Source organism: Caulobacter sp. DMC95 (genome assembly GCF_056313785.1).
In genome coordinates this window covers 725,658-777,840 of record NZ_JBQUZP010000002.1, presented here as the reverse complement: position 1 = coordinate 777,840, position 52,183 = coordinate 725,658, and the positions used below count along the sequence as shown (strand labels likewise).

The following is a 52,183-nucleotide window of genomic DNA, read 5'->3' as shown; positions in this document are numbered from 1 at the left end:
CCGGTCCAGGCTGTCGAGGCCGCTTTCGTCGACCTCCAGCCGGGCCAGGGCCATGGCGGCCGCCTTGCGGTCGATGCTGGTCGCGCCATCGGCCGTCGCGAAGTCGCGGACCCGACGCAGAAGACGACCGGCGACACGCGGCGTCCCTCGCGCCCGCTTGGCGATCTCGTCGGCGCCGTCGTCGGTCAAGGGCGCGCCCATCTTGCGGGCGGCGTGCTGCAGCACATGGCGCAGCTCGGCTGGGGTGTAGAACTCCAGCCGGATCGGGATGCCGAAGCGGTCGCGCAGCGGGGTCGCCAGCATGCCCGCCCGCGTCGTGGCCGCCACGAGGGTGAACGGCGCCAGGTCGATGCGGATCGAGCGCGCCGAGGGCCCCTCACCAATCACCAGATCCAGCACATGGTCTTCCATGGCGGGATAAAGGATCTCCTCGACGTTCGACGACAGGCGATGGATCTCGTCGATGAACAGGACGTCGTTGGCCTCGAGATTGGTCAGGATGGCCGCCAGATCGCCCGGCTTGTTCAACACCGGACCCGAAGTGGCGCGGAAGTTCACGCCCAGTTCGCGGGCGACGATCTGGGCCAAGGTGGTCTTGCCAAGGCCAGGCGGGCCGAACAGCAGGACGTGGTCCAGGGCCTCGCCCCGCCCTTTGGCGGCCTCGATGAAAACGCGGAGATTGCCCTTGGCCTGCTCTTGACCGACGAACTCCGCAAGGGTCTGCGGCCGCAGGGCGCGGTCGGCAGGCGCGAGGTCGCCGTGCTGGGGCTCGCCGGAGATGACGCGGGTCATCGCCCAAGCTCCTTCAGGCCCGCCTTGATCAGCGCTTGGACAGTGGCCTCTTCACCCAGTTCAGCGGCGGCGGCCTCGACCACGCGACGGGCGTTCACCTCGGCGACGCCCAGGCCCATCAGGGCGGCCACCGCGTCACCGGTCGGCGCGGGCTTGGCGGGCGCGGACGGCGCGGACGAGGTCGGGGCGCTCATCAGCACCGGCCCGTCGGTGATCGGTTTGTCCTTCAGCTCGGTGACGATGCGCAAGGCCAGTTTGGGCCCCACCCCGTTAGCGCGACCGACGGCGGCCTTGTCCTCCCGGGCGACAGCGCTGGCCAGCTCGCCCGGCGACAGCACGTCCAGCACCGCCATGGCCGCCTTGGGCCCGACGCCCTGAATGGCCTGCAGCAGAACGAAAGCGCGGCGATCCTCGCGCGTCAGGAAACCATAGAGCCGGAGGCCCGCGCTTTCGCTCCACTGGCTCTCGATATGCAGCAGCGTTTCTTCGCCCAGCGCCGGCAGACGCTGGAGCGTGCGATAGCCACAGCGAACCAAATAGCCCACGCCCATGACGTCGATCAGGGCCTCCTCCTCGCCGACCTCGGCGACGGCGCCGCGCAAACGTCCGATCATGCGACCCTCCGATTGGCGACTCGCAGGTTGGCGTGGGTGATGGCGACGGCGAGCGCGTCGGCGCAATCGGCCGTTGTCTTGCCCGCCGTGGGCAGCAGCCGCGCGATCATGAAACCAATCTGAGCCTTGTCCGCCGCGCCGGTTCCAACCACCGCCTTCTTGACCAGACGCGTCGAGTACTCGGCCACGAGTAAGCCGGCGCGGGCGGGGGCGATCAGGGCGGCGGCGCGGGCGTGCCCCAGCTTCAGGGTCGATTGCGCGTTGGTGTTGAGGAACACCTCCTCGACCGCCGCCTCGTCGGGGCGATGATGCTCGATCACCGCCGTGATCCCCTCGAACAGGTGCAGCAACCGGTCGGCGAAATCGGCCTTCTCGTCAGGGGCGATCACACCGTGGGCGACGTGGGTCATGCGCGACCCCTCGACCGACAACACACCCCAGCCGGTGCGGCGCAGGCCCGGATCCAGGCCCAGAATTCGAATGGGGGTGCGATTCGCGTTCATCATGTGTTCTCGCACCATCGCCTTTTCGCGCCCCCACGAAAAGCCAGTCCTTTGCTAACGGGCGGTTAACCGCGCCCCCTTGCGCGCAGCCGCGAGGCAAGCTCTGCTGCGCGCCATACGATCTTGGGGAGACGATTTTCGATGAAGCCGATGGCATGGATGACGGCGGGCGCGTTGATGGCGCTGGCGACGGCCGCAAACGCGCAGACCGGAGCGGCTCCCAAGCCCCTCAGTCCCGACCAGGCGGCCTTCCGGGCGCTCTACCAGGAACTCGTCGAGATCAACACGACCCTGTCGGTCGGCTCCTGCACCGCCGCCGCCGAGGCGATGGGCGCACGGCTGAAGGCGGCGGGCTATCCCGAGGCCGACGTCAAGGTCGTGGTCGAGCCCAAGCATCCCCGTGAAGGCAGCCTCGTCGCAGTGCTGCGCGGAAGCGATGCCAAGACAAAGCCAATGTTGCTGCTGGCCCACATCGACGTGGTCGAGGCCAAGCGCGAGGACTGGACCCGCGATCCGTTCAAGCTGGTCGAGGAGAACGGCTACTTCTACGGACGCGGTACGTCGGACGATAAGGCCCAGGCCGCCATCTGGGTCGACAGCCTGATCCGGCTGAAGCAGGCGGGCTTCAAGCCCAAGCGCGACATCAAGATGGCGCTGACCTGCGGCGAGGAAAGCGAGGGTTACAACGGCATCGAGGACCTGGTGAAGAACCATCGCCCCCTCGTTGACGCCGAGTTCGCCCTGAACGAAGGCGCCTCGGGCTTGCTGGATGAGCAAGGCAAGGCGGTTATTCTGGAAGTCCAGGCGGGCGAGAAGGTCTATCAGGACTTCACTCTGACCGTGACCAATCCGGGCGGGCACTCCAGCCGGCCCACGTCGCCCAATGCGATCTACCAGCTGTCCGCAGCCCTTGACCGGATCGGTGATTATCCGTTCCCGCCACGCTTCAACGACGCCACGCGCGGCTACTTCACCCAGATGCAGGCGCGGGTCACGCCCGAACAGGCGACGGCCATGAAGGCCTTGGTCGCCGACATCAACGATCCGGCGGCGCTGGCCCTGATCACCAAGGACCGTACCTGGAACTCGATGCTACGGACCACCTGCGTCGCCACCATGGTCAACGCGGGCCACGCACCGAACGCCCTGCCCCAGCGGGCCACGGCGAACATCAACTGCCGCATCCTGCCGGGCACGCCTATTGATGAGGTCAAGGCCAAGCTGACCGAGCTGGCTGCGGATCCGGCGGTCGGCGTGACCCTGGCCCACGACTCCAAGCCGGCCTCACCGCCCCCGCCGCTGACGCCCGCGATCATGAGCCCCATACAGAAGAACGCCGCCAAGCTTTGGCCCGGCGTTCCGATCCTGCCGGTCATGTCGACCGGCGCGACTGACGCGGTCCACACCAGCGCGGCGGGCATTCCGACCTATGGCGTCACCGGCCTGTTCCATGGGCCGGACGGCACGGGCGCCCACGGCCTCAACGAGCGCATGCGCGTCCAGTCGCTCTACGAGGGACGCGACTTCCTGTTCGGCCTGATCAAGGACTACGCGGGCGGCAAGTAGGTCGGGACGGTGACAACCAGCAGAACCGGCGGCTGCCGCTGCGGCGAGATCCGCTACACCGTGACGGCGTCGCCGCTGTTCCACATCGCCTGCCACTGCCGGGACTGCCAGTACGTGGCGGGTGGCTCACCGAACCTGACCATGGTGTTCCCGGCGGACGCACTAGAGGTGACCGCCGGGGAGCCTCGTGTGTTCAAGGCCAGCGACACGAGCGGCGGCTCGTACTTCTGCGGGACCTGCGGCGTCCACATCTTCTCGCGACCTGACAAGAACCGGCACATGGTCGCGGTGAAGGTGGGCGGTCTCGACGACGCGTCGGACTTCAAGGTGCAGGCCGACATGTGGATGGCCAGCGCGCCGCCTTGGCATCGCCTGCATGAGGACGCGCTTCAATTCGAGCAGAATCCGCCGGACTGAGCGCCCTATCCCGCCAGATAGGCGTCGAGGTTGCGCTTCACCCGGGCCATCACCGGCTGATCGGCGGCGGGCGCCTCAAACGTCTGCCCCGTGATCGCCTCGAACGCCTCGATATAGACCGCCGAGGTCCGCTCGATCAGTTCGGCCGGGATCTCGGGGATCGGGTCGTTGTAGGGGTCGCAGCGTTCGGCGACCCAGGCGCGGACGAAATCCTTGTCGAAGCTGTCCGGACGCTGGCCGGCTGCGAACCGGGCCTCGTAGGTGTCCGCGCGCCAGAACCGGCTGCTATCGGGCGTGTGGATCTCGTCGGCCAGCACGATCGCGCCGGTCTCGTCGAGACCGAACTCGTATTTGGTGTCGGCCAGGATCAGGCCCCGTTCGGCGGCCATCTGCTGACCCCGCGCGAACAGCGCCAGGGCGTAGGCGCTGAGCTGCTCCCACTGAGCCGGCGTCACCAGCCCCTGGGCCAGGACCTCCTCCGGCGACAACGGCGCGTCGTGATCGCCGTCTGCGGCCTTGCTGGTCGGGGTCAGAATGGCTTGCGGCAGACGCTGATTGGCCTTCAGGCCGTCCGGCAGGGTCACGCCGTACATCTGGCGCTCGCCCTTGTTGTACAGCGTCAGGATCGAGGTCGAGGTGGTCCCCGCCAGATAGCCGCGCACCACCAGCTCGACCGGCAGCATCTCGAGACGCTTGCCGATCAGCACGTTTGGGTCGGGATAGGCCAGGACGTGGTTCGGGCAGATGTCCGCCGTGGCGTCGAACCAGAACCGCGCCGTCTGGGTCAGCACCTGCCCCTTGCCGGGCACCGCGCACAGGTTGCGGTCGAAAGCGCTCAGGCGGTCCGAGGCCACGATCACGCGGCGGCCATCTGGCAGGTCGTAGTTGTCCCGTACCTTGCCGCGATAGTGATTGGGCAGGCCGGGCAGCACAACCTCGGCCAGAGCGTTGGGGGCGGGAAGGGTCACCGGAGCCTCGGTCTTTCAGGGATACGCAAAGACAAAGGGGAGGCCCGTCCGGACCTCCCCCAATTCATCAACCCAGCTTGGCCAGGTCTTCGTCGCTGATGTCTTCGTTCGAATAGACGGCCTGGACGTCGTCGTCTTCGTCCAGCATGTCGAGCAGCTTCATCAGGGTGGCCACGGCGTCGCCAGTGACGGGAACCTGCATCTTGGGACGCCAGGCGATCTTGGTGTTCGACGCCGCGCCGAACTTGGCTTCCAGGGCGGCGGCCACGTCGTTCAGGCTTTCGAAGGCGGTGTAGACCGTGTGGCCTTCGCCCTCTTCGTCCATGTCCGAGGTGACGTCGTCGGCGCCGGCCTCGATGGCGGCCTCCATCATCTCGTCTTCCGACGCGGCCTTGGCCGGATAACTGATCTGGCCGACGCGGTCGAAGTTGAAGGTCACCGAGCCGGTGGCCCCCATGTTGCCGCCCATCTTGGTGAAGTAGGAGCGGACATTGGCGGCGGCGCGGTTCTTGTTGTCGGTAAGCACCTCGACGATGATCCCGACGCCGCCGGCGGCGACGCCTTCGTAGCGGATTTCGAAATAGTCGGCCGCGTCGCCCATTTGCGACTTCTTGATCGCGCGCTCGATCACGTCCTTGGGCAGACTTTCGGCCTTGGCGTTGTTCACGGCCAGGCGCAGGCGCGGGTTCATGGCCGGATCGGGCAGGCCCGTCTTGGCCGCGACGGTGATTTCCCGCGACAGCTTGGAGAACAGCTTGGACCGCGCGGCGTCGGCGCGACCCTTGCGGTGCATGATGTTCTTGAATTTCGAGTGACCGGCCATTCGGAGGGCTCTGTCTCTAGTCTGAAAGGGGAAGTGGCCGCGCTTCTAGCGCCCAGGGGCGGGGTTTGTCACCCCGCCTAGACGGTGGGCACCGTCGGCTTGAGCCGACCGCCGACGCGGATCGGCTCCACGCGAACGGCCAGGCCCGTGCGATCGTCGGTCTCGACGAACACGCCGCAGACCGTGGCCGGCCCCGAGGCCGGCTGGTAGCGGCCGCCGCTGATCTTGGTGGTGAAGCGCCGCAGCGGCTCTTCCTTCTGGTTGCCGATCACGCTGTCGTAGTCGGCGCAGGCGCCCGCATCGGTCTGGTAGGCGGTGCCGCCGGGCAGGATCTGGCAGTCGGCGGTCGGCACATGGGTGTGAGTGCCCACCACAAGACTGGCGCGGCCGTCGCAGTAGTGGCCCATGGCCATCTTCTCCGAGGTCGCTTCGCAGTGCATGTCGACCACCACCGCATCAGCCACCTGGGCCAGCGGCGCCTTGTCCAGCTCGCGGTCAGCGGCGGCGAAGGGATCGTCCATGGCGTCCATGTGGACGCGGCCCAGCAGGTTCACGACGAAGATCGTCTTGCCCGAGTCCGTCTGGAAAAGGTGGCTCCCCCGCCCCGGCGCATCCGACAGGATCGGATAGTTAGCCGGTCGGATCAGGCGCGGCTCGCGCACAATATAGGTCAGAGCCTCGCGCTGGTCCCAGCTGTGATTGCCCAGGGTCAGGCAGTCGGCGCCGGCGTCGAACAGCTCACGCGCAGTGTTCTCGGTGATGCCAAAGCCCGCTGCGGCGTTCTCGGCGTTGATGATCACGAACTCGAGGCCGAGCTGACGACGAAGGTCGGGCAGATGGTCGGCCAGGCCGTCACGGCCCGACTTGCCGACGACATCGCCGAAGAAGGCGAAACGCATCGAAAGTCCCAAGAAGCGGAATATGCAGGCCCGTTACCCGGCCATCTCGTTGACCGCTATATATTCTTTTTCGGTGACGATGGCGTCCAGCCTCTGATCATGCGCCTCGTGCGGCAAATTCTCCGTCTGCTGACCGCTATAGGCCAGACCGAGAACAAAGATCGATCGGCGCGCGCGCAGGAACTCCAGGGCGCGATCATAGTAGCCTCCGCCTTGCCCCAGCCTCACGCCGTCCCGCTGGAACGCCAGCAACGGCGTCACGACCAGATCCGGTATCAACATCGGCTGGTCACCGCCCGGCGCGCGCAGGCCGATCTCATCGTGCGTCAGGCGCTGATCGAGCTTCCAGCGTCGGAAGATCATCTTGCGGCCCTCGCGATCTACGACCGCCGGCAGCGCCAGGGTCCAACCCGCCTCGGCCATCTGCTCGGCTAGGATCAGCGGCGAAATCTCCGAGCCCAGGCCGTAGTAGAGCGCCGCGACCTTGCCTCGGGGATCTGGAAACAGGCGGGCGAGCGGCTCGCGCGCGACCTCAGCGATCATCCAGTCCGCTTCGGGATGTTCGCGGGCCAGCTGCTTGCGCTGGTTCCGCACAAACACGCGGAGGGCCGTCTTGGCCGCGATGGGATCGACGATGGTCATTCCCTAAAAACTGTCACCCCGGTCCAGCGGCCGCAAGGCCGCGCCGAGCCGAGAGCGGGGCGCGCCCGACGCTTCCGGCGATCCCGGCCCGCCGTGCTGCGCACTTGGCCGAGAAGACAGTTTTTATAGGGAAAGGGTGGCGGCGCCGCGAAGAACCGTGAAGACGTTTCAATCCACTCGAACCTGTCAGTAACAGGTGGGCCCCGTGTTCCCGCAGCCACGGCCACGGGAGGGAACAGGTCCCGATAGAGAGATTAAGGTCCCTGGGATAAGAAATCTTCGACGAGAGCCACAGCATGACCCGCCGACGAACAAGATAGGGACTCCAGCGTCGGAACACCAGCGTCGCGGTGACGCAACGCTTCGGTCAGCCTAGTCGATCGCCAGTTTCTCGATCTTTTCGGCTGCGGCGTCCAGCGCGCGGATGGCGGCGATCTCGGCCTTGGTGCCTTCCTGCTGCATGCGCGCGATCTCGGCGTTAGCGTGGGCCAGGCGCAACTTCATGTCCGACAGCTCATCGGCCAGCAGCAGAGCGCCCATCAGGAACAGACGCGTCTCGCCCAGTTGGCCGACATCCTGGCTGACCTGGCGCACCTGGCGATCGAACAGACGCGCCAGTTCGGTCAGGTGAGGCTCCTGCCCGTCCTCGCAGCCGACCATGTAGGGCCGGCCGTTCACCTGGATGGTCACCTGAGCCATGGATCAGGCCTCCTCGGAATCTTCGAACAGGTCGTCGTCGTCGCCGGGCGCGTGCAGATCGTTAGCCACGCCGTCCTCGCCGAGAGCCGCGCGGATCTCCGCGATGGCGCGGCCCAGCGCGACCGAGGCTTGCTCACCCGCCTCCTCAAGCGCCTTTTCGCGCTCGCGGGCGGCTTCCAGATCGGCCAGCAGCCGAGCGCGTTCCTCGTCCTCGAACAGGCCAGGTTCGACCGTCACCGCGGCTGCCGGCGCTGACACGGACTTGGCGGCGGCGAGCGCGCGCGCGGCCTCGGCCGCCTTGGCGGCGAGACGCTGTTCCAGCTGACCCACCGCCCGCTCCAAGCGGCGCACGGCGAGGTCGAGGGCCGTACTGTCGGCCGGGATCATGGGCGGAAATCCATCATGCGACGCAACATATAGATCGAACGGGTCTAAGCCAGACGCGGGGGCGATAATTGGGCGACGCGCAGCCCATAGCAGCTTTCTAACGACGGTTGTCAGTTTCTCGGGCTTGACTTCGCGTCTTTCCCCCGCAAAACGCGCAGCAAAATAGGGAACGCCGGTCGATCACGTCTGGCGGCCAAACATCAGGAGAAAGACCCATGGCTGTTCGCGTCGCCATCAACGGCTTCGGCCGCATCGGACGTCTGGTCCTGCGCTCTATCGCCGAGCATGGCCGTCGCGACATCGAGGTCGTCGCCATCAACGACCTGGGCCCGGTCGAGACCAACGCCCACCTGCTGCGCTACGACAGCGTCCACGGCCGCTTCCCCGGCGTCGTCACCTCGGGCGAGGACTGGATCGACGTCGGCATGGGCAAGATCAAGGTCACGGCCATCCGTAACCCCGAAGAGCTGCCGCACAAAGACCTGGGCGTCGACATCGCCTTCGAGTGCACCGGCATCTTCACCGCCAAGGACAAGGCCAGCGCCCACCTGAAGGCCGGCGCCAAGCGCGTCCTGGTCTCGGCGCCGGCCGACAACGCCGACAAGACCATCGTCTACAAGGTCAACCACGAGACTCTGACCGCCGAAGACATCGTCGTCTCCAACGGCTCGTGCACCACCAACGCCCTCGCTCCAGTCGCCAAGGTCCTGCACGACCTGTTCGGCATCGAGCGTGGCTACATGACCACGATCCACAGCTACACCGGCGACCAGCCGACGCTGGACACCATGCACAAGGATCTCTACCGCGCCCGCGCCGCGGCCCTCAGCATGATCCCGACCTCGACCGGCGCCGCCAAGGCCCTGGGCCTGGTGCTGCCTGAACTGAAGGGCAAGCTGGACGGTAGCTCGATCCGCGTCCCGACCCCGAACGTCTCGGTCATCGACCTGAAGGTCGTCGCCGGCCGCGAGACCTCGATCGACGAGATCAACAAGGCGCTGCAGGCCGCCGCCGATGGTCCGATGAAGGGCGTCCTGGCTGTGACCAACGACCCGCTGGTCTCGACCGACCTGAACCACATCGCCGCCAGCTCGACCGCCGCCCTGCCGCAAACGCAGGTCATCGAGGGCAAGCTGGCCCGCGTGCTGTCGTGGTACGACAACGAGTGGGGCTTCGCGACCCGCATGAGCGACACCGCTCTCGAGATGGCGAAGTTCCTCTAAGGAACGCTTTGAACCCCGCTCTCCAAAGGAGCGGGGTTTTCAATGGCCGTTCCAACGCGGCCGCCCTCGTCCTTCGACAGTTCAGGATGAGGGCTACTGAAACTTCCTTCTGGAACCTCATCCTGAGCTTGTCGAAGGACGAGGTTCAACGCACCGCAGGATTCGCGCTCATGACCTTCCGCACCCTCGACACCGCCGACCTCGCCGGCAAGCGCGCCCTGGTTCGCGTGGACTTCAACGTCCCGGTCGATGGCGGCAAGGTCGCTGACGACACCCGCCTGCGCGCGGCGCTGCCTACCATCCGCTTCCTGGCCGACAAGGGCGCCAAGGTGGTGCTGCTGGCTCACTTCGACCGCCCCAAGGGCAAGGTCGTGCCGGAAATGAGCCTGGGCTTCGTCGCCGAGCCGCTGGCCGCCCTGCTGGGCGCGCCGGTCGCCTTCGCCGGCGACTGCATCGGCCACGAGGCCGCCAAGATCGTCGATGGCCTCGCCAACGGCGGCGTCGCCCTGCTGGAGAACGTCCGCTTCCACGCCGGCGAAGAGAAGAACGACGCCGACTTCGCCGCTGCGCTGGCCGCCAACGGCGAGGTCTATGTCAATGACGCCTTCAGCGCCGCCCACCGGGCCCACGCCTCGACCGAGGGCCTGGCCAAGCTGCTACCGGCCTATCCGGGCCTGTCGATGCAGCGCGAACTGGAAGCCCTGGACGCGGCGCTTGGCAATCCAAAGAAGCCGGTGATCGGCATCGTCGGCGGCTCCAAGGTCTCGACAAAGCTCGACCTGCTCAACAACCTGGTCGCCAAGCTGGACCGCCTGGCGATCGGCGGGGGCATGGCTAACACCTTCCTCTTCGCTCAAGGCCACGATGTCGGCGCCTCGCTTTGCGAAAAGGACCTGGCCGACACCGCCCGCGAGATCATGGAAAAGGCCAAGGCCGCCGGCTGCGAGCTGCTGCTGCCCGTCGACGTTGTCGTCGCCAAGAAGGTTGCGCCCGGCGTTGAGACGGCGGTCCGGGCGCTCAGCGCGGTCCAAGCCGATGATCTGATCCTCGACGCGGGCCCGGAAAGCGCCAAGCGCCTGCTGGCGGCCATGGACCAAAGCTTGACCTTGATCTGGAATGGCCCCTTGGGCGTTTTCGAGGTCCCGCCCTTCGACGAAGCGACCGTTTCGGCGGCGAAACATGCCGCTTCGCTTGCGAAATCGGGTAAAATCGTAGCGGTGGCTGGCGGCGGTGATACAGTCGCCGCTCTGAACCACGCGGGCGTGTCGGCCGATTTCACCTTCGTCTCGACGGCGGGCGGCGCGTTCCTCGAATGGATGGAGGGCAAGACTCTCCCGGGCGTCGCGGCGCTCGAAGCCTGAGTTACCTTTCTGGCGCGGGTCATGCAGGCTCGCGCCAGCACGATAACAAACTGTATTAAAGACTGACGACCCTGGGCAGAGAGCGCCTCAGCGCCGGGCCCCAAAAACAAGAAACGACCTAACCACTTAAAACGCTTGCAGGAGAGAATTACGTGGCACGCATCACGCTGCGCCAGTTGCTGGACCATGCCGCAGAGCATGAGTACGGGCTGCCCGCCTTCAATATCAACAACATGGAACAGGGCCTGGCGATCATGGAGGCCGCAGATGCCGTCAACTCGCCGGTCATCATCCAGGCGTCGCGCGGCGCGCGGAACTACGCCAACGACATCATGCTGGCCAAGATGATCGACGCCCTGGTCGATATCTACCCGCACATCCCGGTCTGCATGCACCAGGACCACGGCAACGGCCCGGCCACCTGCGCCACGGCGATCCAGTACGGCTTCACCTCGGTGATGATGGACGGCTCGCTGATGGAGGATGCCAAGACTCCGGCCAGCTACGAGTACAACGTCGAGGTCACCCGCAAGGTTGTGCAGATGGCGCACAGCTGCGGCGTCTCGGTCGAAGGCGAACTAGGCGTTCTGGGCTCGCTGGAGACCGGCATGGGCGAGGCCGAAGACGGTCACGGCTTCGAGGGCAAGCTGTCCCACGACGAACTGCTGACCGATCCGGACCAGGCGGTGGACTTTGTCGCCCAGACCGGCGTCGACGCCCTGGCCATCGCCATGGGCACCAGCCACGGCGCCTACAAGTTCACGCGCAAGCCGGACGGCGACGTTCTGGCCATGAACGTGATCGAGGAAATCCACCGCCGCCTGCCTAACACCCACCTGGTGATGCACGGCTCGTCCAGCGTCCCGCAGGACCTGCAGGACATCATCAACGCCTACGGCGGCGAGATGCCCCAGACCTGGGGCGTGCCGGTGGAAGAGATCCAGCGCGGCATCAAGCACGGCGTGCGCAAGATCAATGTCGACACCGACAACCGGATGGCCATCACCGGCGCGATCCGCAAACTGCTGGTCGAGAAGCCAGGCGAGTTCGACCCGCGCGCCTATCTGAAGCCCGCCAAGGAAGCCATGCGCAAGGTCTGCCAGGCTCGCTTTGTCGAGTTCGGCTCGGCCGGCCACGCCGACAAGATCAAGCCGCTGTCGACCGCGACCATGGCCAAGCGCTACGCCTCTGGCGAGTTGCACGCCAAGTTCGGGGCCACAGCCGCGAAGGCTGCGGCGGAGTAGTCACGCCGTCACTAAACGACAGCGGAAAGGGAGGCTTCGGCCTCCCTTTTTATTCGGCGAGCATGCTCTCGATCAGCGGCCGACGCCTCCGCCGGACGCGGCTGAACAGCTCAACCAGCAACAGGCCCGCAACCCCACAGGTCAGGGCGCCCGCCGTATGCCAGGGCGCGATGAAAGCGAAGGTCGTGAACGGGCAATGCAGGCCAAAGACGAGGTCGGCGACCGCGCCGCACGCCACGCCGCCCGCGAAACCGACAAGACGCGGCTGTTCTGGGTCCACGCTAGCGAGGCCGTAGCTGGCGAACAGCAGCATGGGCGTCGCGAGGGCCAGAATGGCCACGATACAGGTCAAAGCGGTCGGCCAGTACAGTTGCAAAAGCGTCTGCGGCGCCATCGCCAGGGCCTGAAACAGGCCAAATGTCAGGAAACCGCCGGCCACGCAGGCCGCAAGCATGAGCGGCAGAAGACCTCGCGCGCGCCGCCGCGCCAGGCGACAGGCCGTAAGTCCGGCGCCGAACGCCAAGGCGGCTGCATAGGCGACCTTGATCCAGAAAACGGGCGTCTGCACCGCCTGCGCCAGATCGGGCCGTAAACCAAGCCAGGCCAGGATCATCAAGACGCCGCCCAAAGCGCCGGCGGCGGCCACCTCGGCGAGCCGCCAAGGAAGGTTCTCAGCGGACCAGATGGGCGTACCGCCGCTCGCGGGCGCGAGGGTGTCGTTGATCGTCACGCGCCTCTCCCCACAGAGCCGTACGGCGTTTGAACCAAGCCAAACGCGTCGCAGTCGCGAAGGCGGCGGCACTTCATTTGGGGAACGTCGGTTTGTCAATCGACCGGAACGCGAAGCCTGCGAATCTGGCTGCGACAGATTCAGCGTCGCTTGGTACCGCTCACCATCGCAGCACCCAGCGGCCGGCGACGGCCCCAACGACACCGAGGGCGAGAACGCCCAAGCTGTACCAGAGCGCGATGAAGGTGAACGTATGCTCCGGGCAGTGCAGGCCATAGATGGTGGCGACCACCCCGCCGGAAAACAGCCCCATTGCAAAGCCCGCCAGGCTGGGTCGGGTCGGCGCCGTGCCTCTCAGGATCCAGAGACCGAAACCCAGCATCGGCAGGCCAATCATCAGGATCCTGGGACTGCACGAGCGCCAGGAATGTCCATGCAACATCGCCAGGGCCGCCTGCACGTCGGGACTGATTATCGCCTGATAGAGCCCCGCCGCCGCACAGACCGCGAAGACCAAAGCCCCTAAAACCCACCCTCGACGACCTGAGCCACCGGGCCGCGACAGGCGCTCCACAGCGAGATAGCCGGCGACACCGAGCAGCGCGGTGTACGCCGCCTTCATCCAGAACATCGAGCCCAGCATGGCCTGGGTCAGGTCCTGGCGGACGCGTAGCCAGCCCAGGACCAGAACCAGAGCCGCCAGCGACCCGATGATCGCGACGGTCGCCAGCCGGCGCGGCGGGGTCGCCTCGCCCGCATGCTTGGCGTCGCTGGCCAGGACGTCGATCAGGTCATCCGTCCGCACGGCGCATCCTTTCGGCGAGGGCCTTCAACGCCCGGTGCAGGGCGACCTTCGCCGCGCCTTCGGAGATTCCCACCCGCGCCCCCGCTTCGGCGAGCGACAGGCCCGTCAGCTTGACGTCACTGACGAGCATCCTTTGTCTTTCGGGCAGGGTCGCCAAAGCGCGGTCCAGTTCCAAACCAACGCCAGGATCGGGCTCGTCGGCGGCTAGGAACTCGACATGGTCCTCAATCGGCAAGGTCTGGCGGATCTTCCGACGCCGCCAATGATCGATCAGCTTGTAGCGCGCCACCGCATGCGCCCAGGCGGTGAAGGGCTGGGCGCTATCCCAGGTCGACCGCTTGAGATGCACCGCCAGCAGCGTCTCCTGCACTAGATCCTCCACATCGCCGGGCGCGCCCGCCATGCGGCGCATGAAATAGGCGCGAAGGCGGACGCCGAGCAGGGCGAGACATTCGCGGTAGGCGGCGGCGTCGCCATCCAGTCCGCGCAGCATCAGCGCCTTCAGTCGGGTTTCGGAGTCCGTCACGCCAGCCCCTAATCCGCGCGCCAGAGCCCAATGGTTACATCGTGTCGCGACAGTCTGAAACGCCGCCTCACGATGACCGCGAAATTTTGTTCGGCGACCCGTGTAACCTTGACGACACCATGGACGAATTCTCCCACGACCGAGCGGCTTGGGGCCGGATCGGCTTAAAACCCACCAAGGAGAGCTTCCATGACCCGCATCGCCACCACCGCCGCCCTCGCCGCCGCCATGGCCCTCTCGGCCGGCGTCTCGATCGCCGCAGCCGACGACCACAAGGCCGGCGCCAACACTGAAAAGTGCTACGGCGTGTCCAAGGCCGGCGAAAACGACTGCAAGGCCGGCGCTGGCACCTCGTGCGCCGGCACCTCGAAGGTCGACTACCAAGGCGACGCCTGGAAGATGGTCAAGAAGGGCACGTGCGTCACGATCAAGACGCCCAAGGGCATGGGGTCGCTGACGCCCAAGGCCTAGGTCCGCACCGCCGTTCAGCCCACGTCACTTCCGACCGCCCATTGGACCGGTCGGAAGTGACACGCCTTTAGAGATCGCAAGATGCCTCCCACCGCCGGCCTTGGCCTGAAAGCCCAGCACTATGACGACGCGATCCGTTGCGACGTCGCAGGCCTGTGGTTTGAGGTCCATCCCGAGAACTACATGTCCGCCGGCGGTCCGCGTCTGGCGGCTCTGGAGGCGGTGCGCGCGCGCCATCCCCTGTCGCTGCACGGCGTGGGGCTATCGCTAGCGGCGGACGCTGATCCTGACACTGCGCATCTTCAGGCGTTGAAACAGTTGGTAGATCGCTTCGACCCCTTTGTCGTTTCCGAACACCTGGCCTGGTCGACGCATCGCGGCGCGCATCATCCCGACCTGCTGCCGTTTCCGCGTACGCATCGGGCGCTGAACCGCATCAGCGACAACGTCTCGCGCATGCAGGACGCGCTGGGTCGCCGCGTGCTGATCGAGAACCCGTCGCTGTATCTTCCGCTCAAGGGACACGATCTGGAAGAGGTCGACTTTCTCGCCGCGCTGGTGGCCCGCACCGGCTGCGGCCTGCTCGTGGACGTGAACAACGTCTTCGTCAGCGCTCATAATCTCGGCTATGCGCCCGAAGCCTATCTGGACGCTCTGCCCGCGCACGCGATCGGCGAGATCCATCTGGCGGGCCACGCCAAGGATCCCGGCGGCTCCGACCTGCTGATCGATACGCACGGCGCGCCGGTCACCGAGGCGGTTTGGGCGCTGTACGTCCGCTTGGTCGCCCGCATCGGACCACGCCCCACCCTGATCGAGCGCGATGACGACATTCCCGACTTCGCCACCCTGATGGCCGAGCGCGATCGCGCCGCCGCCGCGATGGACGCTCGCCCGCTGGCTTGCGAGCTCGCCCATGTCTGAGTTGCTGGCGTTCCAGGACGCTTTCGTCGAAGCCCTGCGGGGTGACGTCGAGGGGCTATCGCCATGGTGCGCCACAGACTCATCGCCCGTGGGGCTTGCCGTCTATCGCAACACGATCGCCAAGGGCTGCGTCGATGCGCTCGCCGAGAACTTTCCAACAGTGCGCGCGCTCACCAGCGAGGATTGGTTCGGCGGAGCCGCCCTGCTCTTCTCCCGCGAGTGTCCTCCGAGCCGTGCGGCGCTCCACGACTATGGCGCGGATTTCCCAAACTGGCTCGCCAGCTTCCCGCCGGCCGCCGAGCTGCCCTATCTGGCCGGCGTCGCACACCTGGACCGGTTGTGGCTTGAGGCCCTGTTCGCCGCCGAGGCCCCGCACCTGGACGCAACGACCTTGTCGGAGCTTTCGCCCGAGGCGCTGGCCTCGGCGCGGCTAAGGCCGCACCCCAGTCTGCGGTTCGCGGCGTTCGACGCCGGCTTACCTGGGCTCTGGCTCGCCGCACGCGCAGGCGACGAGCCCCTGGAACTCAGTGAAGCTCCGCAGGCTGTGATGTTGATCCGGCGCTCAGGCTTTGTGGCCAACCGCCTGATGCAAGATGGCGAAGCCGAGTTTCTGCGCGCGGTGCGCAACGGCGAGACCTTGGGCCTTGCGGCCGAACGCGCCGCGAAGGCCCAACCCGACGCCTCTATCGAAACCCTTTTCGCCGCGCTGATCGCCGACGGCGTCTTCAGCGACCTGGACCCGGAACCCTATCCATGACCTCGACAGCGATCTCCTGGCGCACGCCATTCATCTGGCTGGCCACGACAGCAGAACGGCTCCTGTCTCAGGACGCCCTGAGCCTTGTCGCGCGCCTGGGCGTCGCGGCCATCTTCTTTCAGTCGGGACGAACCAAGGTCGATGGTTGGCTGCACATCACCGACGGGACCTATACGCTGTTCGAAACCGAATATGCCCTGCCGCTAATCCCGGCCAACCTTGCCGCTCACGCCGCGACCTACGCGGAGCACCTGTTCTCTATCCTGCTGGTGCTGGGGCTGTTCACGCGGGTCTCGGCTCTCGCCTTCCTCGGCATGACCGTCGTCATCCAGGTCTTCGTCTATCCCGACGCCTGGCCGACACACCTGTCTTGGATGGGGCTACTGCTCTTTCTGGTCGCCCGCGGCGGCGGCCGGCTCAGCCTCGATCACCTGACGCGAACGCCCTGAAAAACACCCGCTCTGCGACAATTCGCCTCACGCGTGAAACGATACGGTTTATTCCCGTTAAGAGTGTTTTTGCTCCTTGCGATCACCGTTACAGGAACGTTGTTCACATTCCTCAGGGGTACGGCGTGGGCAGGCAAGAAAACACCTTCAAGTTCCAAGAGGCTGGCGTGCTCATCGTGGATGAGAACGCCGGCTTCATGGATCTGACAGCCCAGATCTTGATGGGCTTTGGATTTAGGAAATTGGAGCGACGGGGGCTGAAGGGTGGAGAGACCCGCGCTGGCTTTGATCCGGACCTGATCATCGTCGACCCGTTTCCGGACGTCGAAGCGGGATTTCGCCTGATCGAGGAACACCGTCGCAGGCAGGCGGCTGGCTCGCTTCCCGCCGTCGTCATCGTCGTCACCGGCCACACGCCCCGCCCGTTGATCGAAAAGGCCCGCCGGGTGGGCGCAGACTACATCGTGGCCAAGCCCTTCTCGGCCAACACCCTGCTGGACCGTATCCTCTGGAGCACATCGTCAGTGTTCGCGAACGTCACGTCCGGCAACGCCGAGGCGGAGAACGACAATACAGACGATGTCGCGTACCGGACATCGATCCAAAGCGCGGCTGCGGCGCTTCTTCAATGACCGCCAGCCGCCTGACACGCTTTGTAGACCTGCCGGGCGGCATCGATATGCGCACCGCGCTGGTCCGCGCCCAGGCCAACGCCGAAGCCTATCGCGGATCGGCGATGGAACTCATCGATCAGGCGATCGACGCCCTCATCGCTGCGGGCGAGGAGGTCGATGCGGCCACCGCTGCGCGACTGGCGGAAAGTGTTCGTTCCCTCGCAGGCATGTTCGCGCTCGCAACCCTGGAGCAATCCGCCGCCAGCCTGTGCGACATGATCCGAGCGCTCGTCGAGCGCGGCGCGTGGGACACCCGCGCCGTGTGGGTCAATATCAGGGCGCTGAAGATCATCCGTCAGCACGGCGACAGCGAGAACCTGCAGGAGATCCTGGAGGGGCTGCGGCGGCTGGGCGCGAAAGCTGCGGCGAGCCGTCAACCCTAACGGCTCGCAGAGGTTCTCCCGACCGCGCGCGCCGCGCGACCTAGTGCAGCGTGGGTCCGCGCGGGATTGTTCGCCGCCAAAGCTGGCTGGTGAGCGCATTGGCGACACCCACCCAGCCAAGGTCAGGCGCCGTGCCGCCCCCGACCTTGCGGGCCTCAAGGGCGTAGGCCGCAGACGCCGCCAGCGAGGCTGTGGCCGCGCCCAGCTGTCCGCCAACGCGCTTGGCGCCGAGACCCAGCCACAGGGCGTTGAAGCCCTGGACAAGGCTCCAGATCGTCAAGGCGCGCGTCCGCGCGGGGCTCGAGGGCGCGTTCCATGTCCGAAGGCCCGACAGCGTCATGGCGATGAACAGCGGCGGCAGCAGAAGACTGGTGAGCGGCTTGGGCTGGTGGGCCACCGGCTCATGCATCTCGGCGAACTCGACAGCGTACATCTCGTCATCCAGAGCCTGTTCGTGACGGCGGCCCATCATCATCGCGGCGATGATCGCGCCGCCCGCCAAGGCGGCGCCGACGGCGACCTGCGCGACGGGGTGATGGCGCTGCCGTTGGTCGAGTTCAAAGGCTTCACGGCCGGCCAGAGCGCGGTCCCGCGCGGTTCCGTTGGCGATGTGCATGCGACGCTCCTCTTGAACTCAAAGGGTTCAAACAGCCCAGTTCGGCCTTGGTTCCAGGCCGCCCTAGCCGCTTGCGAACCATCATGACGGGATAGCGCCAGCGACGCAAAGGGTCGTCCCCATGCGCTGGGGCTGGACCCCGAGACTGGAGCGGGCGAAGCTCGGCGATGGCCAGTACGATCCGCCTCGCCCGTTTTGAAGACCTTCAAACCATCCAGGCCATCGAACGGGCGTCGGCGCAGCGGTTCTTGGGCTTGATGGACGCCCTCGCCAACGACGAGCCCTCCCCGCTTGAATTGCTCGCCGCACGCCAGGAAACGGGCGGTCTGCTGGTGGCGGAGGCGTTCGCCAGCGGGAACCCGACCCTGGCAGGGTTCGTGATGTTCCGCCCGCTTGAGCAGAGCTTCTACATCGAACAGATCGACGTCTTGCCGGCCTTCGAGCGTCAGCGGATCGGCGCGACGCTTATCGACGCAGTGGCGCGCCGAGCCAGAGACACGGGCTTGGCGCGACTGACCTTGTCGACTTTTCGCGAAATACCGTGGAACGCGCCCTACTATCGCAGGCTGGGCTTCGTCGACATCGCCGAGACCGATCTGACACCCGGCCTAGCGGCCGTTCGACGGGAGCATCTGGCGCGGGGCCTCGATGAAAGCGCCCGCGTCTTCATGGCGCGAGACCTCTAGGCGGGCAGTTCGCCCATGGCCGATTGAAGGTAATTGGCTTCACCCAGCGCCTTCACCAACGATAGTTGGGTTTCCAGGAAGTCGATGTGCTCCTCGGTGTCGCTGAGGATCACGCGCAGGAGTTCGCGGCTGACATAATCGCGCGCCTGCTCGCACTGGATGATTCCGGGGATCAGCGTCTCGCGCCCCGCCAGCTCGACCTGCAGGTCGCTGTTCAGGCACTCGGGCACGGTCTCGCCGATCTTAAGCTTGTGCAGGTCCTGGAGGTTAGGCAGTCCCTCCAGGAACAGGATGCGGTTGATCAGCATGTCGGCGTGCTTCATCTCGCCGATGGACTCATCGTAGGTGATCTTGCCCAGACGCTTAAAGCCCCAGTTGTCGTACATCCGGGCATGCAGGAAGTACTGGTTGACCGCCGTCAGCTCGTTGGTGAGCACCGCGTTGAGCAGTCGGATGATGCTGGGATCGCCCTGCATGGCGGCCTCCTTCGGCGTCGAGGATTCGGACTGACAGCGACCGTGGGGCAAGCGCAAACGGCCTTCAACCTGAATGTGTGCAAGTGTTTCGCGGTCTCACGGAATTCTAAGAGAACGCGTCTTGGTCGCGAAAACCGTGGCGCGACAGGGGCTTATTCGGCTGCGTAAGCGAGAGCTTCGCGGCTTTCCTGGATCATCTGGCGCATCTCGCACACGCACTTCGCGCACTGAGCCTGACAGCCCTTGTGACGGAAGATGTCGGCCGGGCGAGCGGCGCCAGCGTCGATGGCGGCGCGGACTTCGCGCTCACGGATGCCGTTACAATTGCAGACGTACAAGGAAAGAACGCCTTACCCGATTGAGTGTCATTCTCATCTAGCGCACCGTCGCCGCTTTTGCAACTAACTCTCACTATGGTTAGCAGCGGCCACGGGTCGCATGGCGAACCAAATTGGCCTAAAGCGACCGTATGACGCTCGCCTGCCGCCTTTATCTGATCACCCCGCCCGCCCTGAACGACCTCGCCGACTTTGGTGGACAGTTGGCGCGAGCCCTTGATGGCGGCGATGTTGCGGCCCTGCAGGTCCGGCTTAAGGATGCGCCGGACGACGTCGTGGCCGCCGCCGTCGACGTTTTGGCGCCGATCGCCCAGGCGCGCGGCGTCGCCGTGATCCTCAACGACCGGCCCGATCTCGCCGCCAAGCTTCCGGTGGACGGCGTTCACGTCGGCCAGTCCGACATGTCCTGCAGGGACGCTCGCAAGCTGATGGGCGACCGCATGGTGGGCGTCACCTGCCATGACAGCCGACACCTGGCGATGGAAGCCGCCGAGGCCGGCGCCGACTATGTAGCCTTCGGGGCCTTCTTCCCGACGACGACCAAGGACGCGCCGACCCGGGCCGCGCCGGACATCCTCACCATCTGGCAGGAGACGATGGAGACACCTTGCGTAGCGATCGGCGGGATCACCGTGGAGAACGCTGCGGGCCTCGCGACGGCGGGCGCTGACTTCCTCGCGGTTTCGGCCGGCGTTTGGTCCTACCCCCAAGGTCCGGACGCTGCGGTCGCCGCCTTGAACGCCGCGATTGCGGAAGGCCTGGCCGCCCGTAAGTAGTTCCAGGTAACGCCGGTATCTTGTGACGCACCGCACATCGTCCTAGCGTCTCTCCCAGCGAACAAAAACAGGGGGAGACGCAGATCATGAAGCGGCTCGTAGTGTGTTTGCTTAGCGTACCGATCCTGGCCCTCGCCACGGCCGCGATCGCGGAAAACTGGAAACTGGCTCCCGGCGAAACCAAGACCTACTACGATGAAGACTTCACCCGCGTGGACCAATCCACAGGGCTGGTTGTCACCCGTATCGCCGAGGGCAAGGCCAATGGCCCCTACAGGAACTGGGCCGCCTCAAAGGGTCCGATCCTGATCTTCGCGCTCGATTGCGCGGCGGACAAATGGATGGACCTCGGCATGGACTTCGACGGGTCCAAGGGCCTGCCCAAGGGTTGGCGCAAGGAAGACAAGATCGACGACATCTCCGGCGCAGTCGGCAAGGCCGGCAAGCTGCTCTGCGAGACTAAGGACAGTCTGCCGAAGGTCGAGCTACCTTAAATGTCTGATCTCCCCGGCGAATGCCGGGGAGATCAGCCTTCAGGAGGGGCGGCGCAGCGCCGTTAAGCCTGTCGAATCAACGGCGGCTTGCCTTCGCGCCTGTGGACGACTAGTTTCCGCGCCCGTTCTTTCACACCGTCGACCTACCGCTCCGCCGCCGGACCATCCGGCGGGCGTCGACGGCTTCTTGAGGATAGCCCGCACGTGCCCACGCCCTCCGCCCTGCTGAACGTCATGATCGAAGCGGCTCGGAAGGCCGCGCGTGGCCTGGCTCGTGACTTCGGCGAAGTCACCGAACTGCAGGTCTCCAAGAAGGGCGCGGCGGACTTCGTCACCAACGCCGACATCAAGGCCGAACAGACCCTGTTCGAACTGCTTACAAAGGCGCGCCCCGGCTACGGCTTCCTAGGCGAAGAGCGCGGCCTGGTCGAAGGCACCGACAAGACCCATACGTGGATTGTCGACCCGTTGGACGGCACCACCAACTTCATGCACGCTATCCCGCACTTCGCGGTCAACATCGCGCTGCAACGCGAAGGCGAAGGCATCGTCGCCGGCGTCACCTATAATCCGATCACCAACGACCTGTTCTGGGTCGAAAAGGGCAAGGGCGCGTTCCTCGGCGCCGAAAAGCGCCTGCGCGTCGCCGCCCGCCGTCACCTGGACGAAGCGATCTTGGCCACCGGCGTGCCGTTCGCCGGCAAGCCGGGCCATGCCCAGTTCCTGAAGGAACTGCACCAGGTCAGTCAGAAGGTCGCCGGCGTCCGTCGCTTCGGCGCGGCTTCGCTGGACCTGGCCTGGGTCGCCGCCGGTCGCTTCGACGCCTACTGGGAACGCAATCTCAACAGCTGGGACGTCGCCGCCGGCGTACTGATGATCCAGGAGTCTGGCGGCAAGATCACCACGATCGACGAGAACGACCACGACGTGGTGCAGGGCAAGTCGATCCTGGCCAGCAACCAGGATCTCCACCCGCAGATCCTGGAGCGTCTGCGGGCGGCTTGATCAACCTGTCATCCCGGGCGAAGCGCAGCGCAGACCCGGGACCGCAACCAGCTCTGAGCTTCTGGCGGTCCCGGCTCGGCGCGCTTCGCGCTTGGCCGGGAGGACAGTTTTCAAGGTCTAGCCAAACCGTCACATCCGCGCGCTAAATCGCGGGCCATGACCCTACTGACCCGTCGCGCCCTGACCACCGCCGCCCTCGCCGGCACGTTTCTGCCGGGCCTCGCCCGCGCCCAGAGCAAGAAGCCGATCGTCATCGGCCACCGCGGATGCAGCGGCGAGCGTCCGGAGCACACCGCCCTGGCCTATGAGCGGGCCATCGATCAGGGCGCGGACTTTATCGAGCCGGATCTCGTCCCCACCAAGGACGGCCATCTGGTGGCGCGTCATGAGAACGAGATCGGCGGCACGACCGACGTCGCCGCGCGTCCCGAGTTCGCCGCCCGCAAGGCCACCAAGACCATCGACGGCGAGCAGGTGACCGGCTGGTTCACCGAGGACTTTACGCTCGCTGAGCTGAAGACCCTGCGTGCGCGCGAACGCCTGCCGCAGCTGCGACCCGCCAGCGCGGCCTTTGACGGTCAGGCTCAGATCCTGACGTTCGAAGAGGTGTGGGCGATCGCCCAGGCCGGGTCCAAGCGGACGGGTCGCACGATCGGCGTCTACCCCGAACTCAAGCATCCGACCTATTTCGCAGCGATCGGCCTGCCGACCGAGGCCCGCCTGGTCACAAAGCTGAAGGCGCTGAGCCTGAACTCGGCCACCGCCCCGGTGTTCGTCCAATGCTTCGAGGTCGCGCCCCTGAAGCGATTGCGCGCCCTGACCTCGGCGCGCCTGGTGTTTCTGGTCGATGCCGAAGGCGGGCCGGCCGACCAGCCCGGCGTCAAGTACGCCGACCTGATCACCGCCCGGGGCCTGAAGGACATCGCCGTCTACGCCGACGGCCTTGGCCCCAACTGGAAGCTTGTGGTTCCTCACGACGGCCAGACCCTCGGCGCGCCGACCACGCTCATCCGCGACGCGCACGCTGCAGGGCTAGCAGTGCACCCCTGGACGGTGCGCGCAGAGAACGCCTTCCTGCCCGCCAGCCTGCGCAAGGGCGACGCCGCCAGCCCAGGCTTCCTGGCTCAGCATGGCGACTCCGAAGCCGTGCTGAAGGCGCTCTACGCGGCGGGCGTGGACGGCGTGTTCAGCGACTTCCCGGCCCTGGCCGCAACCGTCCGCGGCTGACGAACGGCAGATCGTTCCTCGCTATTGCGTCGACCCGGCGCGTCGGTGCAGCGTGCGCCCGCTTCGAAGTCACATGCGAGAAACGCCATGAAGATCCGTCACGCCGCTTCGGCCGCCGCGCTCGCGGTCGCGCTGGTCTTTGGCGGGCCGACGCTGGCTTCACCGGGTTCGGATCTGTTGGACCGCGTCGCCGTCGACTTCGTGCGCATGACGCTGGAGGCCGGCGAGCGCGAGTCCGGCTATGTCGACGCCTACTATGGTCCGCGCGAATGGCAGGACTCCGCCAAGTTGGCGCCGCGTCCGGTGTCGGTGCTGCGCAAGGAAGCCGACCGCCTGCAGATGCTGTTGGCCAAGGTCCCCGACAAGGACCTGACCGCCGACCAGCGCCGTCGCAAGCTGTTCCTGCGCGGCCAGTTGAAGGCGGCCCAGACGCGCCTTGCCATGATCGCCGGCGAGACGTTCAGCTTCGAGGACGAGGCCGAGGGCCTGTTTGGCGTGCGTCCGGTTCTCAAGCCGCTGAAGAGCTACGATCCGATCCTGGCGCGGCTCGAAAAGATCGTACCCGGTGAGGGAGACCTCGCCGCCCGCGTCGACGCCTTCCAGAACCGTTACGTCATCCCGACCGACAAGGTCGGTAAGGTGATGGAGGCCGGTATCGCCGCCTGCAAGGCCAAAACCGAGCAGCACATGAAGCTTCCGCCCGGCGAGCGCTTCGATCTGGAGTTCGTTACCAAGAAGCCCTGGAGCGGCTACAACTGGTACAAGGGCGACGCCAAGAGTCTGATCCAGATCAACACCGACCTGCCAATCTATATCAGCCGCGCCTTGGACCTGGGCTGCCACGAAGGCTACCCTGGCCACCATGTCCTGAACGCCCTGCTTGAGCAGAAGCTGACGAAGGAAAAGGGCTGGGTCGAGTTCAGCGTCTATCCGCTCTACTCCCCGCAGTCGTTCATCGCCGAGGGCTCGGCCAATTTCGGCATCGAGCTGGCCTTCCCGGGCAAGGCCAAGACCGCGTTCGAGCAGGAAAAACTCTATCCGCTAGCGGGCCTGGATTCGAAGACCGCCGAGGCCTTCGACGCGCTGCAGCAGGCCAAGGCGGCGCTGTCCAGCAGCGGAAACACCGTCGCGGCCCTCTACCTGTCGGGCAAGATGACCAAGGCGCAGGCCGTCGAGGCGCTGATGAAGTACAGCCTCTACTCCCGCGGCGCGGCCGAGAAGCGAGTGTCGTTCATCGAGACCTACCGCTCGTACGTCATCAACTACAACATCGGCCAGGACATGGTCCGCGACCATGTGCTGCGCGCCGGCAAGACCGAGGAGGCGCGCTGGAACGCGATGGAGCGCCTGCTCAGCGAGCCGACGACGCCGGCGGATTTGAAGCGCTAGGTTTCGGCCCCTAAGCCGCTTCGACCCCAAACTGCAGCCGCGCCAGTCGCGCATAGAGACCGCCCTTGGCGAACAGCTCCGCGTGGGCGCCCTGCTCAACGACGCGGCCCTCTTCCATGACCACGATGCGGTCGGCCTTGAGCACGGTGGCCAGGCGGTGGGCGATGACTAGTGTGGTGCGGCCTTCCATGGCGGTGGCCAGAGCCTGCTGCACCAGCTGTTCGCTCTCGGCGTCGAGGGCGCTGGTGGCTTCGTCCAGCAACAGGATCGGGGCCTCGCGCACCAGGGCGCGGGCGATGGCCAGGCGCTGGCGCTGGCCGCCGGACAGGGTCTTGGCCCGCTCGCCGACCGGGGTGTCGAAGCCCTCGGGCAGCGCCGACAGGAAGCCGGTAGCCTGGGCGGCGTCGGCGGCGGCGCGCACCTCTTCGTCTGTCGCGCCGGGACGGCCGAAGCGGATGTTGTCCATCGCCGAGCCCGAGAACAGCGGCGAGTCCTGGGCCACTAGGGCCATGCGCGCGCGGACCTCGGCGGGCTCGGCGTCGCGCAGGTTCACCCCGTCCAGCAGAATGCACCCGCTTTGCGGGTCATAGAAGCGCAGCAGCAGGCGCAGGACGGTGCTCTTGCCCGCGCCTGAGGGACCGACCAGGGCCACCGTCTCGCCGGGCTTCACCCGCAGCTCGAAGCCGTTGAGGGCGGGAAGATCGGGCCGCCCGGGATAGGCGAACACAACGTCCTCGAAGGCGATCTCGCCCTGGCCGGGGACCGGCAGTGCCTTGGGCGCGGGCGGGGCGGCGATGTCGGGCTTGGCGTTGAGCAGTTCGGAGATGCGATCCATGGCGCCCGAGGCCTTCTGGACATCGCCCCAGACCTCACCCAGAGCGCCAATCGAGCCGGCGGCCATCACCGCCAGCATGGCGAACTGGGCGAGGGTGCCGCCGGTCATCTCGCCGGCCAGCACCAGACGCGCGCCGGTCCACAAGAGCAGAGTGATCCCGCCAAAAGCCAGGGTGATGACCATGGCCGTCATGCTGGCGCGCGTGGTGATCCGGCGGACCGAAGCCTTGTAGGCCGCCTCCACCGCCGCGCCGAAACGCGTCGACGAGGCCGACTCGCGTCCGAAGGCCTGCACGGTCTCCAGCGCGTCCAGGCTCTCGCCGGCATAGCCCACGGCGTCGGCGAACCTGTCCTGGGCGGTGACGGTCAGTTTGCGCACGCGACGACCGACCAGGAACATCGGGGCCAGGATCACCGGCACCATCAGCACGATGAAGCCCGCCAACTTGGGCGAGACCACCGCCATGGCGGTCAGGCCGCCGATCAGGTTGAGGATGTTGCGCAGGGCGATCGAGATCGAAGCCCCGACCAGCTGTTCGACCAGCGCCACGTCCGTGGTCAGGCGCGACAGAACCTCGCCTGTTCGCGTCTTCAGGAAATAGGGCTGATCCAGGCTCAGCGTATGGCCGTAGAGCTTGCGCCGAAGATCGGCCACCACGCGCTCGCCCAGCCGGGTGATGAAGAAAAACCGCAGCGCCGTGGCCAAGGCCAGCACCAGGGCGACCGCGCCCAGGCCGACAAAGGCGCTGTTGATGGCCGCGTCCTGCCCCTTGGAAAAGCCATGATCGATGACGTTCTTGAACGCGTAGGTCAGACCCAGGGTCGCGGCCGTCGAGAACAGCAGGAAGAAGCCGGCCGCCAGGCCATCGCCCTTGTGGGCGATGACGAACGGCAGCAGGTGAGCCAGAGGGCGGATGTCCTTGCGGCGCGGCCGGCGAGCCCCGGCCTCGGTCATGCCCTGGACCAGTTCGGCTCCCGCGCCGGGGCGACCTTCGACCTTCTGGTCGCCGCTGTTCGCGTCAGTCATCAACAGTCCCTTGCCAAAATCGCGCGGGTTCTTTATAGCCGCGCGTCTTCGAGGGCCACCCCGCGCGTGCGCGAGATGGCGCTTACCCCATTCTCACTCGCCGGCTTAGTCGGTCTGGATCGCCGCCATGAAACAAGACATTCACCCCGACTACCACTTCATCACCGTCACCCTGACGGACGGCTCGAGCTACAAGACCCGCTCGACCTACGGCAAGGAAGGCGCGAACCTGGCGCTCGACATCGATCCGCGCACCCATCCGGCGTGGACCGGCGGCAACGCCCAGCTGATGGACCGCGGCGGTCGCGTCTCGCGCTTCAACGCCAAGTTCGCCGGTTTCACCGGCAAGAAGGCCTAAGCACCCTTCTCGCCGTAAGGGCGACGAGAGGCCGGCTCCGCGTTTGCGGGCTGGCCTTTTTCGTGTCTGGAGCTCAGGTAACGCCTCCTAACTCTCCTCCGGATCGTAGAGATCGTCCCCGCGATCACGCATCAGGTCGGTCGCGACAAAATCCATCGCATCCTCGGCGTCCTTGAAGCTCAGCTCCGATACCGTCTGGTTGCGGATCGAGATTCCAGCCTTGTGCGTGCTCTCCGGATCACCGGTCACCAGCGGATGCCACATCGGCAGGTCCTTGCCCTCATGCAGCCGGCGATAGGCGCAGGAGGGCGGCATCCACTCCAGATCCTCGATATTGTAAGGCGTCAGCTTGATGCAGTCGGGCACCGTCTTCTTGCGGTTCGGATAGTCCTTGCAGCGGCAAAGGCGCTCGTCGAACAGCTGGCAGTGCACCCGCGTGGGGATGATTTCGCCGGTGTCTTCGTCTTCGAAGCGAACCAGGCAGCAAAGACCGCAGCCGTCGCATAGGCTCTCCCACTCGGGGACGGTCATTTCGGCGAGCGTCTTCGTCTGCCAGAAAGGTTTGCGTGGCGTCATAGCGCCGTCCTAAACCCGATTTATCCGGCGACCAACTAGAGCCTGACGCACACCGTGAACGACTGGACGCTTCCGCCCTACAAGTTCGACGACGGGAAGAGCCCCGGAGAGCCGCCGAAGCCCGGTCAGGCCTCGGCCAGCGATAGCGTCTCGCATGACCCCTGGGCGCCGCAGGGCCATGACCCGTTCCGTCTGTCCAGCGACACGCCCCCTGCGCCACCGCCGTCAGAGCCGCCGCCGGAAGAACCCTTCCGCGCCGATCTCAAACACGCCGCGGCCAGGAAGAAGTCCCGGAAATGGGGATGGGTGTGGGGAACGCTCCTGGTCGGTTTCCTGCTTGCTGTCCTCAGCGTCGCCGCCGGCGGCGCCTATGTCTGGTTCAAGTACCTGAAGGACACCCCCGCCCTGCCCTCGCGTGAGGCGCTGTTCGCGGTGAACCGGGCGCCGGGTATCCGCTTTGAGGACCGCAACGGCCAGGTGATCGCCACGCGCGGCCCGCGCTATGGCCAGCGCATCACCCTTGGCGCGGTGCCCAACTATGTGCCGATGGCGTTCCTGGCGGCCGAGGACCGACGCTTCTACCAGCACGGGGCCATCGACCTCCAAGGCATCGCCCGGGCCGCCTGGATCAACTGGCGCGCCGGGAGGACCCGCCAGGGCGCCTCGACCCTGACCCAGCAACTGGCCAAGGGCCTGTTCCTGACCCCCGACCGGGTGGTCAAGCGCAAGCTCCAGGAGATGCTGCTGGCCTACAAGCTCGAGCAGGTCCTGACCAAGGACGAGATCCTCGAGCTCTATCTGAACCGCATCTATTTCGGCGCCGGCACCTATGGCATCGACGGGGCCTCCCAGACCTATTTCGGCAAGCCCGCCAGCCAGCTCACCCTGTCGGAAGCCGCATTGCTGGCCAGCCTGCCCAAGGCGCCGTCTCGCCTCGCCCTGACCAACGATATGGAGCGCGCCTTGGCGCGTTCTCGCCTGATCCTGGCCAACATGCGCAAGGAAGGTTGGATTACGGCCGAGCAGGAAAACCGCGCCCTGGACGACACGCCGCGCCTGTCCCCGATGGCGCTGCAAGACGAGGGCGACTACGGCTGGGTGCTCGACTACGCCACCACCGAGGCGGTCAAGATCGCCGGCCAGAACGCGCCGGACCTGGTGGTGCGCCTGACGATCGACCCCTTGCTCCAGAGCGAGGGCGCCGAGGTCGTGCGCCAGACGATGGCCACCGAGACCACGCGCTCGGGCGCCAGCCAGGCGGCGCTGCTGTCGCTGTCGGCGGACGGGGCCATTCGCGCCATGGTCGGCGGGACCGACTATTCCGAAAGTCCGTTCAACCGCGCCATCCAGGCCAAGCGCCAGCCCGGCTCGACGTTCAAGCCGTTTATCTACGCCGCCGCCGTCGAGAAGGGTGTCTTGCCAACCGACATGCGGGTGGACGAGCCGGTCAAGTTCGGGACCTGGGCGCCCGAGAACTACAGCGGCGGCTATCGGGGGCCGATGACCGTCGAGCAGGCTCTGGTCACCTCGATCAATACGGTGGCTGTAAAGCTCGGCCAGGAGGTCGGCGGTCCGGCGATCGGCGATCTGGTCCGTCGCTTCGGCATCACCAGCCTGCCGCCGTCGCCTGACCTCTCGGTGGCCCTGGGCTCGTATGAGGTGAACCTTCTGCAGATCACCTCGGGCTTTCAGGTGTTCCAGCAGGGCGGACTCCGGATCGAACCCTATGTGATCGAGTCCATCACCACCCAGGGCGGCCAGCAGATCTTCCAGCATCAGCCGCCGCAGGGCGAGCGTCGCGTCTACGACGTCGCGCACGCCAGCATGATGGTGAAGATGATGAAGAAGGTCGTCTCCCAGGGCACCGCCCAGCGGGCGGCCTTCGGACGTCCCGTCGCAGGCAAGACCGGCACCAGCCAGAACTGGCGCGACGCCTGGTTCGTCGGCTTCACCCCCGACTATGTCACCGGCGTCTGGGTCGGCAACGATGACGAAAAGCCGATGAACAAGGTCGTCGGCGGCGACATCCCCGCCAGCATCTGGCGGCGCTTCATGATGACCGCACATCAGACCCTGGCCGTCCGCGACTTCGAGTGGTTACTGCCCGACCCCGCCCCGCAGAGCGAGCCGGATCCGCGCAACGGCTTCTACGAGACGCTATCGGCCGAGTTCTCGCGCGCGGCGTCAGAGCTGGAAGCGGCGACCCCCGTCGCGCCGCCTTCAAGTCAGCCCGCGCCGGACAACCTGCCTTACTAAAGGGTGGCCGGCGTCAGCGCCCGCTCCACCGCGGCCATCGCGTGAAGGGTCGTTGTATCGAAGACAGGAACCGGGCTGTCGTCCTGCGAGACCAGCAGCATGATCTCCGTGCAGCCAAGAATGATCGCCTCCGCGCCGCGGGCGACCAGCCGTGCGATCACCGCCCGGTAGGCCTCGCGCGAGGCGTCCAGCACCCGGCCTGCGACCAGTTCCTCGTAGATGATCCGGTGGACGGTCGCGCGATCCTCGGCCTCGGGCGTCAGAACCGTAAGGCCGTGCTTTCGCTCCAGCCGTCCGCGATAGAAGTCATGCTCCATCGTGAAGGCCGTGCCTAGAAGGCCCACGGTAGAGATCTCCGCCGCGCGGATCGCCTCGCCGGTCGGATCAGCGATATGCAAAAGCGGGATATGCACCGCCGCCTCGATCTCGTCGGCCTCGCGATGCATGGTGTTGGTGCACAGCACCAGGAAGTCCGCGCCGCCCGCCTCAAGGGCCCGCGCCGCATCAGCCAGACGCCGCGACAGCTCCGGCCAGCGCCCAGCGTGCTGCAATTGCTCGATCTCGGCGAAGTCGAAGGACCACATCAGGGTCCGCGCGGAGGCGACGCCGCCCAGCCGCGCACGGACAGCCTCATTGATCAGCCGATAGTACTGGGCCGAGCTTTCCCAGCTCATCCCGCCGATCAGTCCGATCAGGGCCTGTTCGCTCATCGCGCGCTCCACTTCACCGCTGCGGAGCGCTCTAGCAGCCCGACGCGCGCTACAGAACCTCTCGCCGCGCCAGATGGATGATCGCCGAGACCAGGACCAGCAACCCGAGGCCGCCGCCGAGCGCCAGGGCCGTCTCGATACGCCAAGCATCGCGCGCCATCATGTTGACCGGCATCTGCCAGGGGAAGAACACGCCCTGCTTGGCCGAGGTGGCGACCACGGAGAAGAACGTCCCCCCAATGCCGAGCGCCAGGGCCGGCACAAAGCTGGCGAACCGCAAGGCCGTCCAAAGCTGGATAGCGATCATCAGCGTGGCGGCGGCCATCACCTTGGCTAGGAGAAGGGCATGCTTGGCCAGATCCGGCGCCCCCACTGGCATGACGACGGGCTTGATCGTCCCCGCGAGGGTCACCGCGCCCCACGTGAAGAGCAGGTTCAGCGCGCTCATCGCCGCGACGAGGGCGATCACGCAGGCAGCCTTGGCGGCGTAGAGTTTCAACCGCGCGACAGGCAAGGCGCGCAGATGATCCCAGCTCCGGGGCGCATGCTCCATCTGTGCAACCAGGGCGGTCAGGGCCGTCACGCTCATCGGCAACATGAAGAAGGCCCACACCGTGCCCGACATCTGCAGGCACATCTCCCACGGCGGGGCCTTCTTGCCGCGCAGCAGGTTGAAGAACAGGAAGATGGCGATCAGGGTCGGCGCAGCGACGGCCAACAACGCCGCCAGCGAGCGGTTCAGCTTGCGGACTTCAACGGACAGGACGGCGAGCATCAGGCGGCCTCGGCTTGCGATGAACGGGACGCGGCGACGCCGCGATAGATGTCCTCCAGGGATCGCGGCTTGGGCCCTACGGTGAACACCGGCGCCCCGCCCGCGACCAGCACACGGACGAGCTCGGCGGCGGCCTGGTCGGCGTCCTGACCAGGCTTCAGCGCCACCGAGAGGCCGCCCTCGACGGCGACCGGCGAATGGCCGCTGGCCAGCAGCGCCTGGACGGCGCGGGCGTCGTCGCCTGTCCGCACCAGGATCTCGGGCGCCAGATCGGCCTTCAGCCGCGACAGCTCGCCCTCGAGCACCAGCCGCCCGTCGTTGACCACGCCGACATGGGTCGCGGTCTGCTCGATCTCCCCCAGCAGGTGGCTGGAGAGCAGCACGGTGGCCCCCGTGCGGTCTGGCAGGCTTCTGAGGAACCGGCGCATGTCGGCGATGCCGTCGGGATCGAGGCCGTTGGTCGGCTCGTCCAGCACCAGGATCGACGGCGCGCCTAGCATGGCGCGGGCTAGGCCCAGCCGCTGGCGCATGCCCAGCGAATAGCCGCTCACCTTGCGGTCGGCGTCCGCGCGCATTTCCACGACGTCCAGTACGCGGTCGATCTCGGTGGGCCGCAAGCTCAGGAGCGTGGCGGTCAGTCCAAGGTTCTCTCGACCCGTCAGATTGCCATAGAAGCCGTGCGCCTCCAGCAGCGCGCCGACCTGCCGGGCCGCGCCGATGCGGTCGCGCGAGACGTCGATCCCGTTGACCCTCACCGTCCCTGCGCTGGGGCGGATCAGGCCCAGGATCATTTTCAGGGTCGTGGTCTTGCCCGCGCCGTTCCGGCCCAGGAAGCCGTAAACCGCCCGCTCTGGCACGGTCATCGACAGATCATCGACCGCCAGACGCGCGCTGAAGCGGCGGGACAGGCCTTGAGTCTCGATAGCGGCGGACATTGGCGGCGCTCACGAAATTTAAGTGAGAGATAAAGTTGCGGAGTTGGAATCTTTAAGTCAAGATTAAAGACAAGACAGGTTTCCAACCCCCTCGCCGATCATGAGCCAGACCGAAATCCTCGCCTTCCGCCGCCGATGCCGCCAGTTCCGCTGGCTGGCGATGTTCATGGTGATCAGCGTCGGCCTGCTGGTCGCGCTGATGGCCTGGGTGTTCCCGTTGCTGCTGGTGCTGCTCAAGGATGCGCCCTGGCGTCCGGGCGCGATGCTCGCCGCGACGGTCTGGAACCTGCCGATCGCCTGCTATCTGTTCGCGGTGTGGACCATAGGCCAGACGCTGGGCGAACTCGCCAACGGCCGGCTCATCCAGGCCGCGCTGCCGCCCGCCTTGCGTCGCGTCGGACTGGCTCTGGGCGCCGGCGGGCTGACCAGCGTCTTCGTCGTCACGAACCTGATGCGGTTTCTGGGACAGGCCAAGGGCGGCTATCTGCACTTCGACGTCGCCGGCATGACGCTGGGCATGATCGGCGGCGCGCTGTTCCTGCTGGGCCGGGTGATGGACCAGGCCCTCGCGGCGCAGGCTGAACTCGACGAGATGATCTGATGCCCGTCCGCGTCACCCTGGACGCCCTGATCGTCGCCAAGGGCCTGAAGGCGCGCGACCTGGCGGCGGAGGTCGGTCTCAGCGAAACACAGCTGTCCCTGTTCCGCTCCGGCAAGGTGAAGGGCATCCGCTTCCGCACCCTGGCCCGCCTCTGCGCGGCCCTGGACTGCAAGCCTGGCGATCTCTTGGACTACGACTTCGACGCCGACGACCTGAACGGCCCGCACGAGGCGGACTAGTCGCGCAAGGGCCGCAGGCGGTTCACATGCCCCATCTTGCGGCCGGGACGCGCCTCGCCCTTGCCGTAAAGGTGCACGCGGGTCTCGGGTTCGGCGGCGAGCTTCCTCCAGGCGTCGACGTCGGCGCCCAGGAGGTTGGTCATCTCAACGTGATGATGGGGCTCGGTCGGGCCCAGGGGCCAGCCGGCGACGGCGCGGATGTGCTGCTCGAACTGATCGACCTCGCAGCCGTCCTGGGTCCAGTGGCCGGTGTTGTGGACGCGCGGCGCGAACTCGTTGACCAGCAGCTTGCCGCCGGAGAGTTCGAACAGCTCCACGCCGATGACCCCGACGTAGTCCAGCGCAGTGAGGATCTTGGCCACGATCGACTCGGCCTGATCCCGCGTGGCCGGGGTGATCTTGGCCGGCGCAACGGTGCGGCGCAGGACGCCGCCCTCGTGGTGGTTCTCAGACACCGGATAGCAGGCGATCTCGCCGTCGCGGCCGCGCGCTGCGATGACCGACAGCTCACGGCCAAAGTCGGCCGGCGCTTCAAGAATCGCGGGCTGACGGCCGATCTTGTCGAACGCCGCCTCGGCGTCACTGGCTTTCTGGATCCAGGCCTGTCCCTTGCCGTCATAGCCTTCGCGGCGGGTCTTGAGCAGCGACGGCGCGCCGATCCGGGCGACGGCCTCGGCGAGGCTCTGACTGTCGTGGACGGCGGCGAAAGCCACCGTGGGCACGCCGATCTCAGCCATGAACGTCTTTTCGGCCACGCGGTCCTGAGCGGCGGCCAGGGCCTTGGCGCCTGGCGAGACAAGGGCCCCCAGCGCCGTCAGCTCCGAGACGGTGTCGGCGGGGACGTTTTCGAATTCATAGGTGACAACGTCGCAGGCTTCGGCAAGGCGCTTCAGCGCCCAGCGATCGTCGTAGGCCGCAACGATCTGGCGCGCGGCGACACGGCCAGCGGGCGAGCCTTCCTCGGGGTCCTGGATCACAACGTCGAAGCCCAGCCGCGCGGCGGCCAGGGCCAGCATGCGACCCAACTGTCCCCCGCCGAGGACGCCGATGGTGGAACCGGGAACCAGGGGGAACGAAGCCATTGGGATCAGTCCTCGACGCTTTCGGCGACGCTATCGGTCTGGGCGGCCCGGAAAGCGGCCAGGCGGCCAGCGAGCGCCGTATCGGACAAGGCCAGGATCTGGGCTGCGAGAAGTCCGGCGTTCTTGGCCCCCGCCTCGCCAATGGCCAAGGTGGCGACAGGAATCCCGCCGGGCATCTGAACGATCGAAAGCAGGCTATCGAGCCCGGAAAGCGCCTTGGACTGTACGGGCACGCCCAGGACCGGCAAGTTGGTCATCGAGGCCGCCATGCCCGGCAGGTGCGCCGCGCCGCCGGCGCCGGCGATGATCACCTTGTAGCCGGCCTTCTCGGCCCCCGTCGCGAAGTCGAACAGTCGCTGGGGCGTGCGGTGGGCCGAAACCACCTTGGCCTCCCAGGCCACACCCAAGCTGTCGAGCGCATCGGCCGCGACCTTCATAGTCGGCCAGTCCGAGCGGCTGCCCATGATGATAGCGACGGGAGGCGTGGTCGAAGGCATCGGCGTCGTCCCTTGAACTCGGCGGCGGCGGATGAAAGCCGCCCCGTATGCGGGCCGCTCCCCGTACGCAACCCCAAAACGACACGAGGTCGCTCAAGCCGGACATTGGACGCGCGTTTGGCGTCCAGATCAGGCCCTGGCCCTGCGACTCTTCGGCGCCTGGATTGCGTCGAACGCCGTTCCCGTTAACCATGTCCCGCAGCTGTGCAATTCGATTCTCCATAAGGCCATGAAGATCTCAGGCGCCCGGACCGAACCCTTCGCCGCCATTCGCAAGCGCGCTTTGGCGCGCGCTGGCGCGCAGGTCGCGACCCGCGAGGTGTCCGCCCCCGACAGCGCAGCTTTCCTGGGTCTGACCGAGGCCGACCTTACGCCAAAGGTCGTCGAGGCGCTGCAAACCCTGATGAGCGAGATCGAGGACCTGCGGAACGAGGTGTCGGTCCTTAAGCTCCGGCTCAATGAGGCTCAGGGCCTCGCCGACATGGACGTCCTGACGCCCGTGCTGAACCGTCGCGCCTTCCTTCGCGAGATGAAGCGCGTCGCCGCCTTCGCCCAGCGCTACGGATCGCCCGCCAGCATCGTTTTCTTCGACCTCGACGGCTTCAAGAGCGTCAATGACCGCTTTGGTCATGCGGCGGGCGACGAGGCCTTGAAGGCCGTCGCCAAGCGCTTGCTGGCGAATGTCCGGGAAAGCGATATCGTCGGCCGGATGGGCGGCGACGAATTCGCCGTGCTCTTGGCGCAAGCCGATAAGGAAACCGCCCTGGCCAAGGCCCAAAGCCTGGCTGAGGCTGTCCGCGCCGCGCCGGTGGAGTTTGGCGAATGGTCGGCGCCGCTGCATATCTCGTTCGGCGTGCGGGAAATCGAGCCCGGTGCGGATCCCGAGGAAGCGCTGGCCGAAGCCGACGCGGCGATGTTCGTTCGCAAACGCAGAACCGCCTAGGCCAACGCCACCCACGGCGCCCAAACCTTCGCTATGGCAACCGCTGATCGTGCGACCTTATCGCACGGCGACTCACTCTGCGTGTCCGGGCTAACTAGCTTCACGGTTTGTTAAGCATGAGCGCGAGATTGAAGGTCATGCAGCGTATCCTGATCGCCGAAGACGATCCGGTTCTGTCGATGATCTACGAGATCACCCTGACGGAAGCTGGATTTGACGTCCTGCTATGCAGTGACGGTCAAGAGGCGTTTGAGGCTCTGGACACCTTCGGACCCGATCTGGTCATCACCGATTTCACCATGCCCCGCATGAGCGGCGGCGAACTCGTCAGCGCGGTGCGCCGAGCCCTGCCCGGCGCGGTCACCTTGATGGCCTCGGCTATCGATCCTCGCCTGCTCAAGGATGACCAACATGCGGATGCGCGGCTGGAAAAGCCGATCACGCCGGGACGTCTTCTGCAGACGGTCCGCGCGCTGGAGAGCCGGCAAGCGGCGTGACAGAACTTTAAGCTGACCCACCCCCTGTCGCGCCCCTAGGGTGAGCTCCGAAATTCAGGGGAGCTCTCGATGATCTGCGGTCGCCCAAAGGCGGCTTTGGCCGCCCTGATGCTGGCGATCGCCGGAGCGGCGTCCGCCCAGGCGGCGACGCCAAAGCCCAGCGTGAACGTCTATCGTGTCGCGCCCCTTCTTGAAACCGGCGCGGTCCGCGCCGTTTCCGTCACCGTGACCCTGCCCGCAGACGCCGACGGCGTGACCCGTTTGCGCCTGCCTACCGAGTGGGGCGGCGGCGAGCGGCTCTGGCGCTTTCTGAAAAATCCCGCCGTGACGGGCGGCCGACTTGCCCAGGCCGATGAGAAGACCTGGGTCGTCACCTCCAAGCCGCGTGCGCCGCTGACGGTCCGCTATCAGGTCGTCGGCGCCTACGAGGGCCCGCCGCCGCCCGATGGCCCGAACTACGGCCAGCCGATCGTCGAACCCGACGGCTTCTATCTGATCGGTCATACCGTGTTCGTGACGCCCGAAGGGCGGGAAGGCGATCAGGCCAGGTTCGTCTGGGATCCTGCGGGATCCTCTCTGCGACTGGCCACCGACCTGTCGTCGATGATGCGAAAGCCGGCCCCGATCGAGCAACTGGGCCCGAGCGTCCTGATCGCCTATCCGGACCTGGTTGAGGCCCGCCGAGACCTTGACGGCGCGCCGCTGACCGTCGCGATGCGCGGGCAGTTCCCCTTCAGCGCTGAGGCTTTCGCCGACATGGCGGCGCGATCGATCAGCGCGACCCGCGCCTTCTGGGGCGATGGGCGAACGCCTTTCCTGATCACCTTCGCCGCCCTGCCTGCGCCGAAGGGCTGGACCTCATATCGGGGAACCGGGCTGGACGACGCCTTCGCGGTGATCTCGACCCAGAACACCAAACTTGAGGACTATCGCCTCTTCCTGACCCACGAGTACCTGCACACGTGGAACGGCGAGCGGCTGGGCGGTGCGATCGATGGCGCGCGCGAGCCCGCCGGCTACTGGTTCAGCGAGGGCTTCACCGACTACTACGCCCGCCGCCTGGCGCTGCGATCGGGCCTCGTGGACCTGGAGACCTTCGCCGCCGCCTGGAACGAGGCCCTGGAGGCCTATGCGACGTCATCGGCGATCGAAGCGAACAACGATGAGATCGTCGCAAAGTTCTGGAGCGACAAGGCCGTTCAGAAGCTGCCCTACCAACGCGGCGCGCAGCTGGCCGTGCTGGTGGAAAACAGGCTCACGGCCAAGGGCGGCCTCGACCGCGTCATGTTGGCCATGCGCGATCAAGCCGCCCGCCGCCGCGGCGAAAATCCCATTCCCGCGCCGGAGGCCTTGGTTCCCATATCCCGGAGCCTGACCGGCGTCGACCTGACGCCCGAGATCGACCGCTTCGTGACCCGAGGCGAACGGATCCTGCTGCCGCCGGACGCCTTTGGCGGGTGCCTCACTGTCGAGACCCTGACGCGACCGGCCTACTGGCTGGGCCTTGATCTCGCCGAAACCGGGAGGGGACGCATGATTGCGGGCGTCGATCCCTCGGGCCCCGCCTATGCTGCGGGCCTTCGTGACGGCATGAAGTATCTTGGCCGCCAGGGCGGCAAGCCCGGCGACAGCACGGTCGAGGTCGGGCTCGCGGTGGAAAAAGACGGAAAGCCCGAAGTGATCCGGTTCCTGCCGCGCGGCCCGGGCCAAGTCACCGTGCAACGGATCAAAACGCCCGCGACGCTGACGCCCGAAGCGCGAGTCGCCTGTGCGAAGGCGGTGGCGGGCTAGCGCCTGTTTATCTGGTTTAGATGGTTTCCAAACCAGATGAGCTTTAGGCGATGATGTCCGGCGTCAGGAGATCCTCCAAACGGCCGATTTCGTCCTTCAGGGCCAGCTTCTTGCGCTTCAGACGCGCGATCTGCAGCATGTCGGGCTGGAAGCGCTCTTCCAATGCCCGGATCGAGTCATCGAGGTCCTTGTGCTCCTCGCGCAGGTCGGCGAGGCGACGTTCGATCGCGATGTCGGTATCATCCGACGGATCATCGTCGTTCATGGACGTCATCTCGGTGGGGCCCCTTCAGGGTCATAGATAGCAAAGGCTGACGAGCGGTAAAGGCGCTCAGTCCTGCGGGGCTTCAAGCGTTGAGGCGAGCCTTTCCAGCGCGGCGCGGCGCGGCGGATCGCCGGACGCTTCCGCGGCGGCCACAAGACCGTCCACAAGGCTCGCAGGAGCGGTTGGCGGCCCCGCAAGGGCCTCGAGGCTCTCCATCAGCACCCGCTCGCCCCGGAGCTCCACGGCCTTCACGGCGTCACGGAAGGCTTCCTTGCTGATCTCGTCGACGGACGGCCGTGGCGCCTTCAACGCCCGTCGCACGCCACGCAGGGGCGCGCCGACATCCCGGTCCCAGCCGCGCATCACGCCGGCGGCGGTCTTCAGATCCGCCGACCTCCCCTGCTCGGCCATCCAGGCGGCCCAAAGCAGGTAGGGCACGTTCTGACCGTGGGCGTCCTGCAGGTGCAGGCACGCCTCTGCGACAGGTTGCCGCGCATAGGCGTCCAACGCCCAGTCCCAAAGCCCTTTAGCCGCGCCCATCGCGTTAACCTTCCGACTTGCCGGTGATGGTCTCGAGATCCTCGCCCCATCGCTTCACGGGTCGCCAGGACAGACCAAACAGATCAAGCACCCGGCCCACCGACTGGTCGACCATCTCCTCGATCGAGGCTGGTTTGGCGTAGAACGCCGGCAGAGGCGGGGCGATCACCGCGCCCATCTCGGCCAGGCTGGTCATCGTGCGAAGGTGACCCAGATGAAACGGCGTCTCGCGCACCATCAGCACCAGGGTCCGACGCTCTTTCAAGACAACGTCAGCTGCGCGGGTCATCAGCGAAGACGTTACGCCCGTGGCGATTTCGCTCATCGTGCGGACCGAACAGGGCGCTATGAGCATGCCCAACGTGCGGAACGAGCCGGACGCGATCGAGGCGCCGACATCTGCGGCGCGGTGGACAACATCGGCCCTGGCGCTGACGTCGGAGACCGACAGACCCGTTTCCTGGGTCAGGGTCAGAGCGGCGGACTTCGACATGACAAGGTGGCTCTCGACCCCCAGGTCTCGGCACGCGTCAAGCGCCCGAAGTCCGTAGGCCACCCCGGAAGCGCCCGTTATGCCCACCACTAGACGTGGGCGATCAGCGTTCTTTGAGCCGTCCGACATGGTGAATTTTTATCCGTCATGGGAGCAAGCCGCGCCACGTCAAGCGGGGCCGATTGCAATCATATGTGATCTGACAGCGCCGCGCAGCGGGTGTTCACTTTCCTCTCCAACAGCAAGGAGCCGAGAGCCATGGCCATCGAATCCCGTATCCGCGAGCTTGGGTCCCGTCACGAGAACCTCGATCGCAAGATTCAGGAGGAGACCAATCGACCCGGTAGCGACGGAACGGCGCTCAGGGAGCTTAAGCGGCAAAAATTGCGGCTGAAGGAAGAGATCGAGGGCCTTAGGGCTCGAATGCACTAGCTGCTAGAGGCAGCCGAAAAACGAGAGGCCCCGCTCCGGCAAGGAGCGGGGCCTCTGCTATTTTGGGGACGAGCTGAGGCTTAGTCCTCGTCTTCCTCGTCCACGTAGCCCGTCGACTGGCCGAACACGTCCTCGGCCTTGATCTCGCCGCGCTTGGCCCGGAAATCTTCTTCCTCGACCTCGGGCTCGAACTGGCCCTCTTCCGAGGCGGGACGCAGGGTGGGGTCTTCCGGCAGGATGCCCTTCTTCAGATCATCCTTGGCCTTCTTCTCGGCGGCCTTCTTGACCAGGGCGTCCAGCTCCAGCTGACCGACCAGACCCAGGGTCACCGGATCGACCGGCTTGATATTGGCCGCGTTCCAGTGCGTGCGGGCGCGCACCTGCTCAATCGTGGCCTTGGTGGTGCCGAGGATCTTGGAGATCTGGGCGTCCGTGACTTCCGGGTGGTGACGCAGGAACCAGGCGATGGCGTCCGGACGGTCCTGGCGGCGCGACACGGGCGTATAGCGGGGCGCCTTCTTGGCCGGCTTCAGGAGCTCGGCGTGGCGGCTCACCTGGGCCTTCATCCGATAGTCGGGGTTGGCCTGGGCGCGATCCAGCTCCTCGCGGGTCAGCTGGCCGTTGCCGATCGGATCGGCGCCGCGGATGTCGCGCGCCACTTCACCATCGGCGATGCCCCGCACTTCCAGCGGGTGCAGGCCGCAGAAATCGGCGATCTGCTCGAAGCTGAGCGAGGTGTTGTCCACCAACCAGACGGCGGTCGCCTTGGGCATCAGGATGTCGGACATGCGGTCCTCCAGAAATGACGGCGCCCGGCCTTTCGGCCGGGCGGGTTGTTGGTGAACGCTATAATCCGGTTCTCGTGAAAAGGGAACGGGGCACAAGCAGAGACGGCGATCTCACCGCTCAAATTTGCACGCTCATTACTTCAGACCGTCAGGACCACCTTGCCAACATGCTCGCCCGCCTCGAGGTGAGCGTGAGCCCCGGCCGCCTCGGCGAGAGGGAAAGTCGCGTCGATGATCGGCGTCAGCTTGCCTGCAGCGACCCACGGCCAGACCCCGCGCTCGACCTCTGCGGTGAGGCGCGCCTTCTCGTCCGCAGAGCGCGGTCGCAGGGTCGAGCCCGTGATCACCGCCCGCTTCTGCATGATCTTCATCACCGGAACCTCCAGCGTCGAACCGCCGAGGCTGGCGATGTAGACGATGCGGCCGCCGATATTCAGCGCATCGAGGTTCTTCTCGAAATAGCTGGCGCCGACCATGTCGAGGATCACGTCCGCCCCGCCGGCGGCCTTGACCACCTCGGCGAAGTCCTCGGCCTTTGCATCGACGGCGATGTCAGCACCCAGCGCGAGCGCCTTGGCTTTCTTGTCGGCGCCGCGCCCGGTGGCGATCACCTTGGCGCCGGCGGCCTTGGCCATGGCGATCGCGGTTGTTCCGATTCCGGACGTTCCACCATGAACCAGAAGCGTCTCCCCGGCCTTGAGCGCGCCATGCTCGAACACATTGGCGAAGACGGTGAAGACGGTTTCGGGCAGGGCGGCGGCGTGGATCAGGTCCAGATCGCCCGGGATCGGCAGGGCGTGGCGAGCGTCGACCACGGCGTACTCGGCGTAGCCGCCGCCGCCGAGCAGGGCGCAGACCTTGTCGCCCGCCTTCCAGCGGCCCGCACCCACCACGACCTCACCGGCCACTTCCAGACCCAAGGTCGCGGGCGCGCCCGGCGGCGGCGGATAGAAGCCCATGCGCTGTAGCAGGTCGGGGCGGTTCACCCCGGCTGCGGCCACCTTGATCAGAATTTCGCCCGGGCCCGGCGTGGGGCGATCTGACTGAACGGCGTGTAGCGCCTGAGCAGGTCCCTTGCCGCCTTCGATAGCGATCGCCGTCATCGTCTCGGCCATCGTGGGCTCCTTGTGATGCTTGCCTTGCGGCCTAGGTAGGCGTCAGATGTCTGACAGAAAAGGGAGAAAAGCCGATGTTCGAGGAGCCTGCGGAAGCCCGCGCCTTCAGCGGACGCGCTCTGAACGAGGCGACCCATGAGGACCTCGAGGTGTACGGCGTCTCGGAACTGGAAGAGCGGATAACCGCGTTGCAGGCCGAGATCGAACGCACCAAGGCCCAGCTCGCCAAGAAAAAGGCCGGGCGAGATGCGGCCAATGCGCTGTTTGGTCGCCTGGACTAACGGTTCCTTTAAGGTTTCGGTGAGGTTACTGGCGGCTTAAGGCGTCTTTCGCCTTGAGGGGTTTTAGGTCGGTTCGAAAGGGCGGGTCGCGAAACGGGACGGTTGGCTCTGGCACGGGCGTTGCAGTTCGGTCGCCAAGCGGGACGTCCTCGCGGCCTTTCGAAGGGGCATTGAGTAGCTATGACCGAAGTGAACGCGTTCGCGGACACGCCTTGGCGCGCTGGAGTGATCCAGGATTTCGCGCGATCGGAACTGTTCGACCGGACCTTCGAGGAAGGCATGCAGCTGGTCGAGGAGACCGCCGCCTATCTCGACGGGGCCGGACGCCATGACAGCAAGGTCCTCTCGCGCAACGCCGCGCTAGGCTACGCCACCGAAAGCATGCGCCTGACCACCCGCCTGATGCAGGTGGCCTCGTGGTTGCTGGTGCAGCGCGCCGTCCGTGAAGGCGAGATGCCCCCGGAAGCCGCCTGCGCCGAAGCCTATCGCCTGGGCGAGGAAGCCCCCGCGGACGGTCCGGCCGTCGAGGAACTGCCCTTTGGCCTGATGAACCTGCTGCAGCGTTCCGAGCGCCTCTATGAGCGCGTCCGCCACCTGGACCGCCGGATGTACGTGGAGTCTCCGAACGAGGAGGCGCCCCGCCCGGTGCAGGCTCAGTTCGATCGCCTGACGGCGGCGTTCGGGGGCTAAGCCCCCTCGCCTAGCGGCCGAACCGTATCCGGGCCAGCGCAGAGACCATGTCGCTGGCCAGGTCCATCGGCTTCAGGCCCGCCTTCCACTTCTCGAAGGCCATCACGTTGTCTATCCGCGCATCCAGATGCGACAGCGCCGAGACGCGCCCCGAAGCCATGTCGACGGCCAGGGTCGAGATCAGGATCCCCGACAGGATCGCCCGCTTGGAGTAGTGGTTTTCGTCCGTGGCGGTGTCACCAGCCCAACGCCAGATCACATCGGCCGATTCCCACGTCAGCCTCAGGGCCAGGGCCAGGTTGGTCGGAAAGGCCAGAAAGGCGGCTAGGGGGCGCAGCACATCCGCGTGCTCCTGCGCCGCATCGAGCCGTGCGACGACGCCTTCGCGGATTCGCTGACGAATCTTCAGGGCGGCGACGTCGAGCGCTTGCAGGCGCCCGAGAGCCGCCGCGTCATGGCGTCGCGACAGCAGCGCGGCCAGATCGCGAGGCCCTTCAGGCAGCAGCAACTGCCCGTCGCCGTCAGATAGTCCGGCGGCCGCCAGCGCACGGCTGACGAGTCCGCTGTTCCAGCCGGCTTTTGGCGCAAGACGCAGGGCCTCGTCCAGAACGCGCTGTTCGGCCTGTTCGGCCCAGTTCAAGCCGGCCTGGTCGGAAGCTTGGCCGGAGGTGTCGACGGTTTCGCTCATGAATCCGAGTCTACACCGTGGTTTAGGCCGCGTCGCGCATGGACAGCGGCCGTTGGCTCTGCTATCAGCCCCGCCTCATCGCCTGGAAGCACCCCTTCCGGGGCACTGGTTTTATTCGCCCGCCCGGCCCCTCAAGAGGGACTTGGGAATATTGGTCGGGCTGTCGAATGGAGAGATACCCCTGGTCCAGATTTTCGTCCGCGACAACAACGTCGATCAGGCCCTGAAGGCTCTGAAGAAGAAGATGCAACGCGAAGGCTCGTTCCGCGAAATGAAGCGGCACGTGCATTATGAAAAGCCGTCGGAAAAGCGCGCTCGCCAAAAGGCTGAAGCCGTCCGTCGCGCTCGCAAGCTGGCCCGCAAGCGCGCTCAGCGCGAAGGCCTGCTGCCGATGCCGAAGAAGCCGAGCCGGTAAGACCGGAGCTTCTTCACATCGCTGAAGATTCGAAGGCCGCGCGGTGATCCGCGCGGCCTTTGTCATTTCCAGACTCTAGCCCGCCTGCTTTCGCGCGATCTGGCGGATCAGGGTCTTGAGGTCGATCTTACCCGTCGCCAGCGCGCCGACATGGAACGCCCGCGTCGAGAACGCCACCAGGGCGATCGTGGTCACCACCATCAGAACCGTTGTGCCGACCACCTGAACCAAGGGCGGATCCCCGGCGATCCGCACAGGCATCAGGAACGGCGTGAACGGCGGAATCCACGAGAGCGTGGAGAGGATCGGCGAGTCCGGCGAGCGGATCGCTTGGCTCATGAAAATGATCGGGATCGACATCACCAGAATGATCGGCCCCAGCAGGGTCTGGGCGTCGCGTTGAGTCTCGCAGAACGCACCGACGCCGGCGAACAGGGCGGCGTACATCAGGTAGCCGCCCACCAGATAGACGCCGAAATAGAACACTAGCCCCTTGCCTAGCAGCACGGCGGCCAGATCGCCCGCCAGACCGGGCGCGAAGTTGATGAGGGCCACCCAACCCGCCATCGCCCAGACCCCCATAACCGTGAGGGTCAGGCCCGCAACGCCCAGGATCTTGCCGCCCATGATCTCAGGCACCGAAGCCGATGACAGCAGGACCTCCAGGATCTTGCTCGACTTTTCCTCGATCACGCTGTTCAGCAGGATGCTGGCGCCGGTCATCACCATCGACCACAGCAGGAAGCCGGCGGCGAGGCCGACATAGGTGGGCAGCCGATCGCGCAGCGCGACCTTCGCGCCAGAGGCGGCCTTCGGCGACAGACTATTGAATGCGGGCTTGAGGGCGTCGGCTTGGCTGAGGGTCTGCGCCGAGACGCCGGCCCGGGCCAGGGCCCGCTCGCGCATGATCTCGCTGACGGTTTGACGCAGATCGCTCTCCAGAACCGGCGCCGCGAGATTCCGGCTCCACAAGTCTAGGGTGACGTTCGCGTCGCGTCCGCTGATGATCAGCACCGAGTCCAGACGCTTCTCGGCGACCTCGCGGCGAGCGATCGCGCCCGCCTCGGCGGGGGTCTTTGCGGCCAGGGCCTGGGCCGGAGGCGGCAGCACGATCGCGTCGACCTTGGGCGGCTTGAAACGCGCGGCGGCCGTCGGGTTGAAGCGCGCCAAGGCTTCGCGCCCCGCGGCGTCGCCGCCTTCCTGCTGCGCCTTGCGAACCGCTTCCTGCGCCTCGGGGCCCGCCGATGACAGCGCCGCCGCCCGGAGAGCCCTAGACGTCGCGCGATCCTGGTCCTCGGCCATGGCCTGCGTGATGGCGGGCGCGAATGACTGTTGGGTCAGGTCGATGATGGCCAGCCGTTCGGGCTGGGCCGACTTCATCATCAGCAAGGGCGCTGAGGTGCTAACGCCCATCACCAAAGGCAAGGCGATGATCGACAGCCAAAAGCCCACCGTTCGGACATAGGCCAGGTATTCCCGGCGCGCGATCTTCAGCAGGCGGCTCATGCCTGGCCTCCCGTCAGAACGATGAAAGCGTCATGCAGGCTGGGCTCCTTGAGCTCGAACCGTCGCAACAAGAGATCTCGGGCGAACGCGGCCTTCAGAGCGTCCTGCCCGGTGCCAACTTGCGGCAAGCGAGCGACATGACGCCACCCGCCTTCGGGCAGCGCCTCGGAGGTGACCTCGCCAAGACCGGGCAAGGCGACGACCTCCTCGGCCGTCAGTTCGCCTTCCAGGACCAGCGCCCGCGGCGCGGCCGACCGCGCGCTGGCGACATCACCGTCGAAGACCTTCCGGCCCCGCGCCATCAGGACCACCTTGTCGCAAAGCCGCTCGGCGTGCTGCATCACGTGGGTGGAGAACAGCACAGTGGCGCCCCGCGCGGCGATCTCGCGGATCATGGTCTCAAGCGCTTGCTGGTTGACCGGGTCGAGACCGGAGAAGGGTTCGTCGAGCACGACCAGTTCCGGCTCATGCGCCAGGGCCGAGAGAAGCTGAACCTTCTGGGCCATCCCCTTGGACAGATCCTTGATCGGCCGCTTCATGGCGAAGCCCAGGCCTTGAGCCTCCAGCAGGGCCACGGCCCGCTTACGGCCTTCAACCTCGGGCACGCCCTTGAGGCCGGCAAAGAACGCGATCGCGTCGATCGGCGTCATGCGCTTGTAGAGGCCGCGCTCCTCGGGGAGAAAGCCGATCCGTTCGCGGACTCTGGTCGCGTCCGGCGCCCCCAGGACCGATATCCGCCCTGCGGTAGGCGGCAAGAGCCCCAGGATCATGCGGAGCGTGGAGGTCTTCCCGGCGCCGTTCGGACCAAGGAAGCCGGTGATCCGTCCGGCCGGAACCTCGAAGCTGACATCGCGCACGGCGTGGAAGTCGTCGTAGGTCTTGCTGACCCCTTCCAGGGTGACGGCGCTGACCATGAGACGGCTCCCGAATCGCTCCTACGCTCTGGTTGTATCAGCCCTTCCCGCGAGCGTCGGCCACGAAGGCGATGGCGCGGACGATATGATCGGCGAAGCGGCGCCCGATCAAGAGCTGGTGGGTCGCGGCCTCGACGTGATCGACATAGCCATGCACCGCGCGACGAGCCGGAGCGGCTTGCATTTCCTTGCGGAGCTCACGCCCCGCAACGGGCCCCGCCGTGACCACCGCCATCGGCCACTTGGGATCAAATTGCGGCTGAGCGGCGGCCTGAGCCGAAGCCTCGGCCCACAAGCCCACCTCCTCGGCAGCTGTGCGGTTGTGACGGCCGTTGGCGAACGCCCACCCCTTCTCGGCCTTGGCCGCCGGGGGGAGGTCGATCTTATCGCCGAGACGCGTGTGGATCAGCGGCTTGTAGAGCCCGATCGAGGCCCCGAACGCGGCCCATTTCGACACCCGCGCGAAGGTCTTGATGAAGCCCTGCATCGACGGGTTAAGCGCCGCCTCCGGCGTCGCCGCATCGACCATGACAAGGCCCGCAATCTTGTCGGGGTGGCGACCGGCGTATTCGCGCAGCCGAAGACCGGCCATCGAGTGGCCAACCAGGATGTAGGGGCCAGGCTCGCCGGACGCCGCGACCAGCTTCTCGAAGTCCGAGACGATGGCCAGTCCATCCCTAGGGCTCGGGCCTTTGGGGGAAAAACCCATGCCGGCGCGATCATAGGCGCAGGATCGCCAGCCTGCGGCGGTCAAAGCCTCCTGCGCCGCCCCCCAGTCCGCCGCGAAGCCGAAGGCTCCCGCCTCCAGCCACACTACCGGACGGTCGCTGCGGGGCCCTTCGCACACCAGACGCAGCGTGCGTCCAGGCTCGATCTCGACCATCTGGCCGCGAAGCTTGGGCGCGCCTGTCGCGGTCATCAGGCCACCCGCGGCGATGTAAAAGAAAAAGACAAGGGCAAGGCCCGCGACGCCACGACCGACAAGCTGGATCATGGAGACCAATGTAGTGGCGCTTCGCGAACGGTCGAGACCATCGAGCGCCGGTTTCGACGTTAAATCGCCGCCTCGGTGGTCGCTGGCGTCGTCGAGGCGGCGGGCGCCGGAACTGTCGCCACGGAAAGGGTAGCCTTGACCCGTCCATTTTTCAGTCGAGCCACCTGGACCTGCCCTTTTGCGCTCTTGGTCACACCGGGCGGCCAGCGGGACACCGTGGCCTTGTGAACCTTCTTGGACACGCGGCTGGCCGCCCGCAGAGGCAGATCGTCAGCCTCGGCGAAGGTCCGCCCCAGGAAGAAGCTGGGATTGAGGGGCTTGTCGCCCTTGCGGATCTCGAAGTGGAGGTGGGAGCCCGAGGACCGGCCCGAGTTGCCGACAAAGGCGACGGTATCGCCCCGTCGCAGATAGGCGCCGCGCTTCAAGCCGCGCGTCGGACGCGCCAGATGCGCATACATTGTGGAGAGTCCGCCCTTGTGCATGACCAGCACATAGCGGCCGTAAGTGGGACTGACGCCGGTGGCCTTCACGACGCCGGGCGCAGCCACCTTCACGGCGGCGCCGGCGGGCGCGGCGATGTCGACGCCCTGGTGCAACCGGCCGCTCTCCTCCCAGGGCATCTGCCGTAACCCAAACGGGGAGTTGATGACCCGCCCGGGCAGCGGCGCGTCGAAGGCGAAGGCCGGCGGCGGTGATTGCATCTCAAGCTCAGGTTCGGGCGCAGGCTGAGCGGCCGTAACGCTTGCCTGGCCCATGGGAGCGTCAGCGACCCACTGACCCAAGGCGACCGCGCCGTTCAAAGCGCCCGCCATCGCCGCGACGCCCAGCATCGAGAAGAACGCGACGCGCAAGTGCTGCGGCGATAGCGCCAAGCTCCTAGAGACCAAAACCGCTTCCTCTTCGACGTTCGGTCAGTCGAGAAGACCGCGCCTAGGCGATCTTGCTCTCATACTTGACCTTTCGGGATGGTGAATCGGCGGCGTGTATGGATGTCGCATGAGGCAAAAACAGGGCGCAGCTTAACCATTTGCAAACCATATACTCCCGAGCCATGAACAAGAATTCTATCTATATTGCGAAAATTACATTCCGTTTAGAATATTAACGCGTCGTAATTCTCTTAATTACACGTCATGACTGAGACGTAACGGGACTTCGCGGAAGGCTACAGGTATCCAATATTCATCGGCGCACGGAACAGCGCCCAACCAGAGGGATACTTCAAATGCGCAAGTTCATCATGAGCCTGACCACCGTCGCCACCCTGAGCCTCGCCGCCGTACCGGTGCTGGGCCTGACGCAAGCCGCCAACGCTGGCGAGCGCGAGCCGAGCGTGACGATCAGCTTCGGCGACCTGAACCTGGCCGACCCGTCTCAAGCAGCTGTCTTCAAGGCTCGCGTCGACAACGCCGGCCAAGACCTCTGCCGGGCGATGCAGCGTAGCGACCAAGGCCTGGACATGACCGTCGGCGCCTGTGTGGCCAAGGTTCGCCGCGAAGCCGCCAACCAGCTGTCGACGCACCAGCGCAAAGCCCTGACCTACGCCGCCCGCGCTCAAGCGGTCGAAGTGGCCGTTAAGTGATCGACACCACCAACTCCCCCACACCACCCCGCGACAGAGGCCTCAGGTAATCCTGGGGCCTTTGTTTTGGAGCGGGCACGAAAAAGGCCCCGGCGGCGTCGCCGGGGCCTTCGTCGTTTCAGAAGTTGAGGATCAAAGACCCTTGAGGATCCCCTCGACCATCTTCTTGGCGTCGCCGAACAACATCATCGTGTTGTCGCCGAAGAACAACTCGTTCTCGACCCCCGCGTAGCCCGAGGCCATGCCGCGCTTGACGAAGAGCACTGTGCGCGCCTTCTCCACATCCAGGATCGGCATGCCGAAGATGGCGCTGGTCGGGTCGGTCTTGGCCGCCGGATTGGTGACGTCGTTGGCGCCGATCACGAAGGCGACGTCCGCCGTCGAGAACTCGCTGTTGATGTCCTCCAGTTCGAAGACCTCGTCATAGGGCACGTTGGCTTCCGCCAGCAGCACGTTCATGTGGCCCGGCATCCGGCCCGCGACGGGGTGGATGGCGTACTTCACCTCGACGCCCTCCTCCTTCAGCTTGTCGGCCATTTCGCGCAGGGCGTGCTGCGCCTGGGAGACGGCCATGCCGTAGCCCGGGACGATGATCACCTTGCTGGCGTTCTTCATGATGAAGGCCGCGTCGTCGGCCGAGCCCTGCTTGACGGGGCGCGTCTCGACCTTGCCGCCGGGGCCCGCCGCCGCGGCGTCGGCGCCGAAGCCGCCCAGGATCACCGAGACGAACGAGCGATTCATGCCCTTGCACATGATGTAGGACAGGATCGCGCCCGACGAACCGACGAGGGCGCCGGTGATGATCAGGGTGGTGTTCTCGAGCGTGAAGCCCAGAGCCGCCGCCGCCCAGCCCGAATAGCTGTTCAGCATCGACACCACGACGGGCATGTCCGCGCCGCCGATCGGGATGATCAGGGTGACGCCGATCAGCAGGCTGAGGGCGAAGATGCCCCAGAAGGCCCAGATCGCCGAACCGCCGCTGGCGACCAGCACCACGATCAGCGCCACGATAGCCACCGCGATGATGATGTTCAGCAGGTGACGGGCCGGCAGCAGGATCGGCGCGCCGCCCATGTTGCCGTTCAGCTTGGCGAAGGCGATGACCGAACCGGTGAAGGTGATGGCGCCGATGGCCAGACCCAGCGACAGCTCGATCAGACTACCGCCGTGGATGGCGCCGTCTTCACCCACGATGCCATAGGCGGCGGGCGTATAGATGGCGGCCACGGCCACCAGACAGGCGGCCATGCCGACTAGGCTGTGGAACGCGGCGACCAGCTGCGGCATCGAGGTCATGGCGACCTTGCGAGCGATCACCGCCCCGACCGCGCCCCCGACGGCGACGCCGCCAAGGATCAGGCCCAGGGTCACGGCGTCCAGCGCGCCCTGGCTCCACAGCGTGGCCAGGGTCGTGCCGACGGCGATGGACATACCGATCATGCCGTTGCGGTTGCCTGCTTGGCTAGTCACCGGGCTGGACAGGCCGCGAAGCGCGAGAATGAAGAGCACCCCGGAAACGAGGTAAAGGATGGCGGCGAGATTGGCGTTCATTGGACTGGTTCCCCCTGCTCTCGCCCGCTCACTTCTTCTCTTTCTTCTTGTACATCGCCAGCATGCGCTGGGTGACCAAGAAGCCGCCGAAGATGTTGACCGCCGCGAAAGCAGCGGCGATCGCGCCGGCGCCCTTGGAGATCCAGGTCGAGCCAGCGACGGCGCCGCCCGCGAGGTCGGCATTGGCCCCATGGGCCGCAGCGGCCAGCAGGGCGCCGACGATGATCACCGACGAGATGGCGTTGGTGACAGCCATCAGCGGCGTGTGCAGCGCGGGCGTCACGCTCCAGACGACGTAGTAGCCGACAAAGATGGCGAGCACGAAGATCGCCAGACGGAACACGGTGGGGTCGACGGCTTCCATGGGAGCCTCCCTTTCGATGCTGGAGTTAGGCGGTCTTCAGGTTCGGGTGGACGATCGCGCCGTCACGGGTGACGACGGCGGCCTGCAGGATCTCGTCCTCGAAGTTGGGGGCGAAGGCGCCCTCCTTGTTCGTGAACAGCGACGACAGGGCGAACAGATTGCGGGCGTAGAGCGCGCTGGCGTCAGCGGCGATACGGCCGGGCAGGTTGGCGTGGCCGAGGATCTTGGCGCCGTTGGCGGTGACAACGGTCTCGTTCAGCTTGGCGCCTTCGACATTGCCGCCCTGCTCAATCGCCAGATCGACCAGGATCGAGCCCGGCTTCATCGAGGCCACCTGGGCGGCGCTGACCAGCTTGGGCGCGGGGCGCCCCGGGATCAGGGCCGTGGTGATGACAATGTCCTGCTTGGCGATGTGGCTCGAGACCAGCTCAGCCTGCTTGGCCTGGTACTCCTTGGACATCTCCTTGGCGTAGCCGCCGGCGGTCTGGGCGTTCTTGAACTCTTCGTCCTCGACGGCCAGGAACTTGGCGCCCAGCGACTCGACCTGCTCCTTGGTGGCCGGACGCACGTCGGTGGCGGTGACCACGGCGCCCAGACGGCGGGCCGTCGCGATGGCCTGCAGGCCCGCGACGCCGACGCCCATGATGAACACCTTGGCCGCGGCGACGGTGCCGGCGGCGGTCATCATCATCGGCAGGGCCTTGCCATAGGCTTCGGCCCCTTCGATCACCGCGCGATAACCGGCGAGGTTGGCCTGGGACGACAGCATGTCCATGACCTGGGCGCGGGTGATGCGCGGGATGAACTCCATGGCAATCGCGGTCGCGCCGGCCTTCGCCAGGGCGTCCAGCGTCTCCTTGTCCTGGTAAGGATTCAGCGCAGCGGCGACGATGGCGCCTTTCTTCAGAGCCGCGATCTCGGCGGACTCGGGCGCGCGCACCTTGAACAGGACGTCGGCGTCCTTCAGCGCGTCCTTGGCGGTCTTAGCGATCTTGGCGCCGGCCGCTTCGTAGTCGGCGTCTGGATAGGACGCGGCCGTCCCAGCCCCGGCCTGAACGACGACAGAGAAACCGGCCGCGCCGAGTTTCTTGACCGTTTCAGGCGTGGCTGCGACCCGCGTTTCGTTGGCGCGGGTCTCTTTCGTGACGGCGATGACGGCCATCGGCATTCCCCTCCCCAGAGCGGTGTTACCTCACCAGCATGCGGGGCTCTGTAGGGGATAGTCTTGCCTCTTGTCGAGGCATGACGTGCACGTCAGGGAAAAATTATACCGATGGCCACCGGTGTCAGTGGCTTTGAGTGGGCTTTTCCTTGAGAAGCACCACACCCAGCGCCAGCAGGACCACCGAAGCGATAGCGCTACCAATGAACCCAGCCGGCGTGCAGAACAGCAGGGTGATGAAGAGCAGCAGGACCGCAACGGCCAGCGAGCCCCACTTGGTCATCTTGCCGAACGCGTCGTAGGTGGCAGCTTGCTCGTGGATGTCCATCTCACCGCGGTGATAGTCGCCGGCCATGTGTCGTCCTCAGGAAAGAAAAGAAGAAACCGAGTTCGCCCGATACAACGCGGGCGGCGAAGG

65 protein-coding genes (1 of these 65 running past the window's edge) are annotated in these 52,183 nt (G+C 66.2%); 29 read left to right on the top strand and 36 right to left on the bottom strand.

Features of this window, described 5'->3' with window-relative positions; translation table 11 throughout:
* The 3 genes in view from ruvB to ruvC are tightly spaced (each overlapping or abutting the next) and all read right to left on the bottom strand, a layout consistent with a single transcriptional unit that may run on beyond the window.
* Positions 1–792, bottom strand: the 5' portion of a protein-coding gene (ruvB, locus tag ACT53N_RS07790) for a Holliday junction branch migration DNA helicase RuvB (RefSeq protein ID WP_476063353.1). The gene continues 243 nt to the left of window position 1, outside the view; 792 of the gene's 1,035 nt are visible here — the first part of the coding sequence; its start codon is at positions 790–792; the stop codon falls past the left edge of the window.
* The gene (ruvA, locus tag ACT53N_RS07785) at positions 789–1,406 is read right to left on the bottom strand and encodes a Holliday junction branch migration protein RuvA (protein WP_476063352.1); all 618 of its coding nucleotides are present in this window, start codon (positions 1,404–1,406) and stop codon (positions 789–791) included. The genes ruvB and ruvA overlap by 4 nt, the downstream gene beginning before the upstream one ends.
* Complete coding sequence (gene ruvC / locus ACT53N_RS07780) at positions 1,403–1,924, bottom strand: crossover junction endodeoxyribonuclease RuvC (RefSeq protein WP_476063410.1); 522 nt, start codon at positions 1,922–1,924, stop codon at positions 1,403–1,405. Before ruvC ends, ruvA begins: the two co-directional genes overlap by 4 nt.
* A gap of 126 nt (positions 1,925–2,050) precedes the next feature.
* Here ruvC and ACT53N_RS07775 point away from each other — a divergent pair, with 126 nt between their 5' ends.
* Positions 2,051–3,475, top strand: coding sequence for a M20/M25/M40 family metallo-hydrolase (locus ACT53N_RS07775; protein WP_476063351.1), 1,425 nt, complete (start codon positions 2,051–2,053; stop codon positions 3,473–3,475).
* Positions 3,476–3,550: 75 nt separating this feature from the next.
* On the top strand, positions 3,551–3,892 hold the full coding sequence (locus tag ACT53N_RS07770; RefSeq protein ID WP_476063409.1) for a GFA family protein: 342 nt from the start codon (positions 3,551–3,553) through the stop codon (positions 3,890–3,892).
* 5 nt (positions 3,893–3,897) lie between these two features.
* Here ACT53N_RS07770 and ACT53N_RS07765 read toward each other — a convergent pair whose 3' ends face one another.
* The 6 genes from ACT53N_RS07765 to ACT53N_RS07740 all read right to left on the bottom strand — a co-directional run bounded on the left by ACT53N_RS07765 (position 3,898) and on the right by ACT53N_RS07740 (position 8,310).
* Positions 3,898–4,860, bottom strand: coding sequence for a phosphoribosylaminoimidazolesuccinocarboxamide synthase (locus tag ACT53N_RS07765; RefSeq protein ID WP_476063350.1), 963 nt, complete (start codon positions 4,858–4,860; stop codon positions 3,898–3,900).
* Positions 4,861–4,927: 67 nt separating this feature from the next.
* Entirely contained in the window at positions 4,928–5,683 is a 756-nt protein-coding gene (locus ACT53N_RS07760; protein ID WP_476063349.1) for a YebC/PmpR family DNA-binding transcriptional regulator, read from the bottom strand.
* Between the two features lie 77 nt (positions 5,684–5,760).
* Positions 5,761–6,594, bottom strand: a complete 834-nt coding sequence (locus ACT53N_RS07755) for a TIGR00282 family metallophosphoesterase (RefSeq protein WP_476063348.1) — start codon at positions 6,592–6,594, stop codon at positions 5,761–5,763.
* A 21-nt stretch (positions 6,595–6,615) separates the two neighbouring features.
* Entirely contained in the window at positions 6,616–7,224 is a 609-nt protein-coding gene (locus ACT53N_RS07750) for a 5-formyltetrahydrofolate cyclo-ligase (protein WP_476063347.1), read from the bottom strand.
* 372 nt (positions 7,225–7,596) lie between these two features.
* Complete coding sequence (locus ACT53N_RS07745; protein ID WP_062098954.1) at positions 7,597–7,923, bottom strand: cell division protein ZapA; 327 nt, start codon at positions 7,921–7,923, stop codon at positions 7,597–7,599.
* A gap of 3 nt (positions 7,924–7,926) precedes the next feature.
* A complete protein-coding gene (locus ACT53N_RS07740; RefSeq protein WP_476063346.1) occupies positions 7,927–8,310 on the bottom strand; it encodes a hypothetical protein in 384 nt (127 codons plus the stop codon).
* Positions 8,311–8,525: 215 nt separating this feature from the next.
* Here ACT53N_RS07740 and gap point away from each other — a divergent pair, with 215 nt between their 5' ends.
* From gap to fba, 3 genes are all read left to right on the top strand, one after another.
* A complete protein-coding gene (gene gap / locus ACT53N_RS07735) occupies positions 8,526–9,533 on the top strand; it encodes a type I glyceraldehyde-3-phosphate dehydrogenase (RefSeq protein ID WP_476063345.1) in 1,008 nt (335 codons plus the stop codon).
* Positions 9,534–9,703: 170 nt separating this feature from the next.
* On the top strand, positions 9,704–10,894 hold the full coding sequence (locus ACT53N_RS07730; RefSeq protein ID WP_476063344.1) for a phosphoglycerate kinase: 1,191 nt from the start codon (positions 9,704–9,706) through the stop codon (positions 10,892–10,894).
* Between the two features lie 152 nt (positions 10,895–11,046).
* The gene (fba, locus tag ACT53N_RS07725) at positions 11,047–12,138 is read left to right on the top strand and encodes a class II fructose-bisphosphate aldolase (RefSeq protein ID WP_310214994.1); all 1,092 of its coding nucleotides are present in this window, start codon (positions 11,047–11,049) and stop codon (positions 12,136–12,138) included.
* A 49-nt stretch (positions 12,139–12,187) separates the two neighbouring features.
* Here the strand turns inward: fba and ACT53N_RS07720 are convergent, their stop codons facing one another.
* The 3 genes from ACT53N_RS07720 to ACT53N_RS07710 form a co-directional block, all read right to left on the bottom strand.
* Positions 12,188–12,868 (bottom strand): DUF1109 domain-containing protein, encoded by a 681-nt coding sequence (locus tag ACT53N_RS07720; protein WP_476063343.1) that lies wholly within the window; start codon positions 12,866–12,868, stop codon positions 12,188–12,190.
* A 160-nt stretch (positions 12,869–13,028) separates the two neighbouring features.
* On the bottom strand, positions 13,029–13,673 hold the full coding sequence (gene nrsF, locus ACT53N_RS07715; RefSeq protein ID WP_476063342.1) for an anti-sigma-F factor NrsF: 645 nt from the start codon (positions 13,671–13,673) through the stop codon (positions 13,029–13,031).
* A complete protein-coding gene (locus tag ACT53N_RS07710; RefSeq protein ID WP_476063341.1) occupies positions 13,660–14,199 on the bottom strand; it encodes a sigma-70 family RNA polymerase sigma factor in 540 nt (179 codons plus the stop codon). The genes nrsF and ACT53N_RS07710 overlap by 14 nt, the downstream gene beginning before the upstream one ends.
* A 189-nt stretch (positions 14,200–14,388) precedes the next feature.
* On the opposite strand from ACT53N_RS07710, the gene ACT53N_RS07705 reads away from it, so the two are divergent.
* The 6 genes from ACT53N_RS07705 to ACT53N_RS07680 all read left to right on the top strand — a co-directional run bounded on the left by ACT53N_RS07705 (position 14,389) and on the right by ACT53N_RS07680 (position 17,857).
* On the top strand, positions 14,389–14,670 hold the full coding sequence (locus tag ACT53N_RS07705; RefSeq protein WP_476063340.1) for a BufA1 family periplasmic bufferin-type metallophore: 282 nt from the start codon (positions 14,389–14,391) through the stop codon (positions 14,668–14,670).
* 81 nt (positions 14,671–14,751) lie between these two features.
* Entirely contained in the window at positions 14,752–15,594 is an 843-nt protein-coding gene (gene bufB, locus ACT53N_RS07700; RefSeq protein WP_476063339.1) for an MNIO family bufferin maturase, read from the top strand.
* A complete protein-coding gene (locus ACT53N_RS07695; protein ID WP_476063338.1) occupies positions 15,587–16,351 on the top strand; it encodes an HvfC/BufC family peptide modification chaperone in 765 nt (254 codons plus the stop codon). Before bufB ends, ACT53N_RS07695 begins: the two co-directional genes overlap by 8 nt.
* Positions 16,348–16,800, top strand: a complete 453-nt coding sequence (locus ACT53N_RS07690) for a DoxX family protein (RefSeq protein WP_476063337.1) — start codon at positions 16,348–16,350, stop codon at positions 16,798–16,800. Before ACT53N_RS07695 ends, ACT53N_RS07690 begins: the two co-directional genes overlap by 4 nt.
* A 125-nt stretch (positions 16,801–16,925) precedes the next feature.
* Positions 16,926–17,432 carry a response regulator gene (locus ACT53N_RS07685; RefSeq protein WP_476063336.1) on the top strand — a complete coding sequence of 169 codons (507 nt, stop codon included), beginning with the start codon at positions 16,926–16,928 and terminating at the stop codon, positions 17,430–17,432.
* Positions 17,429–17,857, top strand: coding sequence for a chemotaxis protein CheE (locus tag ACT53N_RS07680; RefSeq protein ID WP_476063335.1), 429 nt, complete (start codon positions 17,429–17,431; stop codon positions 17,855–17,857). Before ACT53N_RS07685 ends, ACT53N_RS07680 begins: the two co-directional genes overlap by 4 nt.
* A 40-nt stretch (positions 17,858–17,897) precedes the next feature.
* On the opposite strand, the gene ACT53N_RS07675 is transcribed toward ACT53N_RS07680, so the two are convergent.
* The gene (locus ACT53N_RS07675; protein WP_476063334.1) at positions 17,898–18,473 is read right to left on the bottom strand and encodes a tryptophan-rich sensory protein; all 576 of its coding nucleotides are present in this window, start codon (positions 18,471–18,473) and stop codon (positions 17,898–17,900) included.
* A 167-nt stretch (positions 18,474–18,640) separates the two neighbouring features.
* Here ACT53N_RS07675 and ACT53N_RS07670 point away from each other — a divergent pair, with 167 nt between their 5' ends.
* Positions 18,641–19,159: a GNAT family N-acetyltransferase gene (locus tag ACT53N_RS07670; RefSeq protein WP_476063333.1), complete on the top strand. Its 519-nt coding sequence runs from the start codon at positions 18,641–18,643 to the stop codon at positions 19,157–19,159.
* On the opposite strand, the gene bfr is transcribed toward ACT53N_RS07670, so the two are convergent.
* Together bfr and ACT53N_RS07660 are read right to left on the bottom strand one after the other, a co-directional pair.
* Entirely contained in the window at positions 19,156–19,635 is a 480-nt protein-coding gene (bfr, locus tag ACT53N_RS07665) for a bacterioferritin (RefSeq protein WP_476063332.1), read from the bottom strand. The genes ACT53N_RS07670 and bfr overlap by 4 nt on opposite strands.
* A gap of 152 nt (positions 19,636–19,787) precedes the next feature.
* Complete coding sequence (locus ACT53N_RS07660) at positions 19,788–19,973, bottom strand: (2Fe-2S)-binding protein (protein WP_310215018.1); 186 nt, start codon at positions 19,971–19,973, stop codon at positions 19,788–19,790.
* Positions 19,974–20,104: 131 nt separating this feature from the next.
* Here ACT53N_RS07660 and thiE point away from each other — a divergent pair, with 131 nt between their 5' ends.
* The 5 genes from thiE to ACT53N_RS07635 all read left to right on the top strand — a co-directional run bounded on the left by thiE (position 20,105) and on the right by ACT53N_RS07635 (position 24,864).
* On the top strand, positions 20,105–20,749 hold the full coding sequence (thiE, locus tag ACT53N_RS07655; protein ID WP_476063331.1) for a thiamine phosphate synthase: 645 nt from the start codon (positions 20,105–20,107) through the stop codon (positions 20,747–20,749).
* A gap of 86 nt (positions 20,750–20,835) precedes the next feature.
* Positions 20,836–21,243 (top strand): hypothetical protein, encoded by a 408-nt coding sequence (locus ACT53N_RS07650; RefSeq protein ID WP_476063330.1) that lies wholly within the window; start codon positions 20,836–20,838, stop codon positions 21,241–21,243.
* Between the two features lie 204 nt (positions 21,244–21,447).
* The gene (locus ACT53N_RS07645; protein ID WP_476063329.1) at positions 21,448–22,248 is read left to right on the top strand and encodes an inositol monophosphatase family protein; all 801 of its coding nucleotides are present in this window, start codon (positions 21,448–21,450) and stop codon (positions 22,246–22,248) included.
* Positions 22,249–22,404: 156 nt separating this feature from the next.
* Positions 22,405–23,475 carry a glycerophosphodiester phosphodiesterase gene (locus ACT53N_RS07640; RefSeq protein WP_476063328.1) on the top strand — a complete coding sequence of 357 codons (1,071 nt, stop codon included), beginning with the start codon at positions 22,405–22,407 and terminating at the stop codon, positions 23,473–23,475.
* An 87-nt stretch (positions 23,476–23,562) separates the two neighbouring features.
* The gene (locus ACT53N_RS07635) at positions 23,563–24,864 is read left to right on the top strand and encodes a hypothetical protein (protein ID WP_476063327.1); all 1,302 of its coding nucleotides are present in this window, start codon (positions 23,563–23,565) and stop codon (positions 24,862–24,864) included.
* A gap of 10 nt (positions 24,865–24,874) precedes the next feature.
* Here the strand turns inward: ACT53N_RS07635 and ACT53N_RS07630 are convergent, their stop codons facing one another.
* The gene (locus tag ACT53N_RS07630; protein ID WP_476063326.1) at positions 24,875–26,728 is read right to left on the bottom strand and encodes an ABC transporter transmembrane domain-containing protein; all 1,854 of its coding nucleotides are present in this window, start codon (positions 26,726–26,728) and stop codon (positions 24,875–24,877) included.
* Between the two features lie 124 nt (positions 26,729–26,852).
* Here ACT53N_RS07630 and rpmE point away from each other — a divergent pair, with 124 nt between their 5' ends.
* The gene (gene rpmE, locus ACT53N_RS07625; protein WP_004616338.1) at positions 26,853–27,083 is read left to right on the top strand and encodes a 50S ribosomal protein L31; all 231 of its coding nucleotides are present in this window, start codon (positions 26,853–26,855) and stop codon (positions 27,081–27,083) included.
* Positions 27,084–27,170: 87 nt separating this feature from the next.
* On the opposite strand, the gene ACT53N_RS07620 is transcribed toward rpmE, so the two are convergent.
* Positions 27,171–27,659 carry a YcgN family cysteine cluster protein gene (locus ACT53N_RS07620; RefSeq protein ID WP_476063325.1) on the bottom strand — a complete coding sequence of 163 codons (489 nt, stop codon included), beginning with the start codon at positions 27,657–27,659 and terminating at the stop codon, positions 27,171–27,173.
* Positions 27,660–27,713: 54 nt separating this feature from the next.
* Between ACT53N_RS07620 and pbpC the strand changes: the two genes are divergently transcribed.
* Positions 27,714–29,915 carry a multimodular transpeptidase-transglycosylase PbpC gene (pbpC, locus tag ACT53N_RS07615; RefSeq protein WP_476063324.1) on the top strand — a complete coding sequence of 734 codons (2,202 nt, stop codon included), beginning with the start codon at positions 27,714–27,716 and terminating at the stop codon, positions 29,913–29,915.
* Here pbpC and ACT53N_RS07610 read toward each other — a convergent pair.
* The 3 genes from ACT53N_RS07610 to ACT53N_RS07600 are packed head-to-tail and all read right to left on the bottom strand — an operon-like array spanning position 29,912 to position 32,335.
* Positions 29,912–30,625, bottom strand: coding sequence for an aspartate/glutamate racemase family protein (locus ACT53N_RS07610; RefSeq protein WP_476063323.1), 714 nt, complete (start codon positions 30,623–30,625; stop codon positions 29,912–29,914). The genes pbpC and ACT53N_RS07610 overlap by 4 nt on opposite strands.
* Positions 30,626–30,674: 49 nt before the next feature.
* Positions 30,675–31,400, bottom strand: coding sequence for an ABC transporter permease (locus tag ACT53N_RS07605; RefSeq protein ID WP_476063322.1), 726 nt, complete (start codon positions 31,398–31,400; stop codon positions 30,675–30,677).
* Positions 31,400–32,335, bottom strand: coding sequence for an ABC transporter ATP-binding protein (locus tag ACT53N_RS07600; protein WP_476063321.1), 936 nt, complete (start codon positions 32,333–32,335; stop codon positions 31,400–31,402). The genes ACT53N_RS07605 and ACT53N_RS07600 overlap by 1 nt, the downstream gene beginning before the upstream one ends.
* 100 nt (positions 32,336–32,435) lie before the next feature.
* Between ACT53N_RS07600 and ACT53N_RS07595 the strand changes: the two genes are divergently transcribed.
* The gene (locus ACT53N_RS07595; protein ID WP_096052540.1) at positions 32,436–32,936 is read left to right on the top strand and encodes a DUF2975 domain-containing protein; all 501 of its coding nucleotides are present in this window, start codon (positions 32,436–32,438) and stop codon (positions 32,934–32,936) included.
* Complete coding sequence (locus ACT53N_RS07590; RefSeq protein ID WP_476063320.1) at positions 32,936–33,175, top strand: helix-turn-helix domain-containing protein; 240 nt, start codon at positions 32,936–32,938, stop codon at positions 33,173–33,175. Before ACT53N_RS07595 ends, ACT53N_RS07590 begins: the two co-directional genes overlap by 1 nt.
* Here the strand turns inward: ACT53N_RS07590 and ACT53N_RS07585 are convergent.
* A complete protein-coding gene (locus tag ACT53N_RS07585; RefSeq protein WP_476063319.1) occupies positions 33,172–34,257 on the bottom strand; it encodes a 5-(carboxyamino)imidazole ribonucleotide synthase in 1,086 nt (361 codons plus the stop codon). The two genes, ACT53N_RS07590 and ACT53N_RS07585, sit on opposite strands and share 4 nt — an antisense overlap.
* Before the next feature lie 5 nt (positions 34,258–34,262).
* Entirely contained in the window at positions 34,263–34,754 is a 492-nt protein-coding gene (gene purE, locus ACT53N_RS07580; RefSeq protein WP_476063318.1) for a 5-(carboxyamino)imidazole ribonucleotide mutase, read from the bottom strand.
* A gap of 229 nt (positions 34,755–34,983) precedes the next feature.
* On the opposite strand from purE, the gene ACT53N_RS07575 reads away from it, so the two are divergent.
* From ACT53N_RS07575 to ACT53N_RS07565, 3 genes are all read left to right on the top strand, one after another.
* Positions 34,984–35,697 (top strand): GGDEF domain-containing protein, encoded by a 714-nt coding sequence (locus ACT53N_RS07575; protein WP_476063317.1) that lies wholly within the window; start codon positions 34,984–34,986, stop codon positions 35,695–35,697.
* A gap of 137 nt (positions 35,698–35,834) precedes the next feature.
* A complete protein-coding gene (locus tag ACT53N_RS07570; RefSeq protein ID WP_476063316.1) occupies positions 35,835–36,194 on the top strand; it encodes a response regulator in 360 nt (119 codons plus the stop codon).
* A 69-nt stretch (positions 36,195–36,263) separates the two neighbouring features.
* Positions 36,264–37,985 (top strand): M61 family metallopeptidase, encoded by a 1,722-nt coding sequence (locus tag ACT53N_RS07565; RefSeq protein ID WP_476063315.1) that lies wholly within the window; start codon positions 36,264–36,266, stop codon positions 37,983–37,985.
* Positions 37,986–38,028: 43 nt separating this feature from the next.
* Here ACT53N_RS07565 and ACT53N_RS07560 read toward each other — a convergent pair whose 3' ends face one another.
* The 3 genes from ACT53N_RS07560 to ACT53N_RS07550 are packed head-to-tail and all read right to left on the bottom strand — an operon-like array spanning position 38,029 to position 39,412.
* Entirely contained in the window at positions 38,029–38,259 is a 231-nt protein-coding gene (locus tag ACT53N_RS07560; protein ID WP_476063314.1) for a YdcH family protein, read from the bottom strand.
* Between the two features lie 57 nt (positions 38,260–38,316).
* Complete coding sequence (locus tag ACT53N_RS07555) at positions 38,317–38,790, bottom strand: TIGR02444 family protein (protein ID WP_476063313.1); 474 nt, start codon at positions 38,788–38,790, stop codon at positions 38,317–38,319.
* Between the two features lie 4 nt (positions 38,791–38,794).
* The gene (locus ACT53N_RS07550; protein ID WP_476063312.1) at positions 38,795–39,412 is read right to left on the bottom strand and encodes a UbiX family flavin prenyltransferase; all 618 of its coding nucleotides are present in this window, start codon (positions 39,410–39,412) and stop codon (positions 38,795–38,797) included.
* A gap of 129 nt (positions 39,413–39,541) precedes the next feature.
* Between ACT53N_RS07550 and ACT53N_RS07545 the strand changes: the two genes are divergently transcribed.
* Entirely contained in the window at positions 39,542–39,715 is a 174-nt protein-coding gene (locus tag ACT53N_RS07545; protein ID WP_476063311.1) for a YdcH family protein, read from the top strand.
* Between the two features lie 80 nt (positions 39,716–39,795).
* Here ACT53N_RS07545 and ACT53N_RS07540 read toward each other — a convergent pair whose 3' ends face one another.
* A complete protein-coding gene (locus ACT53N_RS07540; protein WP_476063310.1) occupies positions 39,796–40,503 on the bottom strand; it encodes a DUF1013 domain-containing protein in 708 nt (235 codons plus the stop codon).
* A 140-nt stretch (positions 40,504–40,643) separates the two neighbouring features.
* Positions 40,644–41,618 (bottom strand): NAD(P)H-quinone oxidoreductase, encoded by a 975-nt coding sequence (locus ACT53N_RS07535; protein WP_476063309.1) that lies wholly within the window; start codon positions 41,616–41,618, stop codon positions 40,644–40,646.
* 74 nt (positions 41,619–41,692) lie between these two features.
* Here ACT53N_RS07535 and ACT53N_RS07530 point away from each other — a divergent pair, with 74 nt between their 5' ends.
* Positions 41,693–41,899 (top strand): DUF1192 domain-containing protein, encoded by a 207-nt coding sequence (locus tag ACT53N_RS07530; RefSeq protein WP_476063308.1) that lies wholly within the window; start codon positions 41,693–41,695, stop codon positions 41,897–41,899.
* A 180-nt stretch (positions 41,900–42,079) separates the two neighbouring features.
* Complete coding sequence (gene rcdA / locus ACT53N_RS07525; RefSeq protein WP_476063307.1) at positions 42,080–42,589, top strand: protease adaptor protein RcdA; 510 nt, start codon at positions 42,080–42,082, stop codon at positions 42,587–42,589.
* A 10-nt stretch (positions 42,590–42,599) separates the two neighbouring features.
* Here rcdA and ACT53N_RS07520 read toward each other — a convergent pair whose 3' ends face one another.
* A complete protein-coding gene (locus ACT53N_RS07520; RefSeq protein ID WP_476063306.1) occupies positions 42,600–43,277 on the bottom strand; it encodes a COQ9 family protein in 678 nt (225 codons plus the stop codon).
* A 181-nt stretch (positions 43,278–43,458) separates the two neighbouring features.
* Between ACT53N_RS07520 and rpsU the strand changes: the two genes are divergently transcribed.
* Positions 43,459–43,692, top strand: a complete 234-nt coding sequence (gene rpsU, locus ACT53N_RS07515) for a 30S ribosomal protein S21 (protein WP_096053900.1) — start codon at positions 43,459–43,461, stop codon at positions 43,690–43,692.
* 75 nt (positions 43,693–43,767) lie between these two features.
* On the opposite strand, the gene ACT53N_RS07510 is transcribed toward rpsU, so the two are convergent.
* The 4 genes from ACT53N_RS07510 to ACT53N_RS07495 are packed head-to-tail and all read right to left on the bottom strand — an operon-like array spanning position 43,768 to position 47,936.
* Entirely contained in the window at positions 43,768–45,198 is a 1,431-nt protein-coding gene (locus ACT53N_RS07510; RefSeq protein ID WP_476063305.1) for an ABC transporter permease, read from the bottom strand.
* On the bottom strand, positions 45,195–46,112 hold the full coding sequence (locus tag ACT53N_RS07505) for an ABC transporter ATP-binding protein (RefSeq protein WP_476063304.1): 918 nt from the start codon (positions 46,110–46,112) through the stop codon (positions 45,195–45,197). The genes ACT53N_RS07510 and ACT53N_RS07505 overlap by 4 nt, the downstream gene beginning before the upstream one ends.
* Before the next feature lie 37 nt (positions 46,113–46,149).
* A complete protein-coding gene (locus ACT53N_RS07500) occupies positions 46,150–47,106 on the bottom strand; it encodes an alpha/beta fold hydrolase (protein ID WP_476063303.1) in 957 nt (318 codons plus the stop codon).
* A gap of 59 nt (positions 47,107–47,165) precedes the next feature.
* Positions 47,166–47,936, bottom strand: coding sequence for a M23 family metallopeptidase (locus ACT53N_RS07495; RefSeq protein ID WP_476063408.1), 771 nt, complete (start codon positions 47,934–47,936; stop codon positions 47,166–47,168).
* 395 nt (positions 47,937–48,331) lie between these two features.
* Here ACT53N_RS07495 and ACT53N_RS07490 point away from each other — a divergent pair, with 395 nt between their 5' ends.
* Positions 48,332–48,688: a UrcA family protein gene (locus ACT53N_RS07490; protein ID WP_476063302.1), complete on the top strand. Its 357-nt coding sequence runs from the start codon at positions 48,332–48,334 to the stop codon at positions 48,686–48,688.
* A gap of 132 nt (positions 48,689–48,820) precedes the next feature.
* Here the strand turns inward: ACT53N_RS07490 and ACT53N_RS07485 are convergent, their stop codons facing one another.
* The 4 genes from ACT53N_RS07485 to ACT53N_RS07470 all read right to left on the bottom strand — a co-directional run bounded on the left by ACT53N_RS07485 (position 48,821) and on the right by ACT53N_RS07470 (position 52,120).
* On the bottom strand, positions 48,821–50,239 hold the full coding sequence (locus tag ACT53N_RS07485) for an NAD(P)(+) transhydrogenase (Re/Si-specific) subunit beta (RefSeq protein WP_476063301.1): 1,419 nt from the start codon (positions 50,237–50,239) through the stop codon (positions 48,821–48,823).
* Positions 50,240–50,267: 28 nt separating this feature from the next.
* Positions 50,268–50,603, bottom strand: a complete 336-nt coding sequence (locus tag ACT53N_RS07480; RefSeq protein ID WP_476063300.1) for a proton-translocating transhydrogenase family protein — start codon at positions 50,601–50,603, stop codon at positions 50,268–50,270.
* A gap of 25 nt (positions 50,604–50,628) precedes the next feature.
* Positions 50,629–51,771, bottom strand: a complete 1,143-nt coding sequence (locus ACT53N_RS07475; protein WP_476063299.1) for a Re/Si-specific NAD(P)(+) transhydrogenase subunit alpha — start codon at positions 51,769–51,771, stop codon at positions 50,629–50,631.
* Positions 51,772–51,889: 118 nt separating this feature from the next.
* Positions 51,890–52,120, bottom strand: a complete 231-nt coding sequence (locus tag ACT53N_RS07470) for an aa3-type cytochrome c oxidase subunit IV (protein ID WP_476063298.1) — start codon at positions 52,118–52,120, stop codon at positions 51,890–51,892.
* Positions 52,121–52,183: the final 63 nt, after the last annotated feature.

Excerpts from the sequence above, each read along its gene's own strand:
- ruvA (WP_476063352.1), bottom strand. The coding sequence starts at position 1,406 with ATGATCGGACGTTTGCGCGGCGCCGTCGCCGAGGTCGGCGAGGAGGAG.
- ACT53N_RS07775 (WP_476063351.1), top strand. The coding sequence starts at position 2,051 with ATGAAGCCGATGGCATGGATGACGGCGGGCGCGTTGATGGCGCTGGCG.
- ACT53N_RS07760 (WP_476063349.1), bottom strand. The coding sequence starts at position 5,683 with ATGGCCGGTCACTCGAAATTCAAGAACATCATGCACCGCAAGGGTCGC.
- ACT53N_RS07750 (WP_476063347.1), bottom strand. The coding sequence starts at position 7,224 with ATGACCATCGTCGATCCCATCGCGGCCAAGACGGCCCTCCGCGTGTTT.
- ACT53N_RS07745 (WP_062098954.1), bottom strand. The coding sequence starts at position 7,923 with ATGGCTCAGGTGACCATCCAGGTGAACGGCCGGCCCTACATGGTCGGC.
- ACT53N_RS07740 (WP_476063346.1), bottom strand. The coding sequence starts at position 8,310 with ATGATCCCGGCCGACAGTACGGCCCTCGACCTCGCCGTGCGCCGCTTG.
- gap (WP_476063345.1), top strand. The coding sequence starts at position 8,526 with ATGGCTGTTCGCGTCGCCATCAACGGCTTCGGCCGCATCGGACGTCTG.
- ACT53N_RS07730 (WP_476063344.1), top strand. The coding sequence starts at position 9,704 with ATGACCTTCCGCACCCTCGACACCGCCGACCTCGCCGGCAAGCGCGCC.
- ACT53N_RS07705 (WP_476063340.1), top strand. The coding sequence starts at position 14,389 with ATGACCCGCATCGCCACCACCGCCGCCCTCGCCGCCGCCATGGCCCTC.
- bufB (WP_476063339.1), top strand. The coding sequence starts at position 14,752 with ATGCCTCCCACCGCCGGCCTTGGCCTGAAAGCCCAGCACTATGACGAC.
- ACT53N_RS07695 (WP_476063338.1), top strand. The coding sequence starts at position 15,587 with ATGTCTGAGTTGCTGGCGTTCCAGGACGCTTTCGTCGAAGCCCTGCGG.
- ACT53N_RS07690 (WP_476063337.1), top strand. The coding sequence starts at position 16,348 with ATGACCTCGACAGCGATCTCCTGGCGCACGCCATTCATCTGGCTGGCC.
- ACT53N_RS07680 (WP_476063335.1), top strand. The coding sequence starts at position 17,429 with ATGACCGCCAGCCGCCTGACACGCTTTGTAGACCTGCCGGGCGGCATC.
- ACT53N_RS07675 (WP_476063334.1), bottom strand. The coding sequence starts at position 18,473 with ATGCACATCGCCAACGGAACCGCGCGGGACCGCGCTCTGGCCGGCCGT.
- ACT53N_RS07670 (WP_476063333.1), top strand. The coding sequence starts at position 18,641 with ATGGCCAGTACGATCCGCCTCGCCCGTTTTGAAGACCTTCAAACCATC.
- bfr (WP_476063332.1), bottom strand. The coding sequence starts at position 19,635 with ATGCAGGGCGATCCCAGCATCATCCGACTGCTCAACGCGGTGCTCACC.
- thiE (WP_476063331.1), top strand. The coding sequence starts at position 20,105 with ATGACGCTCGCCTGCCGCCTTTATCTGATCACCCCGCCCGCCCTGAAC.
- ACT53N_RS07650 (WP_476063330.1), top strand. The coding sequence starts at position 20,836 with ATGAAGCGGCTCGTAGTGTGTTTGCTTAGCGTACCGATCCTGGCCCTC.
- ACT53N_RS07640 (WP_476063328.1), top strand. The coding sequence starts at position 22,405 with ATGACCCTACTGACCCGTCGCGCCCTGACCACCGCCGCCCTCGCCGGC.
- ACT53N_RS07635 (WP_476063327.1), top strand. The coding sequence starts at position 23,563 with ATGAAGATCCGTCACGCCGCTTCGGCCGCCGCGCTCGCGGTCGCGCTG.
- rpmE (WP_004616338.1), top strand. The coding sequence starts at position 26,853 with ATGAAACAAGACATTCACCCCGACTACCACTTCATCACCGTCACCCTG.
- ACT53N_RS07620 (WP_476063325.1), bottom strand. The coding sequence starts at position 27,659 with ATGACGCCACGCAAACCTTTCTGGCAGACGAAGACGCTCGCCGAAATG.
- ACT53N_RS07610 (WP_476063323.1), bottom strand. The coding sequence starts at position 30,625 with ATGAGCGAACAGGCCCTGATCGGACTGATCGGCGGGATGAGCTGGGAA.
- ACT53N_RS07605 (WP_476063322.1), bottom strand. The coding sequence starts at position 31,400 with ATGCTCGCCGTCCTGTCCGTTGAAGTCCGCAAGCTGAACCGCTCGCTG.
- ACT53N_RS07600 (WP_476063321.1), bottom strand. The coding sequence starts at position 32,335 with ATGTCCGCCGCTATCGAGACTCAAGGCCTGTCCCGCCGCTTCAGCGCG.
- ACT53N_RS07595 (WP_096052540.1), top strand. The coding sequence starts at position 32,436 with ATGAGCCAGACCGAAATCCTCGCCTTCCGCCGCCGATGCCGCCAGTTC.
- ACT53N_RS07590 (WP_476063320.1), top strand. The coding sequence starts at position 32,936 with ATGCCCGTCCGCGTCACCCTGGACGCCCTGATCGTCGCCAAGGGCCTG.
- ACT53N_RS07585 (WP_476063319.1), bottom strand. The coding sequence starts at position 34,257 with ATGGCTTCGTTCCCCCTGGTTCCCGGTTCCACCATCGGCGTCCTCGGC.
- purE (WP_476063318.1), bottom strand. The coding sequence starts at position 34,754 with ATGCCTTCGACCACGCCTCCCGTCGCTATCATCATGGGCAGCCGCTCG.
- ACT53N_RS07575 (WP_476063317.1), top strand. The coding sequence starts at position 34,984 with ATGAAGATCTCAGGCGCCCGGACCGAACCCTTCGCCGCCATTCGCAAG.
- ACT53N_RS07570 (WP_476063316.1), top strand. The coding sequence starts at position 35,835 with ATGCAGCGTATCCTGATCGCCGAAGACGATCCGGTTCTGTCGATGATC.
- ACT53N_RS07565 (WP_476063315.1), top strand. The coding sequence starts at position 36,264 with ATGATCTGCGGTCGCCCAAAGGCGGCTTTGGCCGCCCTGATGCTGGCG.
- ACT53N_RS07560 (WP_476063314.1), bottom strand. The coding sequence starts at position 38,259 with ATGACGTCCATGAACGACGATGATCCGTCGGATGATACCGACATCGCG.
- ACT53N_RS07555 (WP_476063313.1), bottom strand. The coding sequence starts at position 38,790 with ATGGGCGCGGCTAAAGGGCTTTGGGACTGGGCGTTGGACGCCTATGCG.
- ACT53N_RS07550 (WP_476063312.1), bottom strand. The coding sequence starts at position 39,412 with ATGTCGGACGGCTCAAAGAACGCTGATCGCCCACGTCTAGTGGTGGGC.
- ACT53N_RS07545 (WP_476063311.1), top strand. The coding sequence starts at position 39,542 with ATGGCCATCGAATCCCGTATCCGCGAGCTTGGGTCCCGTCACGAGAAC.
- ACT53N_RS07540 (WP_476063310.1), bottom strand. The coding sequence starts at position 40,503 with ATGTCCGACATCCTGATGCCCAAGGCGACCGCCGTCTGGTTGGTGGAC.
- ACT53N_RS07535 (WP_476063309.1), bottom strand. The coding sequence starts at position 41,618 with ATGGCCGAGACGATGACGGCGATCGCTATCGAAGGCGGCAAGGGACCT.
- ACT53N_RS07530 (WP_476063308.1), top strand. The coding sequence starts at position 41,693 with ATGTTCGAGGAGCCTGCGGAAGCCCGCGCCTTCAGCGGACGCGCTCTG.
- rcdA (WP_476063307.1), top strand. The coding sequence starts at position 42,080 with ATGACCGAAGTGAACGCGTTCGCGGACACGCCTTGGCGCGCTGGAGTG.
- ACT53N_RS07520 (WP_476063306.1), bottom strand. The coding sequence starts at position 43,277 with ATGAGCGAAACCGTCGACACCTCCGGCCAAGCTTCCGACCAGGCCGGC.
- ACT53N_RS07510 (WP_476063305.1), bottom strand. The coding sequence starts at position 45,198 with ATGAGCCGCCTGCTGAAGATCGCGCGCCGGGAATACCTGGCCTATGTC.
- ACT53N_RS07505 (WP_476063304.1), bottom strand. The coding sequence starts at position 46,112 with ATGGTCAGCGCCGTCACCCTGGAAGGGGTCAGCAAGACCTACGACGAC.
- ACT53N_RS07500 (WP_476063303.1), bottom strand. The coding sequence starts at position 47,106 with ATGATCCAGCTTGTCGGTCGTGGCGTCGCGGGCCTTGCCCTTGTCTTT.
- ACT53N_RS07495 (WP_476063408.1), bottom strand. The coding sequence starts at position 47,936 with ATGCTGGGCGTCGCGGCGATGGCGGGCGCTTTGAACGGCGCGGTCGCC.
- ACT53N_RS07490 (WP_476063302.1), top strand. The coding sequence starts at position 48,332 with ATGCGCAAGTTCATCATGAGCCTGACCACCGTCGCCACCCTGAGCCTC.
- ACT53N_RS07485 (WP_476063301.1), bottom strand. The coding sequence starts at position 50,239 with ATGAACGCCAATCTCGCCGCCATCCTTTACCTCGTTTCCGGGGTGCTC.
- ACT53N_RS07480 (WP_476063300.1), bottom strand. The coding sequence starts at position 50,603 with ATGGAAGCCGTCGACCCCACCGTGTTCCGTCTGGCGATCTTCGTGCTC.
- ACT53N_RS07475 (WP_476063299.1), bottom strand. The coding sequence starts at position 51,771 with ATGCCGATGGCCGTCATCGCCGTCACGAAAGAGACCCGCGCCAACGAA.
- ACT53N_RS07470 (WP_476063298.1), bottom strand. The coding sequence starts at position 52,120 with ATGGCCGGCGACTATCACCGCGGTGAGATGGACATCCACGAGCAAGCT.